Annotated in this window: 41 protein-coding genes, 7 tRNA genes and 2 riboswitches (1 of these 50 running past the window's edge); of the genes, 32 read left to right on the top strand and 16 right to left on the bottom strand. The window is 59.1% G+C overall.

Annotated elements, in window-relative coordinates:
* The 4 genes from tssI to BS300_RS11710 all read left to right on the top strand — a co-directional run.
* The coding region (gene tssI / locus BS300_RS11695; RefSeq protein ID WP_143241772.1) for a type VI secretion system tip protein TssI/VgrG at positions 1-966 on the top strand (966 nt) is incomplete at its 5' end.
* Between the two features lie 9 nt (positions 967-975).
* Positions 976-3558, top strand: a complete 2583-nt coding sequence (locus BS300_RS21500) for a hypothetical protein (protein WP_239693824.1) — start codon at positions 976-978, stop codon at positions 3556-3558.
* 13 nt (positions 3559-3571) lie between these two features.
* Positions 3572-4063 (top strand): hypothetical protein, encoded by a 492-nt coding sequence (locus tag BS300_RS21100; protein WP_143241773.1) that lies wholly within the window; start codon positions 3572-3574, stop codon positions 4061-4063.
* A gap of 409 nt (positions 4064-4472) precedes the next feature.
* Positions 4473-5627, top strand: a complete 1155-nt coding sequence (locus BS300_RS11710; protein WP_071912948.1) for a 3-phenylpropionate MFS transporter — start codon at positions 4473-4475, stop codon at positions 5625-5627.
* A 77-nt stretch (positions 5628-5704) separates the two neighbouring features.
* On the opposite strand, the gene BS300_RS11715 is transcribed toward BS300_RS11710, so the two are convergent.
* Genes BS300_RS11715 through BS300_RS11725 form a run of 3 tightly spaced genes read right to left on the bottom strand, consistent with a single transcriptional unit; the run spans position 5705 to position 7694 of the window.
* Positions 5705-6922 (bottom strand): hypothetical protein, encoded by a 1218-nt coding sequence (locus BS300_RS11715; protein ID WP_071912950.1) that lies wholly within the window; start codon positions 6920-6922, stop codon positions 5705-5707.
* 6 nt (positions 6923-6928) lie between these two features.
* On the bottom strand, positions 6929-7138 hold the full coding sequence (locus BS300_RS11720; RefSeq protein WP_033112641.1) for a helix-turn-helix transcriptional regulator: 210 nt from the start codon (positions 7136-7138) through the stop codon (positions 6929-6931).
* Positions 7139-7145: 7 nt separating this feature from the next.
* Positions 7146-7694, bottom strand: a complete 549-nt coding sequence (locus tag BS300_RS11725) for a DUF2975 domain-containing protein (RefSeq protein WP_041210868.1) — start codon at positions 7692-7694, stop codon at positions 7146-7148.
* 217 nt (positions 7695-7911) lie between these two features.
* On the opposite strand from BS300_RS11725, the gene BS300_RS11730 reads away from it, so the two are divergent.
* From BS300_RS11730 to BS300_RS11780, 11 genes are all read left to right on the top strand, one after another.
* On the top strand, positions 7912-11385 hold the full coding sequence (locus BS300_RS11730; RefSeq protein WP_071912952.1) for a PAS domain-containing hybrid sensor histidine kinase/response regulator: 3474 nt from the start codon (positions 7912-7914) through the stop codon (positions 11383-11385).
* Between the two features lie 201 nt (positions 11386-11586).
* Positions 11587-11674: riboswitch (cyclic di-GMP riboswitch) on the top strand.
* 106 nt (positions 11675-11780) lie between these two features.
* The gene (locus tag BS300_RS11735) at positions 11781-14381 is read left to right on the top strand and encodes a glycosyl hydrolase family 18 protein (RefSeq protein WP_071912954.1); all 2601 of its coding nucleotides are present in this window, start codon (positions 11781-11783) and stop codon (positions 14379-14381) included.
* A 72-nt stretch (positions 14382-14453) separates the two neighbouring features.
* The gene (locus BS300_RS11740; RefSeq protein ID WP_143241774.1) at positions 14454-17435 is read left to right on the top strand and encodes a M66 family metalloprotease; all 2982 of its coding nucleotides are present in this window, start codon (positions 14454-14456) and stop codon (positions 17433-17435) included.
* A gap of 79 nt (positions 17436-17514) precedes the next feature.
* Positions 17515-19431, top strand: coding sequence for a glycoside hydrolase family 19 protein (locus BS300_RS11745; protein WP_071912956.1), 1917 nt, complete (start codon positions 17515-17517; stop codon positions 19429-19431).
* Positions 19432-20167: 736 nt separating this feature from the next.
* Positions 20168-20243, top strand: a tRNA-Ala gene (locus BS300_RS11750).
* A gap of 28 nt (positions 20244-20271) precedes the next feature.
* Positions 20272-20347 (top strand) — tRNA-Ala (locus BS300_RS11755).
* Positions 20348-20410: 63 nt separating this feature from the next.
* A tRNA-Ala gene (locus BS300_RS11760) sits at positions 20411-20486 on the top strand.
* A gap of 63 nt (positions 20487-20549) precedes the next feature.
* Positions 20550-20625 (top strand) — tRNA-Ala (locus tag BS300_RS11765).
* A 33-nt stretch (positions 20626-20658) separates the two neighbouring features.
* A tRNA-Ala gene (locus tag BS300_RS11770) sits at positions 20659-20734 on the top strand.
* Between the two features lie 48 nt (positions 20735-20782).
* Positions 20783-20858 (top strand) — tRNA-Ala (locus BS300_RS11775).
* Between the two features lie 33 nt (positions 20859-20891).
* A tRNA-Ala gene (locus BS300_RS11780) sits at positions 20892-20967 on the top strand.
* Between the two features lie 168 nt (positions 20968-21135).
* Here the strand turns inward: BS300_RS11780 and BS300_RS11785 are convergent.
* Positions 21136-23322 carry an ExeM/NucH family extracellular endonuclease gene (locus BS300_RS11785; RefSeq protein WP_071912959.1) on the bottom strand — a complete coding sequence of 729 codons (2187 nt, stop codon included), beginning with the start codon at positions 23320-23322 and terminating at the stop codon, positions 21136-21138.
* Positions 23323-23617: 295 nt separating this feature from the next.
* Positions 23618-23706: riboswitch (cyclic di-GMP riboswitch) on the top strand.
* 116 nt (positions 23707-23822) lie between these two features.
* On the opposite strand from BS300_RS11785, the gene BS300_RS11790 reads away from it, so the two are divergent.
* Both BS300_RS11790 and BS300_RS11795 read left to right on the top strand, forming a co-directional pair.
* Entirely contained in the window at positions 23823-26849 is a 3027-nt protein-coding gene (locus tag BS300_RS11790; protein WP_071912962.1) for a glycosyl hydrolase family 18 protein, read from the top strand.
* A gap of 140 nt (positions 26850-26989) precedes the next feature.
* Positions 26990-27934, top strand: a complete 945-nt coding sequence (locus tag BS300_RS11795; RefSeq protein ID WP_033112748.1) for a chemotaxis protein CheV — start codon at positions 26990-26992, stop codon at positions 27932-27934.
* Positions 27935-28027: 93 nt separating this feature from the next.
* Here BS300_RS11795 and BS300_RS11800 read toward each other — a convergent pair whose 3' ends face one another.
* Complete coding sequence (locus tag BS300_RS11800) at positions 28028-28639, bottom strand: arylesterase (RefSeq protein ID WP_071912964.1); 612 nt, start codon at positions 28637-28639, stop codon at positions 28028-28030.
* A 56-nt stretch (positions 28640-28695) separates the two neighbouring features.
* Between BS300_RS11800 and BS300_RS11805 the strand changes: the two genes are divergently transcribed.
* On the top strand, positions 28696-29391 hold the full coding sequence (locus BS300_RS11805; protein WP_071912966.1) for an ABC transporter ATP-binding protein: 696 nt from the start codon (positions 28696-28698) through the stop codon (positions 29389-29391).
* A gap of 36 nt (positions 29392-29427) precedes the next feature.
* Positions 29428-31875 (top strand): FtsX-like permease family protein, encoded by a 2448-nt coding sequence (locus tag BS300_RS11810; protein ID WP_071912968.1) that lies wholly within the window; start codon positions 29428-29430, stop codon positions 31873-31875.
* A gap of 91 nt (positions 31876-31966) precedes the next feature.
* Here the strand turns inward: BS300_RS11810 and BS300_RS11815 are convergent, their stop codons facing one another.
* The gene (locus tag BS300_RS11815) at positions 31967-32872 is read right to left on the bottom strand and encodes a TIGR01777 family oxidoreductase (RefSeq protein ID WP_071912969.1); all 906 of its coding nucleotides are present in this window, start codon (positions 32870-32872) and stop codon (positions 31967-31969) included.
* A 252-nt stretch (positions 32873-33124) separates the two neighbouring features.
* On the opposite strand from BS300_RS11815, the gene BS300_RS11820 reads away from it, so the two are divergent.
* Positions 33125-34654: a cyclic diguanylate phosphodiesterase gene (locus tag BS300_RS11820; protein ID WP_071913194.1), complete on the top strand. Its 1530-nt coding sequence runs from the start codon at positions 33125-33127 to the stop codon at positions 34652-34654.
* Positions 34655-34728: 74 nt separating this feature from the next.
* Here BS300_RS11820 and BS300_RS11825 read toward each other — a convergent pair whose 3' ends face one another.
* Positions 34729-35910 carry a PLP-dependent aminotransferase family protein gene (locus BS300_RS11825; RefSeq protein ID WP_033112742.1) on the bottom strand — a complete coding sequence of 394 codons (1182 nt, stop codon included), beginning with the start codon at positions 35908-35910 and terminating at the stop codon, positions 34729-34731.
* Positions 35911-36259: 349 nt separating this feature from the next.
* Between BS300_RS11825 and trmB the strand changes: the two genes are divergently transcribed.
* The 6 genes from trmB to BS300_RS11855 all read left to right on the top strand — a co-directional run bounded on the left by trmB (position 36260) and on the right by BS300_RS11855 (position 40714).
* Entirely contained in the window at positions 36260-36973 is a 714-nt protein-coding gene (gene trmB / locus BS300_RS11830; RefSeq protein WP_071912970.1) for a tRNA (guanosine(46)-N7)-methyltransferase TrmB, read from the top strand.
* 48 nt (positions 36974-37021) lie between these two features.
* Complete coding sequence (locus BS300_RS11835) at positions 37022-37354, top strand: YggL family protein (RefSeq protein WP_033112740.1); 333 nt, start codon at positions 37022-37024, stop codon at positions 37352-37354.
* Between the two features lie 131 nt (positions 37355-37485).
* On the top strand, positions 37486-38406 hold the full coding sequence (gene glsB, locus BS300_RS11840; protein ID WP_033112739.1) for a glutaminase B: 921 nt from the start codon (positions 37486-37488) through the stop codon (positions 38404-38406).
* A gap of 29 nt (positions 38407-38435) precedes the next feature.
* Positions 38436-39728 carry a sulfurtransferase gene (locus BS300_RS11845; RefSeq protein ID WP_071912971.1) on the top strand — a complete coding sequence of 431 codons (1293 nt, stop codon included), beginning with the start codon at positions 38436-38438 and terminating at the stop codon, positions 39726-39728.
* Between the two features lie 201 nt (positions 39729-39929).
* Positions 39930-40139 (top strand): YgdI/YgdR family lipoprotein, encoded by a 210-nt coding sequence (locus BS300_RS11850; protein WP_033112737.1) that lies wholly within the window; start codon positions 39930-39932, stop codon positions 40137-40139.
* Positions 40140-40312: 173 nt separating this feature from the next.
* Positions 40313-40714: a DUF2541 family protein gene (locus BS300_RS11855; protein WP_041209941.1), complete on the top strand. Its 402-nt coding sequence runs from the start codon at positions 40313-40315 to the stop codon at positions 40712-40714.
* A gap of 90 nt (positions 40715-40804) precedes the next feature.
* Here BS300_RS11855 and mog read toward each other — a convergent pair whose 3' ends face one another.
* The gene (gene mog / locus BS300_RS11860) at positions 40805-41335 is read right to left on the bottom strand and encodes a molybdopterin adenylyltransferase (protein ID WP_005354170.1); all 531 of its coding nucleotides are present in this window, start codon (positions 41333-41335) and stop codon (positions 40805-40807) included.
* A gap of 402 nt (positions 41336-41737) precedes the next feature.
* Between mog and BS300_RS11865 the strand changes: the two genes are divergently transcribed.
* The 4 genes from BS300_RS11865 (at position 41738) to folA (ending at position 44078) form a co-directional block, all read left to right on the top strand.
* The gene (locus BS300_RS11865; RefSeq protein ID WP_071912974.1) at positions 41738-42073 is read left to right on the top strand and encodes a DUF3135 domain-containing protein; all 336 of its coding nucleotides are present in this window, start codon (positions 41738-41740) and stop codon (positions 42071-42073) included.
* A 233-nt stretch (positions 42074-42306) separates the two neighbouring features.
* Complete coding sequence (locus BS300_RS11870; protein WP_042029862.1) at positions 42307-43104, top strand: threonine/serine exporter family protein; 798 nt, start codon at positions 42307-42309, stop codon at positions 43102-43104.
* Positions 43101-43568 carry a threonine/serine exporter family protein gene (locus BS300_RS11875; protein WP_033112733.1) on the top strand — a complete coding sequence of 156 codons (468 nt, stop codon included), beginning with the start codon at positions 43101-43103 and terminating at the stop codon, positions 43566-43568. Before BS300_RS11870 ends, BS300_RS11875 begins: the two co-directional genes overlap by 4 nt.
* Positions 43569-43586: 18 nt before the next feature.
* The gene (folA, locus tag BS300_RS11880; protein WP_071912976.1) at positions 43587-44078 is read left to right on the top strand and encodes a type 3 dihydrofolate reductase; all 492 of its coding nucleotides are present in this window, start codon (positions 43587-43589) and stop codon (positions 44076-44078) included.
* 56 nt (positions 44079-44134) lie between these two features.
* Here the strand turns inward: folA and BS300_RS11885 are convergent, their stop codons facing one another.
* The 5 genes from BS300_RS11885 to prfB all read right to left on the bottom strand — a co-directional run bounded on the left by BS300_RS11885 (position 44135) and on the right by prfB (position 51263).
* Complete coding sequence (locus BS300_RS11885; protein ID WP_204378242.1) at positions 44135-44896, bottom strand: phosphoadenylyl-sulfate reductase; 762 nt, start codon at positions 44894-44896, stop codon at positions 44135-44137.
* 7 nt (positions 44897-44903) lie between these two features.
* Positions 44904-46628: an assimilatory sulfite reductase (NADPH) hemoprotein subunit gene (cysI, locus tag BS300_RS11890; RefSeq protein ID WP_071912980.1), complete on the bottom strand. Its 1725-nt coding sequence runs from the start codon at positions 46626-46628 to the stop codon at positions 44904-44906.
* On the bottom strand, positions 46628-48415 hold the full coding sequence (locus BS300_RS11895; protein ID WP_071912982.1) for an assimilatory sulfite reductase (NADPH) flavoprotein subunit: 1788 nt from the start codon (positions 48413-48415) through the stop codon (positions 46628-46630). Before BS300_RS11895 ends, cysI begins: the two co-directional genes overlap by 1 nt.
* 197 nt (positions 48416-48612) lie before the next feature.
* Positions 48613-50148, bottom strand: coding sequence for a lysine--tRNA ligase (lysS, locus tag BS300_RS11900; RefSeq protein WP_071912984.1), 1536 nt, complete (start codon positions 50146-50148; stop codon positions 48613-48615).
* Between the two features lie 16 nt (positions 50149-50164).
* Positions 50165-51263 (bottom strand): peptide chain release factor 2 gene (gene prfB, locus BS300_RS11905; protein ID WP_104014039.1). Its coding sequence is split into 2 segments (ribosomal slippage): positions 50165-51187 and positions 51189-51263, totalling 1098 coding nucleotides; the frame shifts between segments, so codons are not numbered across the junction.
* A 255-nt stretch (positions 51264-51518) separates the two neighbouring features.
* On the opposite strand from prfB, the gene BS300_RS11910 reads away from it, so the two are divergent.
* The gene (locus BS300_RS11910; RefSeq protein ID WP_071912989.1) at positions 51519-53390 is read left to right on the top strand and encodes a methyl-accepting chemotaxis protein; all 1872 of its coding nucleotides are present in this window, start codon (positions 51519-51521) and stop codon (positions 53388-53390) included.
* A gap of 199 nt (positions 53391-53589) precedes the next feature.
* Here BS300_RS11910 and gltS read toward each other — a convergent pair whose 3' ends face one another.
* Positions 53590-54789 (bottom strand): sodium/glutamate symporter, encoded by a 1200-nt coding sequence (gene gltS, locus BS300_RS11915; protein ID WP_042029850.1) that lies wholly within the window; start codon positions 54787-54789, stop codon positions 53590-53592.
* 441 nt (positions 54790-55230) lie between these two features.
* On the opposite strand from gltS, the gene ansA reads away from it, so the two are divergent.
* The gene (gene ansA / locus BS300_RS11920) at positions 55231-56238 is read left to right on the top strand and encodes an asparaginase (RefSeq protein WP_005354141.1); all 1008 of its coding nucleotides are present in this window, start codon (positions 55231-55233) and stop codon (positions 56236-56238) included.
* Positions 56239-56498: 260 nt separating this feature from the next.
* Here the strand turns inward: ansA and BS300_RS11925 are convergent, their stop codons facing one another.
* Both BS300_RS11925 and BS300_RS11930 read right to left on the bottom strand, forming a co-directional pair.
* A complete protein-coding gene (locus BS300_RS11925) occupies positions 56499-56792 on the bottom strand; it encodes a DUF1315 family protein (RefSeq protein ID WP_011707127.1) in 294 nt (97 codons plus the stop codon).
* A 40-nt stretch (positions 56793-56832) separates the two neighbouring features.
* Positions 56833-57671: the 3' portion of a glyceraldehyde-3-phosphate dehydrogenase gene (locus tag BS300_RS11930; protein ID WP_071912991.1), read on the bottom strand. Its footprint extends 595 nt past the window's final position; the window shows 839 of its 1434 coding nt (coding positions 596-1434); the start codon falls outside the window, past its right edge; its stop codon occupies positions 56833-56835.

Consider the following 57671-nt stretch of genomic DNA (forward strand, 5'->3'; position numbering starts at 1 on the left):
CCGCAAATCGCCATCGTAGTCGGCCCCGATGGGGAGGAAATTTACTGTGACGAGCACGGCCGGGTGAAGCTGCAGTTCCCGTGGGACAGATATGGCAGCGCCAACGACCAGAGCTCCTGCTGGGTGCGAGTGAGCCAGGGCTGGGCCGGCGGTCAGTACGGCATGATGGCGATTCCGCGTATCGGCCACGAGGTCATTGTTAGCTTCCTAGAGGGAGACCCCGACCAGCCTATCGTGACCGGTCGCACCTTCCACGCCACCAACCGGCCACCGTATGAGTTGCCCGCCAACAAGACCCGCACCGTGCTGCGCACCGAAACCCACAAGGGCGAGGGTTTTAACGAGCTGCGCTTTGAAGACCAGGCGGGACAGGAAGAGATTTATATCCACGGTCAGAAAGACCTGAACGTGCTGATAGAGAACGACGCCGCCTGGCATATCAAACATGACGAGCATCGCGACATCGACTTTGATCGGGTAACCCGCATCAGAAAGGTGCCGGGCAAGGATGGTGCTCCGCCCAGCCTCGGTAATGACCACCTGACAGTTGAAGGTGAAAAACGCGACCACATCAAGGCGGACTATTCGCTGACAGTTGATACCTCCCTGCATCAGAAGCTAGGCCAATCCCTGTTGGTGGAAGCGGGTGAAGAGGTGCATATCAAGGTGGGTGACAAGCTGGTGCTGGAGGCGGGCTCCGAGATCACTCTCAAGGGCGGCGGTAGTTTTGTGAAAGTTGACCCGAGTGGCATCAAGCTGGTCGGCCCCGCCATCAAGCTCAATGCCGGCGGCAGCCCGGGCTCTGGCTCTGGCTGGGCTGGTCAGGCTCCCGTTACTCCCAAAGGGGTTGAGGTGGTCAAAGCCCCAGAACTGGTTGAACTGGTCAAGGCGATTGCCACCGAGAAGGCGATGGAGGCGCTCTTGAAAGACGAGAAGCCCGCTGCGTTCTATCTCTTTTCTGAATAAGGAGAAAGCATGAAGTTTGCATTTCCCATCCTCACAGCCACAGGGGAAGAATTCAAAGATGTCAAAGCCCTGACAGCACTTATTAATGGCGAGAAATCCGGTCATTATCTCCTGGGCAATCACAACAAGTGGCATGGCGGTATTCATATCAGCGACCAGAGTGCCCCCTGGTGCAAAGATAAATATCCTGTCAGAGCCATTGCTGACGGCAAAGTTGTGGCTTTTCGGATGATGAAGGATTATCTGACCTCTGAATTTCAGGGGGAGTCACTGCGTTATTCCAACTGCTTCTGCCTAGTCCAACACGAATATTGTGAAATAAATGCAGAAACAAAAGCTAAAAACGAGTTCACCTTTTATTCGCTCTATATGCACCTGTTGCCTTGGAATAAGTACCAAAGAACCGATACACTGGTGCTAAAAAAAGGTTGGAATGCTCGCAATTCCGTTCCCCACGCGAATCCTGATGCTGAGCAGCAGCGTGCCGATGCAGTCTTGCCCCGTTTCACTTTGCCTAAAGATACCGAACTGGAAATGGATAGCAGCACGCCATCCCAAAAGGGGAGTATCGGGGGCAAGGAGTATGATTTCATCAAGGTAAAGATCAAGAGCAAGCTGTCCAATGCCCAGATAAAAGAGGCTGAAAAGGCTGGCGTATTGGTCAGTGAAGGGAGTTCAGTCTGGATCGCCAATAGCCCGGATGCCGTGACCTTTATCAAGCCTAATGTGCCAACCTGGCTATTCGATCAGATAGATGCAGAGCTATTGAAGGATATGCCTGGGTGTGCAGACCCTGTTCTGGATGATAAAAGTGGTCGCTTGAGGGCCGGCAGTGGCAACGTCTTACTGCCAGCTGGCACCAAGTTGCAGTATGATGCGCACCAACTCGAATTCCATTGGATTGGTGATAAAGCGTGCAAGATGGCCAGATGCAAATATGTAATGCCGAGTGGGGGCGGCACTCAGGGGAATTGTGGTCTCGCCTGGGTGTGCGTAGAAGATGAATTTATCAAGGCTAAAAGGCTTCCTCCCTCCCATCTCGACGAGCTATATGTGCTGCCATCTCCCGTGGCAATTGCTGCAGGTGAAACCATAGGCTATCTCGGCTTGGTGGAAACGCCAGGGTCCCTGATTGGGGGCAAGCAGAGCAAGCATCAGGTTCATCTTGAGGTGTTTACCCAAGATCCTCGTCTGGACGATGTTCTGGCCAACAAAGCCGAAACAAAAGGCGGTGCAACCTATGCTAAAGTGCCTGCCGATGTGATCCTGCATGAGAAGAAGAGTGAGGGGGGACAATCCAAGTGGGTGGCAACCAAGGACAAAAGTCAGGAAGTGTTGGTTGAATCACCCAAGTTGGAAAAGGATGCTGCCAAGCAGGAGTGGGTCTGTGTCTCATCAGATAAATATGTCAAGAAAGAGCAAGTTGAGTTATTGAGTCAACATGACTGGTTGAAGATCGGTTTTAAAAAGGTCGATGGCTCAGGCTCTGACGGCTATCTGGATCCTGACGCGCCCTCCACCTTCTTTACCGAATTGGTAAAGAGTTTCGATACTGATAAGAATGGTGAGCTTAGCAGTGAAGAGATACAGACCGCTCTACAAAATAACGGTAATGCCGAACAACTTCATAATCTAATTGTGAAGCATCCCAGTGAATGGTACGAAAAATCATCAGGCAGTAGCTATGAATGGTTGGATAATCTTATGACCAAGATTGGCCTGCCAGACTTTGATTTATTAGTTGATCATGAAAAGCAGCGTATCGATAAGCTGGAGTGGATGCAGAGTGCCGCTAAATTAAAACTTGGAGAAAACATATGGCATTTTCATCCGATGGGGATAATCGGACTGATAAATAATATAGAAAACAACCTTATTACATTTGAAATGGTGTTTGCTGCTAATTTGAACCAAGGGCGAGTTAATTGCGAAAAAATTCTTCCATACTTAAATAAATATGCTCGTATTTATAATTTAAGGGATATGAGAGCGCTTGCTCACTTCTTATCTCAGGTCGGCCATGAATCTAACTTTGTTCCAATTAGTGAAAATTTAAAATATAGTCCTAAGGGTATGAGGAGGATTTTTGGTTGCAAAGGTGGGCCCAAAAATTATGATCCTTTGAAGGATGATGCTACTAAGGGAAGGTTAAGACCGAAACTCTGGACAGAAGAGAGTAAGTATGCATCTAACCCAGAGGCTCTAGGAAGTTATGTTTATGCTAGTAGAGAGGGAAGCGGTAACGGCGATGAAGCATCGGGTGATGGTTATAAATATCGCGGCAGGGGATTAATTCAAATAACATTCAAGGATACATATAAAAAATTCACAAAAGAACACAATAAAAGAAACCCTGAGGATTTAAAAGATTTTGTGCTTTCTCCTGACGATGTGCTTGATCTTGGATATGCTACGGAATCAGCATTTTTCTTCTGGTTTGTATATAAAAAAGACTTAAATAAGGTCGCTTCTATAGGGACTGTTAGTGAGGTAACTAAAATTGTAAATGGTGGGAAGAATGGATATGATGATAGACTGATGAGATTTAATTCTGTTGCTTCTGTAATTGGTATAAATAAAAGCAGTGAATAAAGTGGTGGTTTTCATGAATATACGCAAATGTCTTTTGGTTATTTTTACGTCTTTTGTATGTTTTTTTTCTTATGCGGGAGAGGTAATACAAGGTCCCTATAAAATAAGTCATGACACAGATTCTATTAGTGTGGAAAAAAGTAGCGATGAAGATTGTCCTGTAAACCTAATCGTATCTGGTAATAAGACATCCTATGTTATGGATAAGTTATGTATCAATGGTGATTTTCCAAATGTTAGGAGTGTTTTTTTTGCTAGGTTGGGAGGTGTAAACTATATTGGCACAATCGTTTCTTGGTATAACAAACATCAAGCTGAAGGGATAGATCAAACGGATTATCAGGTGACTATGTACAAAAAAAACAAGAGCGGGATTTATGTAATTGATAAAGAAAAAAACAATGATGCATCTTTTTATGGAACAGAAGATGGCACTGGTGATGGAAGTTATAGGTTTAATACCGCTTCGGCAGTAAAAAAATATTTAATGGGGAAGTATAACTAGGGTAGATAAAACTAGGGCAGGTGCGAATCGAATAAGAGCTCGATTCTAGTGATTACTAGGCATCGGCCAATAGTCTGGCTTGCGTGACTTTAGTGTATATTTCCTGCTGTATCAATTTCAGCCTCATCTTAGTGTATGGCCGGGGGGGGGGGGGGTAGCCATCCTATTATTTGTAACAATGGTCAGATTATCCGCAAGGTCGGCTCTAGCAGATAAAAAGAAACCCGCCATGGGCGGGTGGAAGGATTGCAACACTAACCAGGAGGAGGTGTTATCAAGTAGACCCCGCTTCTTCGGTAATAGTTCAATTTTATTGAAGTTTTTTCGATTTCTTCGCGGGGTTTCCATCGGGATCTGCGGGGGAGGATAGGTTATCATTCTGCTCCCGTCATCCGGTTGCAGAGGATCTATGCCCGCGTTCTCCTGGTTAGCGCTCTTTTTCGGCGCCTTCTATTTTGTCTACGGCGCTTACTTGCCGTTCTGGTCGCTCTGGCTGGAGGGGGTGGGCGTCAGCGCCGAGATGATTGGTCTCCTGCTGGGGGCGGGGATGGCGATCCGCTTTGCCGGCAACCTGATGGTGATGGGACAGATCAAGGGGGCGGGCCATCTGCTGCCGGTTACTCGATTGCTCTCCCTGCTCAGCCTGCTCGCCTTCCTTGGTTTCTATCTCAGCCATCACCTCTGGTGGCTGGTTGGTCTCACCCTGATTGCCAACTTTATCTACCCGACCCTGATGCCGGTGGGTGAGGCGCTGGCAACCCGCATGGTGGTGCAGGCGCATATCGACTACGGCAAGGTGCGGCTGTGCGGTTCGTTTGCCTTTATCGTTGCCTCGACTTTGGTGGGGGCGCTGGTGGGCAACTTCGGCAGCGACTGGATTTTGCACACCATGGTGGCGGGGCTGGTGCTGATGCTGCTGCTCAGCTGGCTGCCACTTAGTCCCGCGCCACAGGATGTGCAGGGGGAGCGCGCCAAGGCATCCTTGCTGGCGACCCTACGCAGCGCGCCGGTGCGCCGCTTCCTGTTGCTGACAGCGCTGCTGCAGGGAAGCCACGCCGCCTATTACGGTTTCAGTGCCATCTACTGGAAGGCGCAAGGATATAGCGGCACCATCATCGGCTATCTCTGGGCGATCGGGGTGGTGGCCGAGATCTGTATGTTCGCCGCCGACAAGCGCTTCCTGCAACGCTTCGGGGCGCAGAGCCTCTTTATCGCCGGAGCCATCGGTTGTGTGGTGCGCTGGGTATTGCTGGGAGCTTCGACCGAGCTGTGGGTACTGGTGCTGGGGCAGCTGCTCCACGCGGTGACGTTCGGGGTGAGCCATCTCGGGGCGGTGCGCTTCATGACCCGCCAGCTACCGGCCGAGCAGTTGATCCCGACCCAGTCCCTTTACGCAGCGCTGGGTCTTGGCATGACGGTGGCGGCTCTGATGGCACTCTGCGGCGTGCTGTTCGAGCCACTGGGCGGCGGCATCTTCTTCCTGATGGTGCTGGTGGTCTTGCCGGTTTTCTTCCTGCGGCTGCGCCCCTTTGTGCCCTCTGCGCAGGAGAGTGCTCCATCCTGATATCTGTCTATCTGAACCATCACCTGGAAAAAGGGAGAGCCACGGCTCTCCCTTTTTCGTTGCTGCGGTTTGCGGTGTTACTGTGGTTCGCCAAGATAGCGGCGGCTGAGGCGGCGCCAAGTATCCGAGCCGATGGTGCCGGCAAGCAGTTCACTGGATGCGGCATCAAAGCGGCCATCCGTTAGCCAGCCCAGTTGGGGCAGCAGTTGGGCCAGCGTCACGTCATTGTGCTGCAGCTCCCGCTCCAGCGCTTCCCAGAAGGCGCTCCCCTTGACGTAAAAGAGCGGGTAGTAGGAGCGATCGCCAGCCATCACCTCGCGAGCTGCCCGATAGAGGCCACTCTCGCTATGGGGCAGCTGTTTGCCCCGCTCGGCCAGCTCGTTGACCGCCGTGACCTGATGCAGCCGAAAGCGGCGCAGTGCCTTGATGGCGAGGTACTCGGCGAGGCTCTCTTCAACCCAGGTGGGCTGTGGCGTCGAGCTGCGGGCGTTAAGAATGTGCGCAGCCTCGTGGGCCGAGGTGCGCAGCAGGCGCAGGGGCGCCTGTGGCGTCGGCTTGCCATTCATGGTTGGGTAGTTGGCGACAAACACCTGATCCCCGGCGGCTCCGCCAAGAGAGCGGGTCGCCACATCTCGCCCGAGCCACACCAGTTGCCATGGATGAGTGGGCGGGGCCACATCGAGCTGAAAGGCCAGATAGTCGATGATCTCATTCAGTTGTTGCTGCAAGGCCGGCAGATCGAGCTGGTTGGCAATCTCGTCATGGCTCAGCACCAGCCGCGGATCCGGTTTGGTGACGGGCACAGTTTGCAGACCAAATGGCAGGATCAGCGGTGGCTGGTTGACATCCGGTAACGGTTGGCAGCTGCCATCCGGCAGACACACCTTCCCTTGGTGGCTCCCCTGCTGGCGCACAAAGTTACCCCACTCGGTCAATAGCCACTGGTCGGGGGCAAACAGCAGCGACTGTTGAGCCGAGGCATCCGCCCCCAGCGCTGGAGCTGGTGTGAGAGTGATCTGCCAGCCAACCTCTTTGCAGGAGAAGGGCTGGTTGAGGGCTACCGGCTGGTTGTCTGCAAGGCAGACCAGCGCGGGGGAAACCGGCGTGGCACTGCCCGGCAACTGGCGGGCGGGGAGCAGGGTAAAAGGGGGCTCGCCCTGCATGGTGAGGCGCACTTGCAGCACATTAGCGCTGGCGTCCTGTTCGACAAGGTAGCGGGGGCCGCTCGCGTCATCGCTGGCGCAAGCCCACAACGGCAGCAGCCACAGGGCAAACAGGGTGATATGACGACTCATAAGGGGTTAGCGCTCCTGCTCGTAGCCCAGCAGATCGCCGGGCTGGCACTGGAGTTCACGGCAGATGGCCTCCAGAGTGGAGAAGCGCACCGCCTTGGCGTGGCCATTCTTGAGGATCGAGAGGTTGGCTTCGGTGATGTCGATGCGCTGGGCCAGTTCGCGAGCGGTCATTTTGCGTTCGGCCAGCAGGGCATCGAGCCGGATGATGATGGGCATGGGATCCTCACACCGTCAGTTGCTGTTCATCGGCCAGCAGTTTGGCCTCGCGCATGACCAGTGCCAGCGCCAGCACGATCAGTCCCGCCAGCAGTACCCGGAAATCGGAGGTACTCAGCGCTATGGTACCGAGTACTTCCGGGCCTCTCATGGTGAGCACCGTATCCAGCAGGGGCAGGTGGATCAACTCGACCACGAAGGTTGCACAGAGCAGCAGCCCGATTTGCCGGTAGCGGCGGATCTGCTCGAAGGTGAAGAGCAGGCCGTGGCGGTAGCCACGAAACAGCTGGCGCAGTTGCCAGAGCATCATCATGAAGACCAGATCCGGCAACAGTTGTACCAGAGTGCCGAGCAGCCGGGTGGAGAAGTGCAGTGGATAGTCTGCCGGGTTGATGCCGGGACGGCTCAGAATGGTGTTGAGCTTCTCCTGCAGCAAATCGGCGCCACCGAAGGGGGTCCACACCTCCAGCAAGGTGATCAAAGGGGTCGCCAGCAGAGCCAGTAGCAGCAGCCATTCGATCAGCATGCTCGAGCGTTCGAGTTTGTTGGATATCATCTCATTCCTCACCGTGATGGGTTTTGTATGAAAGGTAAAGTTTATCGTTTATCAATATTCATAGCGGCAATGTTTATTGTTTTGCGATATACAGTCAAGGCAAAACTTATTGAAAAACGATAATTTCAATCTGTCTGAAGGTGATGACTTTTAGCGGCCACCTCTCTAGACTGGCCGAACCTGCATACAAATTCTCAACATGGACAAGGGGTTGCAGATGCACCAGGGATGGTTGCTGATCGGATTGTCGCTCTCCTATCTGGGGCTGCTGTTTCTGATCGCCTTCGTGGCGGACAAGCACAAGCGGCATCGAATGAAGGGGCAGCCGCTGCTCTACAGCCTGTCGCTGGCGGTCTACTGCACCTCCTGGACCTTCTTCGGCACCGTGGGGCAGGCGAGTGAATCACCCTGGTCGCCGGTGCCCATCTATCTCGGCCCCATGCTGGTCTTTCTGTTTGGCTGGCGGCTGCTGGCGCGCCTCATTCTGGTGGCCAAGCGGGAACACATCACCTCCATCGCCGACTTCATCGCCGCCCGTTACGGCAAGTCCCAGCGTCTCGCCATGCTCATCGCCCTTATCGCCATCATGGGGATCCTTCCCTACCTGGTGCTGCAGCTCAAAGCGATCGTGACCGGGCTCGATCTGCTGATGGTCAACAGCGCAGGGACGGGGCACGCCAGCGCCATATCGGGCAATACCGCCGAACTGGCGCTCGGGGTCGCCATGCTGCTGGCGTTGTTCAGCATCCTGTTCGGCACCCGCCATCTCGATGCCACCGAGCACCACAGAGGAATGGTGGTAGCCATCGCTTTTGAGTCGGTGGTGAAGCTGCTCGCCTTTATCTCGGTGGGGGGCTTTGCCCTCTGGCTCATTCTGAGCAAGCCGAGCCCGGCACGCAGCGAGGTGGCGGGACACTTCTTCGATGCGGTGATGGCGGTGACGCCCGGCAGTCTGCTGGAGCTGGCCATCTACACGGTATTGGCGATGTGCGCGGTCATCTGCCTGCCGCGCCAGTTTCATGTGACTGTGGTGGAGAACAATCAGGGGCAGGATCTGCACTGGGCGCGCTGGATCTTCCCGCTCTACCTGTTCGTGATGGGGCTCTTTATCTGGCCGCTGGCGCTGGCTGGCAAGCAGTGGGTGGGGGCGGACATGGCCTCCGACACCTATGTGATCAGTCTGCCGATGGCCCTTGGTTTTGACGGGGTCGCCATGCTCGCCTTCCTTGGCGGCACCTCGGCGGCGACCGGCATGGTGATCGTCTGCACCATCGCGCTGGCCATCATGGTGAGCAACGATCTGGTGCTGCCGGTGCTGCTGCGCCGTTTCTGGCAGCAGGGGCGCGATGAGCGGCTGGTGCGGTTGCTGCTGCAGGTACGTCGTGGCGCCATCCTGTTGATCCTGCTGGCGGCCTGGTTGCTCTACCTCTGGCTTGGCGATCTCACCAGCTTGTCGCGCATCGGTTACCTCTCCTTTGGTGCCGTGGCCCAGTTTGCCCCAGCCCTGCTGCTCGGTCTCTATTGGCGGCACGGCAATCGCAAGGGGGTCTATCTCGGCCTGATCCTCGGCGTGAGCCTCTGGTTCATCACCCTGCTGGCGGAGAGCGGTCTGCTGGCCGGCTCACCGCTGGAGGCGTTGCTGGCACCACCCGATTGGCCCGCTTTTCGCGATCTCAGCCTCGGGGCCTGGTGCATCTTCCTGAGCCTGCTCTTCAACCTGCTTGGCTATGTAGCGGGCTCGCTGCTCTCCCGTCCGGCGGTGAGCGAGCGGTTGCAGGCGGCCAACTTCGTCGGCAAGCCGAGTCGCGATACCACGGCGCTCTATCAGGCGCGGGTCTCGGTGAAGGAGCTGGAGATGCTGGCCGCCCGCTTCGTCGGGTCGAGCCGGGTCAAGCGTGCCTTTGGTCGCTTTGCCGGTGAGCATGGCGGCACGCTGGCACCGCAGATGCAGGCGTCGGCCGAGCTGATTGCCCATACCGAGCGGCTGCTGGCCGGGGTGTTTGGCACCTCGTCGGCGCGGCTGGTGCTCGCCTCTGCCCTGCAGGGGCGCAACATGCAGCTCGAGGAGATCGCCACCATAGTGGACGAGGCCTCTGACGTATTTCGCTTCAACCGCGGTCTGCTGCAAGGGGCGATCGAGCATATCGGGCAGGGGATCTCGGTGGTGGATCGGGAGCTCAAGCTGGTGGCGTGGAACCGGCGTTACATTGAGCTGTTCCACTATCCGCCCGGGCTTATCCAGGCGGGGCGCCCCATCGAGGAGATCATCCGCTACAACGCACTGCAGGGGCTGTGCGGCCCCGGCGATATCGAGGAGCATGTGGCGCGCCGGGTCGCGTTTATGAAACGGGGCAGTGCCCATATCTCGGCGCGGGAGCGCCCCGATGGCCGGGTGATCGAGATGCAGGGCAATCCCATGCCGGCAGGCGGGTTTGTCATGACCTTTACCGATATCACGCCGTTTCGTGATGCCGAACGGGTGCTGCGCGAAGCCAATGAACATCTGGAGGCGCGGGTCGCCGAGCGTACCCGCGAGCTCTCCGAACTCAACCGCCAGCTGCTGCTGGTGAACCAGCAGGTGGAGCGGGCCAATCAATCCAAGAGCCGTTTTCTGGCTGCGGTCAGCCACGATCTGACCCAGCCCCTCAACGCGGCCAAGCTCTTTACCTCCTCCTTGCTGGAGATGCTGCCGGCCGAAGAGGAGCCCGCCCGCATCGCCCGCCATATCGACGATGCGCTGGGGGCGACCGAGGATCTCATCAGCGATCTGCTCGATATCTCGCGCCTTGAGGCGGGCAAGTTCAAAGCCAAGAAACTCGACTTCGCCCTGCACGATCTGTTCGACAACCTGAAGGCGGAGTTCGGGGTGCTGGCGCAGGCGGGGGGGATCCACTTCTCGGTGGTGGAGAGCAAGCTGGCGGTGCACAGCGATGTGCGCCTGCTGCGCCGGGTGCTGCAGAACTTTCTCACCAATGCGTTTCGCTACAACCCGGGCGGCCGGGTGCTACTCGGCTGCCGCAGGCTGGGGAGTAAGATCCGCATCGAGGTGTGGGACAACGGCCCCGGCATTCCGCAAGACAAGCAGGAGGCGATCTTCGACGAGTTCTCCCGCCTCGATCACTCCCGTACCGCCAGGGAGCAGGGGCTGGGTCTGGGGCTCGCCATTGCCCGCGGCATCTCGCTGGTGCTGGGCCATCAGCTCACATTGCAGAGCTGGCCGGGCAAGGGATCGGTCTTTGCGGTGACCCTCAATCTGGCCACCCGGCCGGTGGCTGCCCATCCGGTTGCCGCGCCCGCTCTGCGTGACAGCCAGCTGGAGGGGGTCAGGGTGCTCTGCATCGACAACGAGCGCGATATTCTGGCGGCGATGAGTTCACTGCTTGGCCGCTGGGGCTGCGAGGTGCGCTGCGCCGTCGATCTGGCCGAGGCCGAGGCGCTGGTGGCAGAAGGGTTTGTGCCGAGACTTGTGCTCTCGGACTATCACCTCGACGACGGCAAGACCGGGCTGGAGGCCATTGCCGCGCTGCAGCAGGCTTGTGGTGACGAGCCGGGGGGGATCATCATCAGCGCTGATCGCAAGAGCGAGCTGCAGGCGCAGATCCGCGAGCGGGGATACGGCTACATCAGCAAGCCGGTCAAACCGCTCAAGCTGCGGGCCCTGATGAACAGCTTGTTGTTGCCGGTGCAGTGAGCCAGCTCACAAAATTAATCAAATGATGGAGGGATGGGAGTGGCGCGAAAGGGGGAGGGATAGAGGCTGATGTCGGAATAATCCTCACCATATCGAGCCAGTTCCCCTGAAACGAGTCCCATCACCTGTCATTTTTACTAGGTAGCACTTCGCAAATCGCCCCCCTATAGTCGAGGGGCGATTTTTTTTGTCGCGAATGAAGTGTGTTAAGGGCAAACCGGTCGAAAGGCCGGGACGCAAAGCTTCCGGTCTAAGGGTCAGCAGTACCTAAGATAGCGGGGCCACCACAGGTTGTTGCGCTCCTTTTGCCAAGGAGGAGCACTGCTGTCTGCGTTACCTGTCAGGCGCGTCGCCCTTTTCGTTGCAAACAATAACGAAATAGGGAAATACAACAAATGCCAAGTCCAAAACCTACCTTGCTGGCCCTTGCGGTCGGTCTTTTCTGTACCTCCGCCGCTTACGCGGCTGCGCCCGGCAAACCCACCATCGGCTGGGGCCCCACCAAGTTCGCCATTGTCGAAGTCGATCAGGCGGCAACCTCCTACAACAATCTGGTCAAGGTGAAAGATGCCGCCGATGTGGAGGTGAGCTGGAACCTCTGGAGCGGTGAAGTTGGCCAGACTGCCAAGGTGCTGCTCGATGGCAAGGAGGTGTGGTCTGGCCCCTCCGCCGCCGCAGGCACCGCCAAATTCAAGGTGAACAAGGGGGGCCGCTACCAGATGCAGGTGGCCCTCTGCAATGCCGACGGCTGCACCCTCTCCGACAAGAAGGAGATAGTGGTCGCCGATACCGATGGCAGCCACCTTGCACCGCTCAAGGCTGCGCTGCAGGAGAACAACAAGCCCTACGCCAACAAGTCCGGCAAGGTGGTGGGCACCTACTACGTGGAGTGGGGCGTCTACGGGCGCAAGTTCACCGTGGACAAGATCCCGGCACAGAACCTGACCCACATCCTCTATGGTTTCACCCCCATCTGTGGCGGGGATGGCATCAATGACAGCCTCAAGGAGATCGAGAACGGCAACAGCTTCCAGGCGCTGCAGCGTGCCTGTGCCGGCCGGGCTGACTTCAAGGTGGCGATCCACGATCCCTGGGCTGCCGTCCAGATGCCGCAAAGCGGCCTGACCGCCTATGACGAACCCTACAAGGGCAACTTCGGCGCCCTGATGGCGCTCAAGCAGGCCTACCCCGATCTCAAGATCCTCCCCTCCGTCGGCGGCTGGACCCTCTCCGATCCCTTCTACTTCCTCGGCGACAAGAGCAAGCGCGATACCTTCGTCGCCTCGGTCAAAGAGTTCCTGCAGACCTGGAAATTCTTCGATGGCGTGGACATCGACTGGGAGTATCCGGGCGGACAGGGGGCCAACCCGAAACTGGGCAGCCCGAGCGATGGTGCAACCTATGTGACCCTGATGAAGGAGCTGCGCGCCATGCTCGACGAGCTGGAGTCGCAGACTGGTCGCAAGTATGAGCTCACCTCCGCGGTTGGCGCCGGTTACGACAAGATTGAAGATGTCGATTACCGCGCGGCCCAGCAGTACATGAGCCACATCTTCATGATGACCTACGACTACAACGGCGCATGGAGCAATACCGAGCTGGGTCACCAGACCAACCTCTACGCGGCGAGCTGGGATCCCAACACCAAGTACACCACCGACAAGGCGGTCAACCTGATGCTGGCGCAGGGGGTTGACCCCGGCAAGCTGGTGGTCGGTGCCGCCATGTATGGCCGTGGCTGGACTGGCGTGAGCGGCTATCAGGGCAACAACCCCTTCACCGGCAAGGCGACCGGCAAGGTGAAAGGCACCTGGGAAGATGGCGTGGTCGATTACCGTGACATCGTCAACAACCGCATGGGCAGTGGCTGGGAGAAGAGCTACGACGAGGTGGCCGAGGCTCCCTATCTGTTCAAGGCTTCGACCGGTGATCTCATCACCTATGACAACGACCGCTCGGTCAAGGCCAAGGGGCAGTATGTGCTGGCCAACAAGCTGGGTGGCCTCTTCTCCTGGGAGATCGATGCCGACAACGGCGACATCCTCAATGCCATGCACGAGGGGCTGGGTCACGGTGAGGGAACCACTCCGCCAGCCAACAAGCCGCCGGTGGCCAACGCGGGCAGCGATCTGAGTGTCACTGGCCCGATCGAGGTGACGCTGAACGGCTCCGCGTCCCACGACCCGGAAAATGGCGCCCTCACCTATAGCTGGAAGCAGGTCTCCGGCCCGCAGGCTGCCCTGCTGGATGCCACTCAGGCCAAGGCCCGGGTTGTACTTGATGCCGTGTCTGCCGACATCAATCTGGTGTTCGAGCTGGCAGTGACCGACGACCACAACCTCACCGCCCGCGATCAGGTGGTGGTCACCAACAAGGCGCCACAGCCCAACCTGCCGCCACTGGTGAGCCTGCCGGCCACCGCCTCCGTGGAGTCCGGCAAGCAGGTGACCCTCAAGGCGACCGCGTCTGACCCGAACGGCGATCCGCTCACCTATCAGTGGACGGTGCCGGCCGGCCTCACCGCCAGCGGTCAGAACAGTGCCACTCTGGTGGTCACTGGCCCGAACGTCACCAGCGATACCGCCTATGACCTGAGCCTCACCGTCTCCGACGGCGCGCTGGATGCCAGTGCCGCCACTCGTCTGACGGTCAAGCCGGTCAGCGGTGGTGGCGGTTGCTCGGCCACCGACCCTGATGCCGCCAACTGGCCTGCCTGGCAGGCGAGCAAGGTTTACAACGGTGGTGACAAGGTGAGCCACAACCAGCTGGTGTGGCAAGCCAAGTACTGGACTCAGGGCAACGAACCGAGCCGCACTGCCGATCAGTGGACGCTGGTGAGCAAGGTGCAACTGGGGTGGGATGCCAATATCGCCTACAACAGCGGTGACCTGACCAACCACAATGGTCGCCAGTGGAAGGCCCAGTACTGGACTCGCGGTGATGAGCCCGGCAAGGCTGCGGTCTGGCAGGATGTCGGCGCCGCCAGCTGCAAGTAATACCTCCCGCTTGATGACAGGGGCATGGCGACATGCCCCTCCTTCCCGGTAGCCATCAACACGAGAAAATAAATGACTACATACATGACCCCGATAGCCGGCCTCATTATGGCAACGCTGGCGGCACCCCCTTTGTCTGCTGGCAGCGCGCCCCTGATATTCAATGACACGACCCCGCAAAGCGATCTGGCGGGCAGCCTGGCTGCCAGAGTGCAGTTTGCCCAGAGCCAGATCCTGCCATCCCATCCCAAGGAGGGGGATCGCCAACCCATCCTGACCAGCCTGCGCAAGAGCTTGCTGCTGGTGCAACCGCTCCAGGCCGACGGGGTGACCCCCATGATGGTGGAGGCCCGTGACGGCAGCGGCAAGCTGCTTGGCACCCTGACCTTGTCACCGCCGTCAGCGCTGCCAGAGACGGTCTACCACCTCGCGGGGGTTCCCGAAGGCGGAGTGAGCTTCGTCCCGGAGAGCGGCACCACTGCCATCATCAGCAGCAGTGCTGATTTGGCCAAACTGAGCGACAAGAGCGGCGCCTTCCTCAAGGATCGACTGAGCGGGCGTGCGCTGGTGGAGATCCAGACCGCCGACGGCCGTTGGGTTCGGGATATCTATCTGCCCGTGAGCCCGGAGCTGGAGGGCAAGATGGTGCGCTTCCGTTCCAGCGCAGGCTACAACTCGACAATTTTCTATGGCGAGCGGCAGGTGACGCTCTCCCGTGGCCAGACCCTGCAGTTCAAGTTTGCCAAGGGGCAGTGGTTCCGTGAGGGGGAGCTGGAGAACAACCGCATCACCTATGCCCCGGATACCTGGAGTGGCGAGCTGCCCGCAGAGTGGATCCAGCCCGGACTGAGCCTCTCCGTTCGTCAGGGCAACCTCACGGGTGAACTGCGTGACATCAGGGTCGGTGCCCCCGGCGAGCTGCTGCTGCACACCATCGACATCGGCATGCTTACCACGCCGCGGGATCGCTTTGCCTTTGCCAATGACAAGGAGGCCCATCGCGAATACTTCCAGACCATCCCGGCCAGCCGGTTGATCGTCAGTCAGTATGCGCCGCTCTCCCTGCCTGAGGTGATGCTGCCCAATGGCACCTTGCTGACCGATTTTGACCCGAGCGAGGGGGGGTGGCATGGCGGCACCATGCGCCAGCGCATCGGCAAGGAGCTTATCTCCCACGGCATCGACAATGCCAACTACGGCATCAACAGCAGTGCCGGTGAAGGGGAGGGGAGCCATCCCTTTGTGGTGGCCCAGCTGACGGCGCACAACAGCCGCGGCAAATATGCCAATGGGGTTCAGGTGCACGGTGGCTCCGGTGGCGGTGGTATCGTCACACTGGATGATTCGCTGGGCAACGAGTTCAGCCACGAAGTGGGCCATAACTTCGGCCTTGGCCACTATGTGGATGGCTTCCGTGGCTCGGTTCATCGCAGTGCCGATCAGCTCAACTCCAGCTGGGGTTGGGACAGTGACAAACACCGTTTCATCCCCAACTTCTCCCCGACCCGTACCAATGAGGATGCTTGTCTGGATGGCCAGTGCCAGCCACCGTTCGATGGCCGCAAGTTTGGCTACGATGCGATGGCGGGCGGCAGCCCTCTCTCCGGTGCCAACCGTTTCACCCTCTATACCCCCAATTCGGCCGCCATCATCCAGCGTTTTCTGGAGAGCAAGGCGGTGTTCGATGCCAACTCGGCCACCGGCTTTAGCAAGTGGAACAGTGCGACGGCCAGAATGGAGCCCTATCAGCACACAATCGAGGGGATCGAGAAGGTCGATGCACCCATGGATGCCCTGAGCGAGGCCGGACTGAGTGCCCTGCTGGCGGATTACGGCTTGGTCAGGGTCGCCATGTGGGACGGTCGCTGGACTCGTGATATCCGGGTGCCGATTGCCTCTGCTGACAACCGTGGGCGCAGTCTGACCATCGATCACGGGGCCGGTTACAACAGTCGCCTCTTTATCAACGGCAAGGAAATTGTGGTGAACCGGGGCTTCAAGAAGAGCTTCACCTCGGATGGCCAGAGCTGGGTGGAGGTCTCCCTCATCGATACCAAGGTTGCGCGCAAGCCCGAGCAGTTCGGAGTGCCGGTGACAACTCTGGTGGGCTATTACGACCCGCAGGGGAGTCTGCCCAGCTACATCTATCCGGCTCTGCACGGCGCCTACGGCTTCACCTACCCGGATGACAGCAACACCCTGTCCGGCAGTGACTGCCAGCTGCAGGTGGAGACCCGCGATGGTCTGCAGCGCTTCAGGCTGGCCAATCACCGGGCGGCCAGCAGTGTCATGAACAAGTTCCACATCAACCTGCCCACCGCCAGCGAGCCCGGCCGCGCCACCATCCTGTGCCGTGGCCAGACACTGGTACAGCAGAGCTTGCTGCCACCGCAGCAGTCACTCTCCTTTACCGTCAACGGGCGGCCGCTGGAGCAGGGCGTGGTTGAGAACCAGCCTCCGGTAGTGACCGTACCGGCGCAGCTCGGCGGCATCGGCGGTGAGTGGCTGACCATCGCTGCCGAGGCGAGGGATCCCGAGGGCGATGCGCTGAGCTACCGCTGGCACTTCCCGGCGGGCTGGCAGGCGGAAGGCGAGACCAGTGCCAACCTGCGTCTGCTACCGCCGGCTGTCACCACCAGCGAGCAGCATGAGCTGAGTGTGAGCGTCTCGGACGGGGTACATCAGAGCGAAGGGCGCATCGTGCTTACGTTGGATCCCGTGGTCGACGGCTCTTGCAACACCACCGACCCGGAAGTGGCCAACGTTCCCGCATGGCAGGCCGGCAAGGTCTACAACGGCGGTGACAAGGTGAGCCACAACCAGCTGGTATGGCGTGCCAAGTACTGGACTCAGGGCAATGCGCCGAGCCGCAGTGCCGATCAGTGGGCGCTGGCGAGTCAGGTTGATCTGGGGTGGAGCGCCGCCGTTGCCTACAACGGCGGGGAGCTGACCAACCACAACGGCCGTCGGTGGCAGGCCAGGTGGTGGACTCAGGGTAACGAGCCGGGCAAGCACGGCGTCTGGCTGGATGTCGGTGCGGCAAGCTGCCGTTAAGCCGGGATCTCTATGATGGTGGCGGGGTCTTATGAGGCCCCACCTTTTCTGCTGAAAACCTAGACAGAGAGCAACAATAATGAAAAAAAATCGCATAACCCTGCTGCTTGCCGGCTTGATGCTGAGCGGCCACCTGTGGGCGGCTGAGGCATACGACATCAACAAATCCTACCCGGGCGGCAGCCAGGTCAATTACAACGGCCAGGTTTTCGAGGCCAAGTGGTGGGTCAACCCGGGTCAGACTCCGGGCATGGTGGCCGCCAATGAGTGGGATACCCCGTGGAAGCTTGTTGGCGAAGGGGAAGTGACCCCGCCGGATACCGGCGGCGATGACAAGCCCAATCCGCCAACGCCAACCCCGCCGGATGGCAGCACTACCCCCGTCTATATGAGCCAGGCCGAGCTGGATGCCAAAGAGAAGGCGCTGACCGACTTCCCGGCGATGGAGGCGGTCAAGGCTTCCATCGCTACCCGGGACAATCTGGTGGTCGAGGCGGTGCAGCCGGGCCGTGCCGACAACCCGGGCAACGTCAAGCGGGTCGAAAGCCTGCTGAGCGAGAGCCAGTTCAACTACCTCTTCCCGCTGCGCGCCCCCGAGTACACCTATCGCGGCCTGCTGCAGGCGGCGGCCAAGTTCCCGGCCCTGTGCAGCGACTACAGCGACGGCCGCGATGCCGATGCCATCTGCCGCAAGACCCTGGCGACCATGTTTGCCCACTTCGCCCAGGAGACCGGTGGCCATGAAAACTGGCGCCCGGAAGCCGAGTGGCGTCAGGCGCTGGTCTACGTGCGCGAGATGGGATGGAATGAGACCATGCGCGGCGGTTACAACGCCGAGTGCCGTCCCGATGTGTGGCAGGGTCAGCAGTGGCCGTGCGGTACGTTCGACAATGGCGAGTTCAAGAGCTACTTTGGCCGTGGCGCCAAACAGCTCTCCTACAACTACAACTACGGCCCCTTCTCCGAGGCGATGTTCGGTACGGTGCGCACCCTGCTCGACCGTCCCGATCTGGTGGCCGACACCTGGCTGAACCTGGCCAGCGCGGTGTTCTTCTATACCTATCCGCAGCCGCCCAAGCCCTCCATGCTCCATGTCATCGATGGCACCTGGCAGCCGAATGACCATGACAAGCAGAACGGTCTGGTGCCGGGCTTCGGGGTCACCACCCAGATCATCAACGGTGGGGTGGAGTGCGGTGGCCCGGTCGAGCACGCCCAGTCCCAGAACCGCATCAACTACTACCGCGAGTTTGCCAACTACCTCGGGGTGGCGGTGCCATCCGACGAGGTACTGGGTTGCAAGAACATGAAGGTGTTTGACGACAAGGGCGCCGGTGCCCTGCCCATCTACTGGGAGCAGGACTGGAGCTATGTGGCCGAGAACCCCAACGGCGGCAAGAGTTACGCGTGCAAGCTGGTGGGTTACCAGACCCGTTTCAGTGCCTTCAAGGAGGGGGATTACAGCCGCTGCGTTCAGCACTTCTATCCGGAGGTGGTGATCGAGGATAACGGCGGTGGCACCAACCTGCCGCCGGTGGCCAATATCACCGGCCCGGCGCAGGCCGAAGGTGGCAGCAAGGTGACCCTTTCCGGCCAGCACTCCAGCGATCCGGAAGGCAAGCCGCTGACTTATGCCTGGACTCTTCCGGCAGGTGCTTCTGCCCCGGCACTGGATCAGGTCACTCTGGAGTTGACTCTGCCCAAGCCGGCCAGCGATACCAGGCTGGAGATCAAACTGACGGTCACAGATGAAGGTAATCTGAGCCGCAGCACCACCCATAGCCTGCTGGTGAAAGGAGAGGAGGGGGGCGTAACGCCGCCTGACTATCCGGCCTATAAAGAGGGGACTCCCTACAAGGCGGGCGAGCGGGTCAGCAATGGCGGTGCCAGCTACGAGTGCAAACCGCACCCCTACACCGGCTGGTGCGCCGGTGCCGCCTGGGCTTATGAGCCGGGCAAGGGAACCGCGTGGAGTGATGCCTGGATCAAGCTGTGATTCGGCATTAAGCCGAAGCAATAAAAGATGGGGCCTGCGGGCCCCATTCTTGTTTGGTGGAGTTCAGGTTTGGCCGTGGAACATCTGGCCCGGACAGGACAGCGCCTCGAGAGGGCTGTGTGATGATGTGTGTTGTAGTTTTATTACGTTTTCCGTGAAAGGCTTTCAGCAATTACTTGCCGTAGCGGAAGTAGTATTCACGGGTGGACGGAGCGTAGGTATCTTTCTCGACTACGCCACTTTTTCTGGTTGCACCGCGCAGGTGGAACAGAACTGCCAGATTCTCGAACATGGTTTCACCTCATATCTCTGTTGGTTTGTTGCTTTGTGTGACTTGGGTCACGGTTTGATCCTATGGCTATTTGTGAGCCAGATCAACTTTGTGTGTTGTAAATTTACATAAATCATGGAAAGGGTTTTCAAATTCAATCCTCTTTATGGAAAGGCTTTCGTGAACCGCCTCCTGCTGGGCGCTTCTGCCTTGCCATCTCGTAGAGCGCCCTCTCCTGCAGTGATGACTGGGTGAGTGGTGGCAGAGGCTGTGGTGTTGCGACCAGCACGCCAAAGCGCTGGTTAAACAGCGGGATTACGGGCGTTTAGTCGATAAAAACAACGACTTGCTGCAATTTTGATTAAACGCGCCAATCGGGGTGATTTTAGGGTTGACAGTGAAGCTGGTGATGCCTATCATGCGCCTCCGTTGCCGGAGATAACTTCGTCAGCGCCGAGGTGAGTTGGGGTTATAGCTCAGCTGGGAGAGCGCTTGCATGGCATGCAAGAGGTCCGCGGTTCGATCCCGCGTAGCTCCACCAAATTCTCCTCGAACAATCTGGAATCAAAGGGGTTATAGCTCAGCTGGGAGAGCGCTTGCATGGCATGCAAGAGGTCCGCGGTTCGATCCCGCGTAGCTCCACCAGGTTCCTGATTGAAATGAAGTACCCAGGGCAGTGCGGTGTGTATCACCCAAGCCGACCTTTGTGGGGTTATAGCTCAGCTGGGAGAGCGCTTGCATGGCATGCAAGAGGTCCGCGGTTCGATCCCGCGTAGCTCCACCAAATTCCTGATTGAAATGAAGTACCCAGGGCAGTGCGGTGTGTATCACCCAAGCCGACCTTTGTGGGGTTATAGCTCAGCTGGGAGAGCGCTTGCATGGCATGCAAGAGGTCCGCGGTTCGATCCCGCGTAGCTCCACCATATTCCGAGTGACGTCAGTCATTCACACACATCGGGGTTATAGCTCAGCTGGGAGAGCGCTTGCATGGCATGCAAGAGGTCCGCGGTTCGATCCCGCGTAGCTCCACCATTGTTGAGGATGAATGGCCGCCAGAACCATTCATTCAGTGCCGAATTTGGGGTTATAGCTCAGCTGGGAGAGCGCTTGCATGGCATGCAAGAGGTCCGCGGTTCGATCCCGCGTAGCTCCACCAAATTCAGAGTGACGTCAGTCATTCACACACATCGGGGTTATAGCTCAGCTGGGAGAGCGCTTGCATGGCATGCAAGAGGTCCGCGGTTCGATCCCGCGTAGCTCCACCATCTTTCGTAAAGAAAGTAGAAAAGGCCACCGCATTGCGGTGGCCTTTTTGTTTTCTCAGGCATTTATTTTCCCCATGCTTTCCTGCCTTTCATTTGCAAATCAAATGGCCAAAACTGAAAAGCCCGCGGATATCGCGGGCTTTTGGCTACTTTCAAGCGGGTTACCGGTTAGCGCCGACGGCGCCAGGCCAGCGGCAGCAGGGCCAGTAGGCCGAGCCCCAGTGCACCACCGCCACTTGAGCCGTGGTCCGGTTTGACGGCATCACCCTTCATTTTCAGATCGACGATGATGGGGTCGTGGTCGGAGGCGCTGAACGGATTATCCGATTTCAGCAGGGTGCCGGTGTACTGGTTGCCGTACTCGAACAGGTTGCTCTCGAAGGAGTTGATGTGCCAGTCGGCCACGTTCGCCACCTTGCTGGCCAGCGCCGGATTGGCGAGAGCATAGTCGAGGGTGCCGAGTTCGCTGTCATAGCTGTAGGAGATGGCTTTTTCCTTGTTGAACTTGACGTTGAGATCGATCAGGCCATAGCTGCGAGTCACCTCGCGACCGAGCTGTTCATAGGACTGGTCACCGATAAAGGTATGAGAGGCCGAAACAATCTTGCGCTCGCTGGCAGCCGGGTTGTAATCGGTCAGCACCCGGATCGGATCTTCTTTGGCGTAGGAGTTGAAGTCACCCACCAGCAGCACCTGTCCCGGCAGCTTGCTGACCGCTTCACCCAGCACCTTGGCCGCACTCACGCGGAACTCGGTACACTTGCCCTGCAGGTCGGCCGGTTCTGTCTTGCCATCGCCGTTTTCATAGCAGCCCGACCCCTTGGACTTGAGGTGGTTGACCACCAGCGTCAGCGGATCCTTGCTGCCAGCGACGGTAAAGCTCTGCACCAGAGAATCGCGCTGGCCGGCGGTTTTGGCCACGCCTCCCGTGGTATAGCGCTGCTCTGGCATGCGGATGACATTGGCCTCGCTAGCCGGGGTGAGCAGGGCAGGGCGATAGATCATGGCCACCATGATGGCGTCGCCACCGAAGAATTTCTCGCTGGTGAGCAGGCTTGCTGGCAGGCGGACATAGGCGTAGCGCTTGTTCGCATCCTTCTGCTGCTCGTTGAGGCGGGTCACCAGATTGTTGATGGCGGAGTTGTCGCCAAAGCCATTGTTCTCCATCTCCATCAGGCCGAGCAGGTCGGCATCCATCTCGGTGATGGCGTTGACGATCTTGGTGCGCTGCTTCTCGAAGTCGGCCTGACTCTTGGCGCCGCGGTTGCACCCTTTGGCGTTGTCGGCATCCGCCTGATCTTTGCACAGCACGTTGAGTGCGCCGCCAATGCTGGAGTGGCTGGTGAAGTAGTTGAGCACGTTGAAGCTGCCAATCCGCAGATCGCTGCCTGTGGCCCGGGCGGGTGCCGGCTGGCGGTCATCTTCCGGTGTACGCAGCAGGGCGCCGGTGCTCAGGGTGACATCGCTGGGTACTACCAGACGGAAGGCATCCTTGTTGTAGACAATGACCCCCTCCAGCCCAGTCAGTTGATCACCGATACGCAGATAGCCCTGATCGGCATCCCAGCTCGGGAACCAGGGTAGTACGCCATCCGGCGCCTTGTAATCAGACTCGACCACCAGCCGGTTGCTGCCATTTTTGGCGGCCAGAGCGACCGCTTCCGGGCTGCTGGCAATATGGAGCTGGGTCGGCTTGAGCAACGGCGCCTTGTGGGAGAGCTCGACGTTGTTGCGATAAACCTTGTAGTCGAAACCGTAGTTGCGGGTCAGGTGGAGATCGCTGCTGCTGTCGAGCCGTACCCGCATCCCTTCGTGGCGATTGAGCGCCTGCGCCAGCGTCTCCCCTTCATTGACCTGCAATACGCTGGTCGGCACATTCAGCCCTTGTGCGGTGACCTGCAAGTTGGCCTTTTTGGTGGCTTTGTCGACAAACGGGGTCAGCTGGGTGCCGCCGTAAAACTCTTGAACCTGCGCTTCCAGACAGACTTCGCTCCCCGGTTTGACGTCTTTGTATTTGGTTGCCATATCGTTCAGATAGACAAAGATGCCATCGGAGGTCGCCGGATTGCCATCTCCCGCCGGATCAGTCAGATAGAAGCCTTTGGTCAGACTCTGGCCTAGGGTGGTGACGACACCGCGCACCATGAAGGTACCCGGACTGATTTTTCCCGTGATGGTGCCGTTTTTATCGGTCACGGTGTCGGTCGCGAACTGGCTCCCTGAGCCTGTTCCCTGAATAGTCGGAATGGGGGTGAGTTGCGCCGGATCGGATGGGCAGACAAATGCCGCATGGGCGCCGGGGGCAGCGAGGGCCAGCCCCACGGCCAGAGACAGTAGGGTGCGAGTACCTTTCATAAGTGTTCCTTTTTTATTTTTGCCAGTGTTTCCATAGCCCTGGTCGCTGACCAGGGGCGCGCATTGTCACATTTTCGGCATATCGTACCAGTGAGCCAACGCACATTACCGGGATACAAATGAACGCAACTTGGCGTTTTTTGACTTGGCTAACACTCTGAAATTACTGATAAAACACTTACCAATGGTCGTGGTGGGAAAGTGTGATCCCGCTGGCAACCACATATTTTTCTCCGAGAATGAAGATTGAGACTCGGCAGCATGCTTTCTATACTCGGCTTGTTCCTCACGGAACCCAGGTAAAGGGCAAACCGGTTGAAATGCCGGGACGCAATACCTCCGGTCTTCCGATCAGACGATGATCCAGATAGCGGGGTTTCCCCGGGTGAAGAGGCAGTGTGCGGCGAGTCCATGGCCGGTAGTCTCCCTCCCTTCACGCAGGTTGCGCTTGTGCTTTGCCTTGGTCACCAATGCCAAGACAAAACAAGGAAGATAACAATATGCAACAGTTCCTGAGGCCCAGCCGGCTTGCCGTGCTGGTGGCTATCGCTGCCATGCCCGCCTGGGCGCAGGCAGCCTATCCCGCCTACAAGGCCGGTACTGCCTACAAAGCCGGTGACATCGTCAGCAATGCCGGCGCCCTCTATGAATGCAAAGAGTTCCCCTACTCGGGTTGGTGCGGGGCATCACCCTATCACTATGAACCCGGTATCGGGGTGGTCTGGGCGGATGCCTGGAAGCTCTACGGCGGCGAAGTGCCGCCACCGGCGCTCGGCGTGGCCGTCAGCTCTCCGGCTGCCGGTGCCAGCTTTAACGAAGGTGCCAGCGTTGCGCTGGCGGTGATCCTGAGTGGCCCGGTGACGGCGCTGGTTCGGGTGGAATACCTTATCGACGGCAAGCTTGCTGCCACGGCCAGCGCCTCGCCCTGGGGCGCCAGCTGGAGTGCTGCGGGCGTTGGGGCGCACGCCCTGAAAGCGCGGGCACTGGATAAGGATGGCAAGGTACTGAGCGAGGCGGATTCGAGCTTCAACGTCGCTGCCGTGGTGGCGCCAGAGGCGCCCAAGGTGAGCATCAGCAGCCCGGCCAGTGGTGCCAAGGTAACGCTGGGTCGCAGCGTGGCGGTGAACGGCAACGTCACCGATGCCAACAACGATGTGGCCAAAGTCGAGCTGTTTGTCGATGGCAAGAAGGTAGGGGAAGACAATGCCGCCCCCTGGCAGGTCAACTGGACGCCCGATGCCAAAGGCAGTGCCGCCCTCAAGCTGGTTGCCACCGACAAAACCAATCTGAGCGGCGAGTCGGCGGCAGTGAACGTCACTGTCGAGGAGGCCGCGCTGCCACCATCCGGTGGCAACCTCTCCTGCGATATCCGCCAGATCTATCGTCCTGATGGCTACGAGTGCATGGGGGATGACCATGCCCGCAGGGTCATCGGCTACTTCACCTCCTGGCGCACCGGCAAGAATGGCCTGCCCGCCTATCTGGTGAGTGACATTCCGTGGAGCAAGATCACCCACATCAACTACGCCTTCGCGGCGGTGGACGAGCAGAGCCACACCATCAAGGTGGATGACTCGGCGACCAAGATGACCTGGGATGGCGTGCCGGGTGCCGAGATGGATCCGGAGTTTGCCTACAAGGGGCACTTCAACCTGCTGTCGAAGTTCAAGAAGCAGTATCCGGACGTGAAAACCCTCATCTCGGTCGGGGGCTGGGCCGATACGCGCGGCTTCTACACTGCCACCACCAAGGGCGACTGCTCGGTCAACACCGATGGCATCAATGCGCTTGCCACGTCGGCGGTGAGCTTCATCCGTCAATACGGTTTTGACGGGGTCGATATCGATTACGAATACCCCACCTCCATGAAGGATGCGGGCAACCCCAACGACTTCCCGCTCTCCAACCAGTGCCGCGGCAAGCTGTTTGCCAACTACAAGGTGATGATGCAGACCCTGCGCAGCAAGCTGGATACAGCGGGCAGCGAGGATGGCCGCAAGTACATGCTGACCATCGCCTCGCCAGCTTCCGCCTATCTGCTGCGCGGCATGGAGAACTTCCAGGTCACCCAGTACCTCGACTATGTCAACCTGATGACCTACGACTTCCACGGTGCCTGGAACCACTTTGTCGGCCACAACGCCGCCCTGTTTGACAACAAGGCAGACGCCGAGCTGGCGCAGTGGGGCGTCTACACCCAGAAAGAGTTTGGCGGCATCGGCTACCTCAACGCAGCCTGGTCTGCTCACTACTTCCGTGGTGCGCTGGCGGCCGGCAAGATCAACGTGGGTGTGCCCTATTACACCCGCGGTTGGCAGGGGGTCAGCGGTGGCACGCACGGTCTGGGTGGCAAGGCAGCACTGCCGAGCCAGAGCAATTGCCAGCCGGGTACCGGTGGCGGCACCATTCCGTGCGGTAACGGGGCGGTCGGCATCGACAACATCTGGCACGATCTGGACAAGAACGGCAAGGAGATCGGCGGTGGCGCCGTCCCCATGTGGCATGCCAAGAACCTGGAGCACGCAGCCGATTTGGGGATCACCACCATGCCGAGCTACGGGCAGGCCTGGGGTCTGGATCCCAACAACCCGGCCCACGTGATGCAGGGCAAGTATGTCCGTTACTACGACGACAAGGCTCATGCCCCCTGGCTGTGGAACGAGGAGAAAAAGGTGTTCCTCTCCACCGAGGATGAGGAGTCCATGGGTCACAAGCTCGACTACATCGTCAATCGTGGTCTGGGTGGCGTGATGTTCTGGGAGATGGCGGGTGACTACGCCTACGATCCGGTGAAAAAAGAGTACGGCATGGGGGATACCCTGACCACGCTCGCCTACGACAAGTTTGCCAAGGCGACCAAGTACAACACCAAGCAGAACGATCTGGCAGCTCCGGCGGCCCAGCTCGACATCGCGGTGAGCCTCTCCGGCTTCAAGGAGGGGGATTCCAACTATCCGATCAACCCGACCCTGAAGCTCACCAACAACTCGACCCAGACCATTCCGGGCGGTGCCCGCATCGAGTTCCTGGTGCCAACCTCTACCTCTGACACCATCACCGACCAGAGCGGGATGGGGCTGAAAGTGGTGGAGAGCGGCGGCAACCAGAACTCCGACGGGATTGCCAACGAGAAGGATTTCCACAAGGTGGCTCTGACGCTGCCGACCTGGAAAGCCTGGACGCCGGGCAGCGATGTGGAAGTGGCGATGACCTACTATCTGCCGGCCGCTGGCGTGCCGAGTGGCATCCGCATCATCAGCGGCAGCCAGACCGCGGGTCTCAAGGCCGAGTTCCCGACCCTGCCGGAGGCCGTATTGGGCTCGGGCGGTGGTGAGGGCGGTGCGACCTGCAGCAGCCAGAACATCAATCCGGCAGCCTACAAGGCTTACCCGACCTGGCCGCAAGGGGATCATGCCAATGCGGGCGATCGCATCACCCACAACAAGGTGGTGTGGCAGGCCAACTGGTGGACCAGCAGTGAACCCAAGGCCACCGATGGCAGCTGGAAGTCTGTCTGTAGTTATTGATTTTTAAATCAAGGAGATAAGTGAGGCTTAGGCCTCACTTTTTTTATCTGCATGGTCGATCTGGTTGAAAATGCGTCTGCCTTTCCTGGCAGGCAGCCTCTATAATAGAAGTCGATTAATAATCAGATGGATGTCAGCATATGGCGAGTATATTGGATTCAGTTGATCAACGAACCCAGCTGGTAGGGGAAAACCGCCTGGAGTTGTTGATGTTCCGTCTCGGCACCCGCCAGATGTTTGCCATCAACGTCTTCAAGGTGCGAGAAGTGGTCAAGCTGCCGCACCTCAACAAGATGCCGGGCTCTCACCACAATATCAGCGGGGTAGCCAATATCCGCGGTACCTCGATCCCGGTGATCAATCTGCGCAGCGCCATCGGCATGCGTCCCATGCCGGTCGACAGTGAATCCAACCTCATCATCACCGAATACAACCGCACCATTCAGGGCTTTCTGGTGGGGCAGGTAGCCAACATCGTCAACATGACCTGGAAGGATATCCTGCCGCCGCCTCGCTCGGCCGGGCGTGCCAACTATCTCACCGCCATCACCCGCATCCCGGAAGACGGGGTGGATCAGATTGTCGAGATCATTGATGTTGAGAAGGTGCTGGCGGAGATCATCACCTACGACATCAGCATCTCCGAAGAGGTGCTGGATCGGGATATTCTGCCCGAGATGCATGGCCGCAAGGTGCTTATCGTCGATGACTCCAGCACTGCCCGCAATCAGGTACGCGAGACGCTGGGGCAGCTGGGGCTTGAGGTTATCGAGTGTCAGGACGGCTTGCAGGCGCTGACCCTGCTCAAGGGGTGGTGCGATGCCGGCAAGAAGGTGACCAACGAGATCCTGTTGATGATCACCGATGCGGAGATGCCGGAGATGGATGGCTATCGCCTGACCCACGAGGTGCGCAGCGATCCGCGCATGGCCGATCTCTTCATCACCCTCAATACCTCCCTGAGTGGCAACTTCAACGAAGCCATGGTCAAGAAGGTGGGGTGTGACCGCTTTATCTCCAAATTCCAGCCCGACCTGCTGGTTGGCGTGGCGCAGGAGCGGCTGCGTCAGGTACTGGAAAAGTAACCCGCCATACAGTTTGCAATAAAAAACATCCCGCCTCGGCGGGATGTTTGCTTATCTGCCGTCGTATATATGACACAGCCTGTTGCCAAGGTGTCAGCGGCTCATCAGTGGCTCCATAAAACGGGCTACCTTGTCGCGGATCTGCGGCTGCGCCGCCGGGGTAGGGTGAATACCATCGTTCATCATAAGTTCAGGGCGCAGCGCAATATCATCCATGAAGAAGGGGAGCAGGGGCAGCTTGTTGGTCTCGGCTAGTTCCGGGAAGATCTGCTCGAACTGGCGCAGATAGCGGGCTCCGTAGTTGCGGGGCAGCTGGATCTGGGTCAGTGCGACCTGAATCTGCTTCTCTTTGGCAAGGGCAATCATGCTGGCCAGATTCTGGCGGGTAATGGCAGGGGCAAAGCCGCGCAGGCCATCGTTGCCCCCCAGTTCGATCAGCAGCCAGTCCGGCTCATGCTGCTCCAGCAGGGCGGGCAGGCGCGCCAGTCCGCCCTGGGTGGTCTCACCGCTGACGCTGGCATTGATGAGGGTGTGCTCGCCCCCCTCGTTCTGCCATTTTTGTTCAAGCAGGGCAGGCCAGCTCTGCTTTTCCTGCATCTGATAACCGGCGCTCAGGCTGTCGCCGAGCACCAGCAGAGTCTGGGCCTGAACCGACGAGAGCAGGCTGCCGAGGCCAACGAACAAGGCAAACAGAATACGCACCATCAATTCAACTCCCGCTATGGATTGCCATCAAGGGATTGGGACAAAGGATATCGAGCATGAGTTCAACCCCCATTATTGTCGTCAAGGGCCTCGGCAAATCGGTCAGCCTAGGCCAGGAAAGCCTCACCATCCTTGAAGGGATCGATCTGCAAGTCAATAGCGGCGAGACGGTGGCACTGGTCGGCGCCTCCGGGTCAGGCAAGTCTACTTTGCTCGGATTGCTGGCCGGGCTCGATCTGCCGAGTCTTGGCTCCATCGAAATTCTCGGCAAGTCACTCGGCGAGCTGGATGAGGAGGGGCGGGCCAGATTGCGCGCCGAGCAGATCGGCTTTGTCTTCCAGTCATTCCTGCTGCTCCCGACCATGACGGCGCTTGAGAACGTGATGCTCCCTGCCGAGCTGCGCGGTGAGCGTGACTGTGAGCTCAGAGCCCGTGAACTGCTGGCGGCGGTAGGGCTTGCTGAACGTCTGCATCATATGCCGCCACGGCTCTCCGGTGGCGAGCAGCAGCGGGTGGCCATTGCCCGCGCCTTCATGACCCGGCCCAGCCTGCTGCTGGCAGACGAACCGACCGGCAACCTCGACAGCAAGACTGGTGACAAGGTGATTGAGCTGCTGTTTGAACTCAACCGCAAGCACGGCACCACCTTGGTGGTGGTGACCCATGACCAAGAGCTGGCCAGCCGGTGCCAGCGTCAGCTGGTGATGGCGGCAGGCAGGCTGGATCGCGAGGTGAGTCATGCCGTGGTGTAATGCAGGGGGCAGGCGAGTGAGCGGAGGTGGTCAGGGATGATGCAGTGGCGATTGGGATGGCGACTGCTGCGCCGGGAAGGATGGAGCGGCGAGCTGCGCTGGTTTGTGTTGGCGCTGGCCCTGAGTGTGGCCTGTGTGCTCAGCGTGGCGCTGGTGGCAGATCGGCTGGAGGCGGGACTCAAGGCATCTGGCCGCGACTTTATCGGGGCGGATCGGGTGCTGCGCAGCGCCACTGCGATACCGGATGGCTGGTTGCTGCAGGCACAAAAAGATGGTCTGGCGTTGCAGACCACGGTCAGTTTCAACAGCATGCTGTTTCACGGCGATGCGCTGCAGCTTGCCTCAATCCGGGCGGTGCCCGACGGTTTTCCCTTCTACGGCAAGCTGGAGCTGACCCCGGCCCGGACTCCTGCCCCCGGTGAAATCTGGCTCTCCGCCCGGGTAATGCAGTTGCTGACGGCCAAGGTGGGGGATGAGCTGGAGGTGGGCAATACGGTGCTCAAGGTGGCTGGTCTGCTTGGCGAGGAGCCCGATCAGGGATTCAGCCCCTTCCTGCTGGCGCCGCGGGCGCTCATCCACAGCGCCGACATTGAGGCGACCGGCGCCCTGCTGCCGGGTAGTCGTCAGCAGTGGCGCTATCTCTTCAAAGGGTCGCGAGAGGCGCTGGCCCGCTATGAACGCTGGCTGGTTCCTCAGCTGCAGGCCGGGCAGAAGTGGATCACGCCCGATGACAGTGAATCCCAGGTGGGCCGCTCGCTGGTCAATGCCGAGCGCTTCTTCCGGCTGGCGTCCCTTTGCGGCGTGCTGCTGGGCGCGCTGGCGATGGGCATAGCGGTACGTCACTTTGCCGAACGCCAGACCAATATGGTGGCCCTGCTCAAGACGCTGGGGGCATCGCGCACCAGTCTGTGGCAACTGATGAGCGGGCTGCTGCTGTCGCTGACCCTGATCGGCACCCTGCTGGGGCTGGTGGCGGGCACCATCATGCAGTGGTTCACCCTGCAACTGCTGGGTGAGTTGCTGCCACCGGATCTGCCGCCACCCTCCTGGCGCCCCTTTGCGCTAGGTGTGGCGGTTGCCCTCTTCATCACCCTGCTGCTCGCCTTTATCCCCTTCCTGCGGCTGCTGAAAGTGCCGCCGCTGCGAGTGTTGCGCCGCGAGCTGGAGGCGGGGATTCCCCCCTGGCTGGCGCTGCCGGTCGGTCTGCTCGGCCTGTTTGCGCTGGTATGGGGCTTTACCGCCGATGTGCGGCTGGCGCTGGGTTTGGTGGGTGGGATGGGCCTGCTGATGGGGCTGCTGGCTCTGCTGGCTTCCCTGATGTTGAGAGTGGGAGCGCGGGTGAGCGGCCCGCACGCCCTGCGGCTGGCATTGGCCCATCTGTCGCGCGAGCGGCGCAGCGGTCTGTTCCAGCTGGCCGGTTTTGCGCTGGCGCTGATGCTGTTTGGCTTGCTCTGGGCGGTTCGCATCGATCTGCTGGAGGCGTTCTCCGCTCGTTTGCCTGCCGATGCCCCCAACCGTTTTCTGGTCAATGTGGCCGAGAACGAGCGGGAAGGGATCCTGAGCGAACTGGCGGGAGCCGGCGCCGTTACCTCAGACTTCTATCCCATGGTGCGCGGGCGCCTGACCCATATCGCCGGTGATGCGGTGGGGGAAGGGGCTCGCAGTGGTCGCGAAGGGGTCGATCGGGAGCTCAACTTTACTACCACTACGACCCTGCCAGCCGACAACAAGCTGGTGGCAGGGAAGTGGTTCTCCGGCCCCGGCGAGGTATCGGTCGACAGCGAACTGGCCAAGCGGCTCGATATCAAGCTGGGTGACATGCTCGCCTTTACCATCGAGGGGCGCAGCTTCGGGGCCCGGGTCACCAGTCTGCGCAGTATCAAGTGGGACAACATGCGGCCCAACTTCTACATGATCTTCTCACCCGATCTGCTGGCCCCCTTTTCCCGCACCTGGATCGGCAGCTACCGGCTGCCGCCAGAGGGGCGTACCGCCGAGGTGGGGCTGATCCGCCACCATCCCACGGTGAGCCTGATTGATGTGGATGATCTCATCGTGCGGCTGACCCGGGTTTCGGAGCAGGTGAGCCGGGCGCTGGCCCTGATGCTGGGGCTGGTGACGGTGGCGGCGCTGCTGGTGCTGCTGACCCAGACTCAGGCCAGCATGGCCCAGCGGCGGCGTGAACTGCTGTTGATGCGCACTCTGGGGGCTGGCAGCGCGCTGCTTGGCAAGATGTTGCGCTGGGAGCTGGTGGCGAGTGGCTTGCTGGCCGGACTCTGTGCCGCCATGGTGGTGGAGTTGTGTGCCGTTGCTCTCCAGTTCTGGTGGTTTGATGGTCAGTGGCAGTTCCACTGGCGCATCTGGCTCGGATTGCCAACCCTGGGGGCGTTGCTGGTCACCCTGGCCGGTCAGGGAATGCGGCGCCAGCTGCTGGCGGGCACCCTCAGCGACCGGTTGCGTGGTCTGGGTCAGGGATTGCTGTAATCAGGCCCCTGAGAGCGCAGGTGCCGGAGGCAATCAGCCCGACCAGTGGTCGGGCTGATTGCTGTGCGGCCTGTGGTGGTTAGGGGAAGTGTTAGCGAGTCTCTCGCAACAGATCGGTCAGTGCCTGCGGCAGCTGGGGGTAGGTAAAGTGGAAGCCGGCCTGTTGCAGATGCGCGGGCAGTACGTTTTGCCCGGTCAGCAGCAGATCGGCCGCCTCTCCCATCACCAGTTGCAGCAGCGGTGCCGGGACGAAGAAGAGGTGCGGGCGGTGGAGGGTGCGAGCCAGAGTCTGGCTAAACTCCCGGTTGCTGACAGGATGAGGCGCCGTGCCGTTGAAGATACCGTTGCACTCCTCGTGCTCCAGCAGAAACAGCATGGCGCGCACCAGATCCTGCACATGGATCCAGCTCATCATCTGGTTGCCGCTGCCCATGGGGCCGCCAAGGCCGAGTCGATAAGGTGGCAGCATTTTGGGCAGGGCGCCGCCATCCATGCCGAGCACCAGCCCGATCCGCACGATGCAGACCCGGGTCTGCTTGCTGCCAGCTTCCTGCGCCAGCGTCTCCCACTGCTGACAGAGCTGGTGGGTGAACTCCTGATGGGGTGAGCGGCACTGCTCGTCGAGGGGCTCTGCCCCCTGCCTGCCATACCAGCCGATGGCGGATGCGTTGACCAGCACTTTAGGGGGCGTTGTGGAGAGTTTGATAAGGTCGACCAGCTGCTCGGTCAGCAGCCAGCGGCTGTCGCAGAGCTGCTGTTTGCGCTGCTCGCTCCAGCGGCCTGCGGCTATGGGTTCCCCTGCCAGATTGATCACTGCATCCACATCGTTGAGGTCATCGAGGCTGTCGAGGTTATCGATGATCTGCACATCGTGGCCAAGCAGGGAGTAGGCGCGACTGCCTTGTCGGCTCAGGACGACCACGTCGTGATTGACCTTGAGATGGGCCACCAGACGGCGGCCAATAAAACCGGTTCCCCCGGTGATCAGAATCTTCATCGCTGCGCGCTCCTGCGGTCGTTTGCTCAACTTTAATGGTGCGGCTTCCCTTCAACAAGTGAGACGTGCTTCGGGAGTTTTTTGTTTGACGGATGTTAACTCTATCCTTTTCTTACAAGATATTGTTGAACAACAGCTTGAATTGATTGATTTTTGTTGGTTGGGTATTTGTTGAACAATCGCTATTATGGCGACCCTTTTCGCCTGTCCACCGAGGCTGTCACCCATTATCCGAGCATCAAAGAGGCCGCCATGCCATTTCGTCGTTTAAAACTTCGCCAGCTTTACTCGAGGATTCTGGTGGCGCTGCTGATGGGGGGCGGGATCCTGCTGCTGGGGGTTGTTGCCGTTATCTGGCAGACCGTGACGGAGATAGAGCGTGATGCCGAGTCACGGTTGCAGCATGCCCGTATGATGTTTGATCGCTCCATCGGCCATGCCTTGCAAGCGGCCATCAATGTGGAGGGGATGCTTGGCCACCCCTGCAAGGATGCGGCACAACTGCTACGCGAACAGGTGGCAACGGTGCCCGATGTTCGTTCCGCCAATCTGGCTGTCGGCGGCCACATCTACTGCACCTCGCTTTATGGTGACTATGATGGCCCCTTCAATCCTGACAGTTATGTGGATGGCAGGTTGCAACTGCTGCCAGGCAATGAAGTCACGCCGGATCGTCCCTTGATCGTGCTGCGTCATGAAACGGACAGGGGGAGTGTGCTGATTGGTATAGATGGCTACTACCTGCGCAATACTCTGGAGATCTCCAGCAAGAACTCCCCGATGGCTCTGGTGGTGGGGCAGAGGGCACTGTTTGGCTCAGGTCAGTTCGGGGCTGCGCCCTCTCCGCCAGAAGAGGGCTATATTGCCCTCACTTCGGCCAATTTCCCCTATCAGGTCGTCACCCAGGTCACGGTGCATGACTACTTGAGCCACGCATGGCGCTACTCCAGATATACCTTGCTCCTCTCTCCGTTACTGGCGCTGCTGATTGGATTCGGCACCTTCAGACTGATGGGGCGTAGCAGCTCACCATCGGAGGAGCTCAAGCGGGCGTTGATCGATGAGGAGTTTCTCCCCTACCTGCAGCCGGTGGTCTCCGGCGATGACGAGCATTGGCGTGGCTGTGAGGTGCTGATGCGCTGGCAGCATCCCAAACAGGGGATGATTCCGCCGGATCGTTTTATCCCTCTCGCGGAAGATAGCGGGCTGATTGTGCCCATGACCAGCCTGTTGATGGCCGAGGTGCGCGACCACTTCTCCCCTTATGCCGGCAAGCTGCCAGCCAAGTTTCATTTTTGCTTCAATATCAGCGCCAAACACTTTCAGGATCTCGACCTGTTGGCTGACTGCAAGGCGTTTCTCGACGCCTTCAAGGAGAATCCCGTTGATTTGGGGCTGGAGTTGACGGAGCGGGAGTTGCTGGTGGCCGATGAGACAACGGCCCGGATGTTTGCCGAATTGCGCAAGCTGGGCGTGTTGATCTCTATCGATGACTTTGGCACCGGCCATTCCAGTCTGACCTATCTGCAACAGTTTCAGGTCGATGCCATCAAGATTGACCGGAGCTTTGTGGAGATGATTGGTACGGATTCACTCTCCAGCCACATCGTCGAGAACGTGATTGATCTGGCGAAACGGCTTGAATTGATCCTGATCGCGGAAGGGGTCGAGAAGCAGTCGCAGGCGGACTATCTGCGGGATCGCCATGTCGACTATCTGCAAGGGTATCTCTATGGTCGCCCCATGCCGATGGCGCAGTTTTGCAAGAGCTTGTTTGGCTGATTGTGGTTAAGTGAAGGCATAAAAAAACCAGCGAACTGTTCGCTGGTTTTTTTGTTTCAGTGCGGTGGCTTGGGTCAGAGCATCCGCTGGAGGGCGCGAGCCAGCCGCTTGACCCCCTCCTCAATGGTCGCTTCATCGACGCAGGAGAAGCTCAAGCGCAGGGTGTTCTGAATTTCGGGGCGCACATAGAAGGGGGCGCCCGGTACGAAGGCTACCTTCTCCTTGATCGCCTCATCAAACAGGGCCATGGCGCTAATATGAGCCGGCAGGGTCAACCAGAGGAACATGCCCCCTTCCGGTCGAGTGTAGCTGACACCGGGCGGGCAGTGACGAGTCAGGGCGGCTTCCATGGCGGCGCGCTGACGGCCATAGACCTCCTTGATCTTCTCCAGATGGGCATCGAGGGAGTTATCCATCAGGAAGCGGTGCAGCACTTGCTGGCTGAAGGCGTTGCTGTGCAGGTCGGTCGCCTGCTTGGCGATGGTCACCTTCTTGCGCAGCCACTCCGGCACCAGCATCCAGCCCAGACGGAAGGCGGGCACCACGGTTTTGGAGAAGGAGCCGAGCAGCACTGTATTGTTTGGCGCCAGCTTGGCAATCGGGGGCAGATGTTCGCCCTCGAAGCGTAGCTCGCCGTAGGGATCATCTTCCACCATCAGGAGCTCGTGGCGCACCAGTCGCTCGGCCAGTGCCTCGCGGTTGGCGCGGCTGTAGGAGACGCCACTCGGGTTCTGGAAGTTGGGGACGCCGTAGAGCAACTTGGCATTGGAGTCGCTTGCCAGCAGCGCATCCAGCGCCGCCAGATCCAGCCCGGCTTCGCCGAGGGTGATTGGCTTGAAATTCGGTTGATAGACAGAGAAGGCCTGAATGGCGCCCAGATAACCAGGCTCTTCGATGATGAGATCCTGGCCTTCATCGATCAGCACCTTGCCCAGCAGATCCAGCGCCTGCTGGGAGCCACTGGTAATGAGGATGTTGTCCGGATTGACCTGCATGCCGTGGCGGGCCAGATAGCGGTCGGCAATGTATTGGCGCAGCGGCGCATACCCTTCGGTCGCCGCATATTGCAGGGCGGCAGCCCCCTGTTCGCGCAGCACATCCTGACAAGCCTGATCGATCGCCTTGACCGGAAACAGGTGGGGATTAGGCAGGCCACCGGCGAAGGAGATGATCTCCGGATTGGCGGCAACTTTGAGGATTTCACGGATAAAGGAAGGCTCGACCTTCTCGAAGCGCTGGGCAAAAAACGGCTGCATAGGCAATTCTCTCGGCATGTGGGCAGTCGCTCCATTCGACCGCCAGGTTATCCGTTTGTATCAGATTTCAGAAATGAGGCAATGATTGTCACAAAAATCGCTAAAAAAGGGCTGGATTGACTCTACTGCGGATTATATTGGGCGGTTAGTCGGAGTAGTGATGCCAGTAAGGGGGCAGGGGAGCGGCTGTCTGGAATATTTGTTGCTCGAAACACTTGCGCCTTGGGCCCATCTTGGGATAATTCGCTCCCCTGTTTTTGCGGTGCGATGAAATAGCGGGCCGCAAGCGATCCCCGGCGGGATCGGACACCAGATGTATTACCCGGATTGATGAAATAACGAGACCATTATGCCTGTGACCCAAGATGTATTTAACGAAGACGGCAAGTTCATGCGCAAGATCCGCAGCTTTGTCCGTCGCGAAGGCCGCCTGACCAAAGGGCAGGAGAAGGCCCTGGAAGAGCTCTGGCCGGTCATGGGCATCGATTTCGAGCCAAAGCAGCTCGATCTGGTCGCACTGTTTGGCCGTGAAGCACCAGTGGTGCTGGAGATCGGCTTTGGCATGGGCGCTTCTTTGGTCGAGATGGCCAAGAATGCACCCGAGAAGAACTTCATCGGCATCGAAGTGCACTCCCCGGGCGTGGGTGCCTGTCTGGGTACCGCTCAGGAAGCGGGTGTCACCAATCTGAAGGTGATTTGCCACGATGCGGTCGAGGTGCTGGAGCACATGATCCCGAACGGTTCACTCTCCTGCCTGCAGCTCTTCTTCCCGGATCCCTGGCACAAGAGCCGTCACCACAAGCGCCGCATCGTGCAGCCGGCCTTTGCTCAGGACATTCGCCAGAAGCTGGCCATCGGTGGCGTGTTCCACATGGCCACCGACTGGGAAAACTATGCCGAGCACATGCTGGAAGTGATGAGCGCCGCCGATGGTTACGAGAACACCTCTGCCACCGGCAACTGGGTGCCGCGCCCTGACTGGCGCCCGCTGACCAAATTCGAGCAACGTGGCCATCGTCTGGGGCACGGGGTCTGGGATCTGATTTTCAAGCGTGTCAGCTGAGCTGGCACGTCAACACACCTAGCGTATCAACTAACTTGAGGAGCTATCATGGCCAATCGTAGCCGCCGCCTGCGCAAGAAACTGCGCGTCGATGAATTCCAGGAAATGGGTTTCGACATCAGTTTCAACTTCCCGGTCGGCACTGCCGAAGAGACCATCGATGCCGTAGTCGATGCGATGATCGATGAAGTGATCGAGCCGCGCAAACTGGCTTTCGCCGGTTCCGGCCACCTGGCCTGGGAAGGGATGATCTGCACCCAGCAGCTGGGCAAGTGCAGCGAAGAAGACCGTGCCGCCGTCAAATCCTGGCTGGAAGGCAAGGGGATGGAAGCTGTCGTGGTCACCGAACTGTTCGACCTCTGGTACGGCGAACCCGCCTGATACCAGACTCGCTGTGGCAGGCGAGCCGGTGTCGACTGCCTGCCGCAGTCAGATAGACAAATCCCGCCACTGGCGGGATTTTTGTCAGTGGGGATGGGATCTCCACACCCGCATTAGTCATGGAATTGCTTATGGTGTTGTCATCCGAATTACTGGCCAGCATTCTGGAAGAGGTGCGCCCGCTGCTGGGGCACGGCAAGGTGGCCGACTATATTCCTGCGCTGGCGCAGGTGCCGGCCGACCGGCTGGGCATTGCAGTCTGTACCGTGGAGGGGGAGCTGTTCACTGCCGGTGACGCCTTCGAACCCTTCTCCATCCAGAGTATCTCCAAGGCCCTGAGCCTGACGCTGGCCCTCACCCTCTATCAGGAGGAGGAGATCTGGGCCCGGGTCGGCAAAGAGCCCTCAGGCCAACCCTTCAATTCGCTGGTTCAGCTCGAGTTCGAGCAGGGGATACCCCGCAACCCCTTTATCAATGCCGGCGCTCTGGTGGTCAACGATCTGCTGGAGACCCGCCTCACTGCACCGCGTCAGCGTACTCTGGAGCTGGCTCGCCGCCTCTCCGGCAATCCGGCCATCATGGCGGATCAGGTCGTCGCCCGCTCCGAATATCAGCACTCGGCCCGCAATGCCGCCATCGCCTATCTGATGAAGGCCTATGGCAACTTCGAAAACGAAGTGGACAAGGTGCTGCAGAGCTATTTCAATGCCTGTGCCATCCGCATGAGTTGCGTCGATCTGGCGCGAACCTTTATCTATCTGGCCAACCGCGGCTTGCCGCTTGGCGAGACAACCCCGCTGCTGCCGGCGCGCACTACCAAGCAGGTCAATGCCCTGCTCGCGACCTGCGGCCTCTATGACGAGGCGGGAGATTTTGCCTACCGGGTTGGCATGCCGGGCAAGTCCGGGGTCGGCGGTGGTATCGTGGCCCTGATCCCGGGAGAATTGTGCGTCTGTGTCTGGTCGCCCGAGCTTAACAAAGCGGGCAATTCGCTGGCAGGGACGGCAGCGCTGGAGTTATTGGCCGAGCGTCTGGGCCGCTCCATTTTTTAACCTTGTTCACTATGAATCGAGAAATCACCATGAAACGACATCTTCGCTTCTTGCAGGCCGCGCTGGCGACCTTGCTGCTCTGGTGTGCCCTGCCCACCTTTGCAGCCGAGTTGCCACCGCTTTCGCTGGCTGATGCCAAGGCCAAACAGGCGGTCATCCTGGATACTCGCGCCAGCTACTTCTATCAGGGGTGGCCCATGGAGGGCGAGAAGCAGGGCGGCCATGTGGCCGGCGCCGAGAACCTCTCCGCCGAGTGGAAATACCGCGATGCGGATTGGCCTGCCGCCCTTGCCACCAAGGGGCTGAAAGCCGATCGCCCGGTCGCGCTCTATGGTGCGCCGCGCGAAGTGGCCGAAGTGGCGCGCATGCTGCGTATGCAGGGCATCAAGCAGCTGTTCGAGCTGCAGGGCTGGCAAAGCGCCCCGCGCGAACACCTGGCTCGCTGGCAACAGCTGGTCTATCCGCGCTGGTTGCTCGACCTGCAGGAAGGCCGGCCGGTAGCTGCAGCGCCCAAGGGTGACTGGAAGCTGTTTGAAGTGGATTGGGGTTCACCCAAGGCCTATCTGCTGAGCCATATTCCGGGGGCGGGTTATATCGATACCAACCGTCTGGAAGAGGAGCCGCTGTGGAACAAGGTCTCTGACGAGGCGCTTAAACAGCTGCTGCTGGAGAATGGCATCCGCCACGACACCACCGTGATCCTCTACGGTCGCAACACCATGGCGGCTGCCCGCGCTGCGCATCTGATGATGTATGCCGGCGTGGAAGACGTCCGCTTGCTGGACGGCGGCCTTGATGCCTGGTTTATCCAGCACCTGCGCACCGAAACCGGCCTGCCCAATAAATATGAGCCGGTGAAGGATTTTGGCGTGGCCATTCCGGCTCACCCCGAGTACTACACCACTTTGGATCAGGCCAAGACCCTGCTCAAGCAGCCCGATAGCGCGCTGGTCAGCGTGCGTACCTGGGACGAGTTTGTCGGCAACACCTCCGGCTACAGCTACATCAAGCCGAAGGGTGATATCCCGGGGGCCAAGTGGGGTCATGGTGGTGTCGATGCCAACAGCATGAGCGACTTCCACAACCCGGACGGCACCATGAAGCCGGCCCGCGAGATCCTCGCCATGTGGGATGAGTGGAACATCGAGCCGACCCAGCAGGCCGCTTTTTATTGCGGTACCGGCTGGCGTGCCTCCGAAGCCTTCTTCTACGCCTGGCTGATGGACTGGAAGCGGATCAGCGTCTACGACGGCGGCTGGTACGAGTGGAGTTCCGATCCCAAGAACCCGACCGTGACCGGCGAGCGCAAGCCTGCCAAGTAACGGATAGAGATCGCATAACAGGCCGGACAGCTGTCCGGCCTTTTTTATTCCGGCGCCTGATTCATCGCCGTCATAAAGGCTAACTCACTGATTTTTGACGCAGATCCCGTTCCCGAAATCGATGCAAACGGGGTCATGATGTTGAGCTAGGCTTCACTCATCATCCTCGTGGTGAGGGTGCAGAGGGAGGCAAAAGCGGCGATGAAACAACTGATGATGATCCTGATCTGTGCGCTGGGACTGGTGGCATGCAGCTCCCAATACATCATGAGCACCAAAGACGGCAAGATGATCACCACCGATAGCAAACCCAAGCTGGACGAGAGCACCGGCATGTATCGTTACTACGATACCGAAGGTCGCGAAGTGATGATCAAAAAGGATGATGTCACCCAGATTATGGAGCGTTGAGCCAGCCATGAGATGACAAGGGCTGCCAGTGGCAGCCCTTGCTGTTTTTAAATTCATGCAAATTGCCGACATTCATAGCAAATTACCATCAATTCACTGCTTTTGGCCGCGGGGTACAGCTTCCGTTATGGTTGCTTCACTATCATGGCGCTCCATTTTTTATTGGAGGTGTTATGTCCCTGCTCGCTCTCTGGCGTTCCCGTTTTTCCGTTCGTGCCCTGCTGGGAACTCTTCTGCTGGTTGTCGCTACTGCCAGCCATGCCGGTGAAGATCAATTCACCCTCGGCCGCACCATTTTGCTGGGGGCCGGTGATCATGGTGCCACCATTCCCATGGTGATTTGCCGCCAGACCAAATATATCAAGGTGAAGGCAGAGCGTGATTTGACCCTGGATCGAGTCGTCGTCACATATGGCGGTGATCGCACCAAGACGATCTATTTCGATCAGGATATGCGTGGTGATACCGAGACCGGCTGGAAATCCCTTGGCTCGCGCCGCTGTGTAAAGAAAATCGAAGTGTACGGTAATTCCGAGCGCAGCAAGGCTGGCGTGAAAGTATTTGGCCGTAAATAAGCGAAGCGATTTGTCGGTGTGAAAAACCGGATAAAAAATAGTGGTGAGCAATGCTCGCCACTATTTTTTTATGGCCTTTTCGGGAGTGCGTTATTTCTTCGGCCGAAATGGCTTGATGACGGTTTCGTCGCACTCCAGATAGGGCCCTTCCATCAGATCGATGCAGTAGGGAATGGCGGGGAAGACCGCATCCAGACACTCGCGGATCGACTTGGGTTTGCCCGGCAGGTTGACGATCAGGGTATCGTCGCGCAGGCCCGCAGTCTGGCGTGACAGAATGGCGGTCGGAACAAACTTGAGGGATTCGGCCCGCATCAGCTCGCCAAAGCCCGGCATCATGCGATCGCATACCGCTTCGGTTGCTTCCGGGGTGACGTCCCGTTTGGCCGGGCCGGTGCCGCCAGTGGTGACGATGAGGCAGCACTGCTCCTCGTCCGCCAGCCGGATCAGGGTCGCTTCAATCTGATCCTGCTCATCGGGGATCACCTGATAGACGGGCTCCCACTCCGAGGTCAGATAGGCGTTGAGGGTGTCGATGATGGCCTTGCCGGAGAGGTCTTCGTAGATGCCGGCACTGGCGCGATCGCTGACGGTAACAATACCGATTTTTGCCTTGCTCATGGTCTGCTCTTGGATATCCGAAAAAGTGGTAATTAAAATAACATAATCAGTGAGATAAGTTAAATCGCCAGAAAAGCTGAGCCTTCCGGACTACGATTATCCAGTGTCGAATGAAGCGAAATATCCAGCAACAATTCATTAATCGGCAATAAAAAACAAATTACATCAGACAAAATTTTATAAGTGGCAGGTGGGCCGGATTATAAAAATAATCGTTTGATCCTTAATAGAATTAAAATAGAGAGAAGCGGCCAATACCGATAATACCCCGAAGGTCGTCATCAGGCGGATTGAACCCCTTATATCGGCATTGTATACAGAGAAAGAGATGCGCGGGGAATGAGTGCTAGATAGGGATGCAGCACAGGCTGTGCTGCCCGTTGGCGTTGCCTGGGAGGGCATATGGAGTTGCCTGATTTTGACACCCTGAAAGAACTGGCTGCGAGTGAACCCTCCCGGCTGGATGCCATTCTGGAGCAGCAGATTGAACAGCTGATGGCTCGGGCCAACCCCGAGCAGCAGCGCCGTTTGCGCGGGCTCCAGTTCAAGATTGACGGTCAGCGCAGGTTGGCAAAAAACAACCTCGACAGCTGTATCCGCATTGCCAGTATGATGCGGGACTCCTTTTATCTGATGGGCAGTGAAATGCGACAATTTCGCGAGGAGGAGATACCTCCGCCTGAAAACGATGGCAGTGGTAAAATAATCCGGCTGATCGACTATAAATGGCCCAAATAATCTGTCGCAATATTTAATATTGAAACTTGATTTGATGGAGAGTGGCAAAATAAGAACCTGCCGCTCTCTTTTTATTTGTTATGGATTTTTATGTTGCTGGTGATGAAATTGTGATGAGGTTTTATTTTATTGGGCCAAAATAGATTATTCAGGGAGTTGTGATAAGGGTGGATGAATAGCGATAAAAGTTAAGCTAATATGGCCAAAATTTATTGCTACGACTCGAAGGGATTATGAGAAGTATCACACCAAGACGGGTGCTGTCGCGGGAGCAACAGACAGAGATCACCCGCATTATCGTCAAGGTGGGGCAGATGCTGGCCCAGTTTGGTGCCGAGAGCCGGATCATCGAGCAGACCACGGTACGCCTTGGCATGGCACTGGGTCTGGAGAGCGTCGAGATGGCTATCTCCTCCAGTGCCATCGTGCTCACCAGCCTCTATCAGGGCAGTTGCGTCACTACCACCCGGCGGGTGCGCGAACACGGCATCAACATGCAGGTGGTGTGCGAGATCCAGCGCATCTGCATCATGGCAGAGAAAGAACTGATCGGTGCCCGTGAAGTGCGCCTGCGACTCGAAGCCATCGTCCCCTTTCACTATCACCCCTGGCTGGTGGTGCCCATGGTGGGGCTCTCCTGTGGTGCTTTCAGCCTGCTGTTTGGCGGTGACTGGCCCATCTTCGTGGTGACCTGTCTCTCTGCCGCGATCGCGATGCGGGTGCGCCAGCTGATGGCCCGCCACCACCACAGTCCGCTCATCAACTTTGCCGTGACCGGCTTTATCGCCACCCTGCTTGCCTCCAGCGCTACCTTCTTTGGCTGGGGCAGTCAGCCCTATCTCGCCATGGCGGCCAGCGTGCTGCTGCTGGTGCCGGGTTTTCCGCTCATCAATGCCGTCTCCGACATGGTGAAGGGCTACTTCAACATGGGGTTGGCACGCTGGGGCACTGCGACCCTGCTCACCATCAGCGCGGCCATCGGCATTATTCTCGCCATGTCGGTGACCGGGATCTGGGGGTGGAAGGTATGATTGATCTGCTCTGGCTACTGGCCAAGGATGCCTTCTGGTCGGCTATTCCGGCAGTCGGGTTTGCCATGTTGTTCAACGTGCCGCCGCGAATGCTGAAGTACTGCGCCATGGGTGGTGCGCTGGCCCATAGTCTGCGAACCCTGCTTATCCACTACGGCATGCCTATCGAGTGGGCGACCCTGACCGCATCCACCACCGTGGGCTTTGTCTGCGTCTACTGGTCGCGCCGCCTGCTGGCGCCGCGCCCGGTGTTCAGCGTCGCCTCCATCATCCCGATGATCCCGGGCAGCTACGCCTTCAAGACCATGATCGCGGTGGTGGAGCTCAACATCAATGGTGTGACCATGAACCTGCTCCAGAGCGCGGTGGAGAACGGCCTCAAGGCGCTTTTTATCGTGGGAGCCCTCAGTTTCGGTTTGGCGATCCCCTCCCTGGTCGTGTACCGTAACCGCCCCATAATCTGACGGATGGTGAGAAGCCCAATGAAGATTTCCATGATTGCCGCCATGGCCCACGATCGGGTGATCGGCAAGGACAACCAGATGCCCTGGCACATGCCGGCCGATCTGGCCCACTTCAAGCGGGTCACCCTTGGCAAGCCGGTATTGATGGGGCGCAAGACCTTCGAATCCATCGGTCGTCCGCTGCCCGGTCGCCGTAATCTGGTGATCAGCCGCAATCCCGACTATCAGGCCGACGGTATCGAGGTGGTGGGTTCCGTCGAGGCGGCGCTGGCGCTGCTGGCCGACAACGAAGTGGCGGAAGTGATGGTGATCGGGGGCGGGCACCTCTATGCCGAGTTGCTGCCCAAGGCCGATTGCCTCTATCTGACTCGCATCGAGCTGGAGGTGGAAGGGGATACCCGTTTCCCTGCCTTTGCGGATGAGCAGTGGCAGTGTGTCGAGCGTGAAGTTCACCAGGCCGATGAGAAGAATCCGCACCCCTATCGTTTCGAAACCTGGCTGCGCAAGTAACGTCTTATGGCACAAACAACAAGGGCACCTTCGGGTGCCCTTGTTGTTATGGGGGATCAGATGCCCGACCCGCCGTTTTCAGCGCTCTCTTCGTGCAGGCCGCACTCGCGCTTGAGGCCGAAGAAGCGGGTCTGCTCCTCGCTCATGCCCGGTTCCCACCTGGTGGTGGTGTGGACATCGCCCACCGAGAGGTAACCCTGCTCCCACAAGGGGTGGTAGGGGAGGTCGAACTCTTTGAGGTAGTAGTGCACATCCTTGTTGCTCCAGTCGATCACCGGCAGGAACTTGAAGCGGCCGCGCTGGATGGCCAGTACCGGCAATCCCTGACGGCTGCCCGATTGCTCGCGGCGTAGCCCCGAGAACCAGGTGCGGGCCCCCAGCTCCTGCAGGGCGCGCTCCATTGGCTCCACCTTGTTGAGTTGGTTGTAGCGGGTGATCCCCTCGACGCCCTGTTCCCACAGCTTGCCATAACGCGCCTCCTGCCAGGCGGGGGTGAGCGCCGCCCGGTAGGTTTGCAGGTTGAGCCCAAGACGCTCGGTCAGCTCGTCGATAAAGCGGTAAGTCTCGGGGAAGAGATAACCGGTATCGGTCAGCACCACCGGAATCTGCGGTTGCTCGCGGCTCACCAGATGGAGCATCAGCGCCGCCTGAATGCCAAAGCTTGACGACAGGATATGGCCACCCGGCAGGTTGGCCAGCGCCCAGCGTACCCGCTCGGGTGCGCTCATCTGCTCCAGCTCCCGGTTATGGGGAGCCAGTGCCTCAACCTGTTCGTCCCGGGTCAGGGTCAGCAGGTGGTCGAGATCGAGAGTCATGATATCCCCCTCAGGCGGCGTAGAAGTCGATGGCTGAGTTGACCACAGGTGCAACGATCCCGGCGCGGATGACGAAGTCGCCAAACCCTTCGCCCGGTTCGCGCTCGCTGGCCCAGTGGCCGATCAGGGCGTCCAGTTCGGCCAGGATCTGCGGCTCGGTGATGTTCTCCCGGTACATGCGCGGGATGCGCGTCCCTTCGAGGTTGCCGCCCAGATGGAGGTTGTAGCGGCCGGGTGCCTTGCCCACCAGACCTACTTCGGCCAGCATGGCGCGGCCGCAGCCGTTGGGGCAGCCGGTGACCCGGAAGACGATGGCATCGTTCGCCAGCTCGTGCTTGGCCAGCAGCCCTTCAAGTTCGGTGACGAAGGCGGGCAGCATGCGCTCCGCTTCGGCCATTGCCAGCGGGCAGGTAGGCAGGGCCACGCAGGCCATCGACTGCTTGCGCTGCTCGCTGACACCGTCATCCAGCAGGCCGTACTGGCGTGCCAGCCCTTCGATACGGGCCTTCTCGCCAGCCGGAACGCCCGCGATGATCAGGTTCTGGTTGGCGGTCAGGCGAAAATCCCCCTGATGCACCTTGGCGATCTCCAGCATGCCGGTCTTGAGCGGCTTGCCCGGGAAGTCGAGCAGGCGGCCATTCTCGATAAACAGGGTGAGGTGGTGCTTGCCATCTATCCCCTCGACCCAACCGAAGCGATCGCCACGGCTGGTGAATTCATAGGGGCGCACTTCACCAAACTGGATGCCGGCGCGGCTCTCCACCTCGGCCATGAAGGCCTCGACGCCAACACGTTCGAGGGTGTACTTGGTCTTGGCGTTCTTGCGATTGACCCGGTTGCCCCAGTCGCGCTGGGTGCTGACCACAGCGGCCGCCACCTCCAGCACGTGGGAGAGCGGAATAAAGCCAAAGTCGCTGGCCTTGCGTGGATAGGTGCTGGTGTCGCCGTGGGTCATGGCGAGGCCACCGCCCACCAGCACGTTGAAGCCCACCAGCTTGCCGTGTTCGGCAATCGCCACGAAGTTGAGATCGTTGGCGTGGATGTCCACATCGTTGTGAGGCGGGATCACCACAGTGGTCTTGAATTTGCGCGGCAGATAGTTGGAACCCAGGATCGGCTCCTCGTCCTGCCCCAGTTTTTCACCGTCCAGCCAGATCTCCACGTAGGCGCGGGTTTTGGGCAGCAGGTGCTCGGAGATCTTCTTGGCCCACTCGTAGGCTTCCTGATGCAGCTCGGACTCCACCGGGTTACTGGTGCAGAGCACGTTGCGGTTCACGTCGCCAGCGGTGGCGATACTGTCGATTCCGGTGCTGCTCAGGGTCTGGTGCATCAGCTTGATGTCGCGCTTCAATACCCCGTGAAACTGGAAGGTCTGCCGGGTGGTGAGACGGATACTGCCATAGAGGGTGTTCTCTTCGGCGAACTTGTCGATCACCTGCCACTGGGCTGGAGTAATGATGCCGCCGGGCAGGCGGGCGCGCAACATGACGTTGTGCAGCGGCTCCAGCTTCTGGGCGGTGCGCTCCGGGCGGATGTCACGGTCATCCTGCTGATACATGCCGTGAAAGCGGATCAGCTGGAAGTTGTCGCCATTGAAGCCGCCGGTGAGCGGGTCCTGTAGATCTTGTTCTATGGTGCCGCGCAGGAAGTTGCTCTCGCGCTTGAGGCGCTCGTTGTCGGCCAGCGGTCCTTCGACCGGTCCCGCTTTTGGGTGAGAAAGAGGTTGTTTGCTCATCAATAGACATCCCTTTGATAACGTTTGGCACGACGCAATTCGCTCAAATACTCTTCTGCTTCCTCACGGCTCTTGTGACCGTGTTCGGCAATCACATCCAGCAGGGCCTCCTGCACATCCTTGGCCATCTTGTTGGCGTCACCACACACATAAAAGTGAGCGCCTGCTTCCAGCCACTGATAGAGCTCCAGGCCCGCTTCGCGCAGGCGGTCCTGCACATAAATCTTGTGGGCCTGATCCCGGCTGAAGGCCAGGGAGATCTTCGACAGCAGCCCCGATTTCACATAACGCTGCCACTCCACCTGATAGAGGAAATCCTGGGTAAAGTGGGGGTTGCCGAAGAAGAGCCAGTTTTTGCCCGAGGCCCCGATAGCTTCCCGCTCCTGCATAAAGGCGCGGAACGGGGCGATGCCGGTACCCGGGCCCACCATGATGACGGGGGTATCGGGATTGGCGGGCAGGCGGAAGTTATCGTTGTGCTCGACAAACACCCGTACCTCGGCGCCCTCTTCAAGGCGATCAGCGAGGAACGAAGAGGCGCCGCCACTGCGCAATGTGCCGTCCTCTTGCGGATAACGCACCACCCCGACGGTCAGGTGCACCTCCTCTTCCACTTCGCGCTGGCTTGATGCAATGGAGTAGAGGCGCGGGGTGAGCGGGCGCAGCAGGCCAAGCAGCTGCTCGGCAGTGAGCGCGGTCGGGAAGCGCTTCAGTACATCCACAATCTGGGCTGAAGCGACCAGCGCATTGACCTGGGCCTTGTCGCCTGCCAGATCTTTCAGTGCAGCGTTGCCTGATATGTCAGCAAGGCCTGTGATAAAGCCACCGTGCAACCGGGTCAGTTCGAAGTGACCGGTCAGGGCTGCACGCAAGGTGCCGTGGGCCGTGGCTTCATCACCGGAGAGGCCGGTCAGGGCCTGCACTTCACCAACCAGCTCGGCATCGTTGTCGAACCAGACGCCGAGGGCATCCCCCGGTTGGTAGCTGAGGCCAGACTCTTCAAGGTTGATCTCGATGTGACGGATATCCTTGGTGGAATCCCGGCCGGTGATCTTCTGATTGACCGACAGGCGGGCAGGGAAGGGGTTCTCCTTGTTGTACTGGCTGTGGCCAACCACCTGCTGCACCGCACTTGCTACGCTGCTGGCTGTCCCGGTAGTGAGGGTCGCGGTGATGGCATTGAGTGCTTGTTCGCTCCACGCTTTGGCGGCATCTTGATAATCCACATCGAGGCTGGCGAGTTCGTGAATGCGCTCGGCCCCCGCTTTGGCGATGAAGTCGTCAAAATCTTTGCCGGTCTGGCAGAAAAATTCGTAGGAGCTGTCACCCAGCCCCAGCACGGCGAACTTGAGGCCCTCGAGTTTACCTATCTTGCCTTTCTTCAGCTGGTCGTGGAGGTCGACGGCACTCTCAGGCGGTTCACCCTCCCCGTAAGTGCTCACTACCACCAGCAGGTGGCTCTCTTTCTTGAGCTGCTTGGGTTTGTAGTCTGCCATCGACGCGAGGGTGACGGGTAGGCCACGGGCCTCGGCCTGCGCCTTGATGGCAGTGGCGACACCTTTGGCGTTGCCGGTCTGGGAGCCGTAGAGAATGGTCAGGCTGCCACTGGGCGAAGACACAGCCGCACCGGTCACGGCAGGCTGCAAGCCGGTCTGGGAGAGGCCGTAGAGATATCCGCTCACCCAGGCAAGCTGCTGGGTATTGAGGGTGGCGAGCACCTGGCTTAGCTGGCGTTGCTGCTCGTCGGAGAGGGGAGTCAGGTTGATCAGGGAGTCCTTCAATTGCATCACACACGTCTTCCATGGTCTGAGTTGTGGTCAGGTTAAGGTGTGTGATGGATAGCAACAAAGAATAAAAATATAACCTTTATTCCATTATTGCATTTAGAAAGGTATGCAGTGGCAAACGGGATAAAAAAACGCCCCGCAGTTGCGGGGCGTTTTCAAGCTATAGCGCTCGGGATGGATCCCGGTGGGCATGAACCTTACTTCTGCGGACGCAGAGCCGGGAACAGGATGACGTCGCGGATGGTGTGGCTGTTGGTGAACAGCATTACCAGACGGTCGATACCGATACCCTGACCGGCAGTCGGCGGCAGACCGTGCTCCAGCGCGGTCACGAAGTCGGCGTCGTAGAACATGGCTTCGTCATCGCCTGCGGCTTTCTGGTCAACCTGAGCCTGGAAGCGCTCGGCCTGATCTTCCGCATCGTTCAGCTCGGAGAAGCCGTTGGCCAGCTCGCGGCCACCGATGAAGAATTCGAAACGGTCGGTGACATCCGGGTTCACGTCGTTGCGACGGGCCAGCGGAGAAACGGCAGCCGGGTACTCGGTGATGAAGGTCGGTTGCAGCAGCATGTGTTCAACGGTCTCTTCGAAGATCGCGGTGATCACGTGGCCCAGTTCCCAGCTCTTCATCAGCTCGATCTTCAGGCGCTTGGCGACGGCAGTAGCCTTCTCCAGAGTGGCCAGATCGTCACGGGTGACATCCGGGTTGTACTTCAGGATGGAGTCAACCATGGAGAGACGCTGGAACGGCTGACCGAAATCGATGGTCAGACCCTCTTCGCCCTCTTTGGCGTAACGGATCTTGGTGTCGCCCAGAATGTTCTGTGCCAGAGTGCGCAGCATCTCTTCGGTCAGGTCCATCAGGTCGATGTAGTCGGCGTAGGCCATATAGAACTCGAGCATGGTGAACTCGGGGTTATGGCGAACGGAGATACCTTCGTTACGGAAGTTGCGGTTGATCTCGTAGACACGCTCGAAACCACCAACCACCAGACGCTTCAGATAGAGCTCCGGAGCGATACGCAGGTACATGTCGATGTCCAGCGCATTGTGGTGAGTGATGAACGGACGGGCAGAGGCGCCACCCGGGATGACTTGCATCATCGGGGTTTCCACTTCCATGAAACGCTTGTCGTTCAGGAACTTGCGGATACCGGCAACCACTTTGGTACGGGTTACGAAGGTCTTGCGGGACTCTTCGTTGGCGATCAGGTCCAGATAACGCTGACGGCAGCGAGCTTCCTGGTCGGTCAGACCCTTGTGCTTCTCGGGCAGCGGACGCAGCGCCTTGGTCAGCAGACGGATGTCGGAGACATGGATGGAGAGTTCACCGGTCTGGGTCTTGAACAGAGTACCTTCGACACCCACGATGTCGCCCAGATCCCACTTCTTGAACTGCTCGTTGTAGAAACCTTCCGGCAGGTCGTCGCGAGTGACGTAGACCTGGATCTTGCCGGCCATGTCCTGCAGGGTGGCGAAAGAAGCCTTGCCCATGATCCGGCGGGTCATGATGCGACCGGCAATCTTCACCCGTTTACCCAGGCTCGTCAGCTCCTCGGCGCTCTTGTCGCCAAACTCTGCCTGCAGATCGCCGGAGAGGCTGTCACGACGGAAGTCGTTGGGGAAAGGATTGCCCTGGGCGCGCAGGGCGGCCAGCTTGGAACGACGCTCAGTCATCTCGTTGTTGAGTTCGAGTGTTTGATCGACTTCCGGAGTGATGGTTTGTTCAGACATGGTGATTCCTGCTTGTTTACAGACCTGATTTCAGGCTGGCTTCGATAAACTTGTCCAAGTCACCGTCGAGCACCGATTGGGTATTACGGGTTTCGACGCCGGTGCGCAGATCCTTGATACGGGAGTCATCCAGCACATAGGAACGGATCTGGCTGCCCCATCCGATATCGGACTTGGTCTCTTCCAGGGCTTGTTTTTCGGCATTCTGCTTCTGAATTTCCAGCTCGTAGAGCTTGGCTTTCAGCTGCTTCATACACTGGTCTTTGTTTTTGTGCTGGGATCGGTCGTTCTGGCACTGTACCACGACACCGGTCGGGACGTGGGTAATACGCACCGCGGATTCGGTACGGTTAACGTGCTGACCACCGGCACCGGAGGCGCGGTAGACGTCGATACGCAGGTCGGCGGGGTTGATATCGATTTCGATATCGTCGTCGATTTCCGGGTAAACGAATACAGAACAGAAAGAGGTGTGACGGCGGCCGCCCGAGTCGAACGGGGACTTGCGTACCAGACGGTGCACGCCGGTTTCAGTACGCAGCCAGCCGAAGGCATATTCGCCGGTGAACTTGATGGTGGCGGACTTGATGCCGGCCACATCGCCCTCGGAGCATTCAATCAGCTCGGGCTTGTAACCATGGGCATCGCCCCAGCGCAGATACATGCGCAGCACCATGTTGGCCCAATCCTGCGCTTCGGTACCACCGGAGCCGGATTGAATATCGATATAGCAGTCGGAGCCGTCGTGCTGGCCGGAGAACATGCGGCGGAACTCGAGGTCCACCAGCTTGGCTTCCAGTTGCTCGGATTCGGCGATGGCTTCGTTGAAGGTCTCTTCGTCTTCCCCTTCCACGGCCAGGCTGACCAGCATCTCGACGTCATCCACGCCCTGGGTCAGGGTGTCGATGGTGCCGACTACGTTTTCCAGCGCTACGCGCTCTTTGCCCAGCGCCTGTGCGCGCTCGGGTTCATTCCATACATCCGGCTGTTCCAGCTCGGCATTGACCTCTTCCAGACGCTCTTTCTTGGCGTCATAGTCAAAGGTACCCCCTAAGAAGCTCGGTCCGCTCAGACAGCTCCTTAAGTTTATTTAAAACGGGATTAACTTCGAACATCGTGAAAACTCTCAGGATCGATGTGATTTGAAAACGGGTCATTCTAGCCAATTGTGGAAGGAATAAACAGGGTTGCCTGAGTTTACGCGCGCCAGGTGAGCAATTTCTGATGCAGTTTTCCGCGCATCGGGAGAAAATATCGCCCGTCGATCCATTTTCCTGTTCAGTTTTGGAGCAGGGGGTCGCTAATGACTACTAGCGTTCGGTGTACATACGACATAACTGCTTCCTAACCTCAAATAAGAAGAACAGATGATGAAAAACCTATCACTCAAACAGAAGATACTGTTGTCGGTGGTGATTGCCCTTTCGTTGGTGATCCTGATGCTCTCCTGGCAGAGCTATAGCAGCCAGAAAAACCTGTTGCTGCAGGGCAGCCAGGAGCAGGTTCAGCGTCTTGGCAGCCAGCAGGCCACCAGCGTCAGCGACTGGCTCGCAGCCCGTCGCGACGTCATTCAGGCGTTGGGCAGCAAGGCGGGAGCCGAGCCCCTCAACGCCCTGCAACAGGCACAGGTTTCCGGCCGCTTCCAGCTCACCTATTTTGGCGAGAGCAGCGGCAAGATGAACGACTCCGACCCCTCCATCAACCGCAGTGGCTATGACCCGCGTTCCCGTGGCTGGTATCAGGAAGCTGTGGCCAAGGGTGGTCTCATCGTGACCAAACCCTATCTGGATGTGGCCTACAACATCATGGTGGTGACTCTGGCCCAGCCGGCTCAGGGTGGCGTAGTGGGGGGCGACCTCTCCATCGCCTCGCTGGTGGAAGACGTTACCAAGATGAAACTGCCGGCTGACGGCTTTGCCATCATGATGCACAAGGATGGTACCGTCATCGCCTACAAGGATGCCGCCAAGGCGATGAAGCCGGCCACCGAGATCGACAACGATCTGACCAATGCCCTGATCGAACAGAGCAAGGCGAGTCAGGGGCTGGTGCCTGCCTACTTCGAAAACGAAGGGCGTGACAAGCTGCTGTGGGCGACCGACATTCCCGATACCGACTGGGAGCTGGTGCTGGTGCTGGACAAGGATACCCTTGAGGCGCCGCTCTCCTCCCTGCTGATGACTCAGCTCGGTCTGGCGCTGCTGGTGCTGGTGGGCAGCATCCTCGCCATCTCCTGGCTGGTCAGCATGCTGCTTGGCCCGCTCAGCAAGGTATCCCAGGCACTGGCTCGCATTGCTGACGGTAATGGTGACCTGACCCAGCGCATCAAGATCGACGCCAACGATGAAGTGGGTCAGCTGGCCAACAGCTTCAACCGCTTCGTTGGCAGCCAGCACCAGCTGATCGCCAATATCCGCCAGCTGGCCAACGAGTTGAATGCTGATGCCGAGCGCAGTCTGGTGACCAACCAGGCCGCCGTGGACGAGTTGCAGCGTCAGCAGCAGGAGGTGACCATGGTCGCCACTGCGGTCACCGAGATGGCGAGCGCCACCATGGAGATCGCCGGTAACGCCGAAAACACCGCCGCCGCCGCCCAGCAATCGACTATGAGCAGCGAACAGGGCAAGAAGCTGGTGCACAAGACTCGTGCCTCCATCAACAATCTGGCGCAAGAGGTGGGGCAGGCCACCGAGGTTATCGGCGAGCTGAGCCGTCATGCTCAGGCCATCTCCGGCATTCTCTCCACCATTCAGGGGATTGCCGAGCAGACCAACCTGCTGGCACTGAACGCCGCCATCGAAGCAGCTCGCGCCGGTGAGCAGGGTCGCGGCTTTGCCGTGGTGGCCGATGAGGTGCGGGTGCTCTCCAAGCGTACCCAGGACTCCACCCAGGAGATCCACGCCACCATCGAGACCCTGCAGCAGACCACTGCCCGCGCGGTGAGCCTGATGCAGACCAGTCAGGGGCTGGCGGACAACAGCGTGCAGGATGCCGATGCCGCCGCCGCAGCGCTGGAGGAGATCACCCAGGCCGTATCGCTCATCTCCGACATGGCTGGCCAGATCGCCACCGCCGCCGAGGAGCAGACTCAGGTCACCGGCGAGATCACCCAGAACACCACCGCCATCAAGGATGTGAGTGACGAGATCACCGCCGCCGCGATGCGCGATCTGGATCAGGCCGAGAGCCTCAAGGGGCGGGCAACCGACCTCAACAAGCAGGTCTCGACCTTTATCCTGTAAGTTCTGAATCGCGGCGAGCACGGCCGCCCGAGAAAGCCCCGCACTCTGCCGAGTGCGGGGCTTTTTATTTATCTATCTCGCAGGAATGGCCGAACGAATGAGGTGCAGAAAGAGTGACGAGCCGAGGTCGCCCGCATACAGAAATGGCAGAGCCCACCAAAGGTGGGCTCTGTTCTTATACGTCTGACAGGAAGGGGTATTAGAGGAATGGCATCGCCATAAACAGCTTGATCACCATGGCGTTGATGATGTCGATAAAGAAGGCGCCCACCATGGGCACCACCAGAAACGCCAGATGGGAGGGGCCGAAGCGCTGGGTGATGGCCTGCATGTTGGCAATCGCGGTCGGGGTGGCACCCAGACCAAAGCCGCAGTGACCCGCCGCCAGCACGGCTGCATCGTAATTTTTGCCCATGACCCGGAAGGTGACGAAGATGGCGTAGAGCGCCATCGCCACGGTCTGGGCGGCCAGCAGGATGAAGATGGGCAGCGCCAGGCTGGCCAGATCCCACAGTTTCAGGCTCATCAGTGCCATCGCCAGGAACAGCGACAGACTGACGTTGCCCAGCAGCGATACTTCGCGATCGCTCACTTCATGCCAGTTGAAGAGGGTGAGCAGGTTGCGCAGCAATACGCCGACAAACAGCACGCAGACGAAGATGGGCAGCTCCAGCGCACTCCCCTTGAGGTAGGCGGAGAGCAGCTCGCCCCCTTTCAGGCTGATGGCGATGAGGGCCAGGGTCTCGATCAGGCTGAAGGTGGTCAGCGGACGCTCCATATCGGGCATCTCGAAGCCTTGCGGCGCGTCGTCGCGGTTGTGCTCCTCGCCGGGCACTTCCACTTTTTTGACCAGATAGCGGGCTACCGGGCCACCGATCAGACCACCCAGCACCAGACCAAAGGTGGCACAGGCGATGGCCAGTTCGGCGGCGGACTGTACCCCGTACTTCTCGGAGAAGGTGGCACTCCAGGCCGCGCCGGTACCGTGACCGCCGGAGAGGGTGATGGAGCCGGCCAGCAGCCCCATGTGGGGATCAAGGCCCAGCATGGTGGCCAGCGTGACGCCCAGACTGTTTTGCACCAGCAGCAGGCCGGTGACCACCATCAGGAAGGTGACCACCGCCTTGCCACCGCGTTTCAGGCTGGCGAGATCGGCAGAGAGACCGATAGAGGCGAAAAATGCCAGCATCAGCGGGGTTTGCAGGCTGGTATCGAATTGCAGTTCCAGCTGCATGGTGGAACGCAGCAGCAGCAGGATCAGGGCAACGACCAGACCGCCAGCGACCGGTTTGGGGATGTTGAAGGTGCGCAGCAGTCCGACACGGGTGACCAGCATGCGGCCAAGCAGCAGTACCAGAGTGGCAGCGACCAGGGTTGCGTAGGAATCAAGTTGTAACATTCAGTACTCCCATGTTGATTGGCTGTGCCTTCGGGGTGAAGACTCACAGATTCAGCCGGGATAAAAACAGTGTGGCTTATGTGCCAGCAAAGAAGGGGAAACATCTCCCCGCCCCAGCAAATATGGGGCTTGTGCGGGCCTGAAATGCTCAGGCATCCAGATGAGATTTTAGTAAAATCCGGCGGATTGTAGCAAAAAGCATCGTTTAATTCCATCTTTGTCGTATTAATGCTCGTTTTAGTGTCTTATTGTGAAATTTAACACCATTGAGGTATGGCAACTAAACGCCGAAAAGGCGCAGAGAACGGCTGTCATTTGAGGCGTCAGTCTCTATAATTCGCCGGTTTCCAGCCCGCGGCGGAAACGGACGGGATCCGAGCAGTTGGTTCGCCCCGCATGGTTTATCATTCGCGGGTTTTCGGCCCACAGAGAGGAGAGGGTGTGAAGAAGTCCATCTACATCGCCTACACAGGCGGCACCATAGGGATGCAGCGTTCCGACCACGGTTATGTGCCGATGGCGGGCTTTATGGAAGACTGTCTGGCGCGGATGCCCGAGTTCCATCGTCCCGAGATGCCGGATTACCATATCCACGAATATGCCCCTCTCATCGACTCCTCCGACATGACCCCGGCGGATTGGCAGCGCATCGCCGAGGATATTCGCGACAACTACGACAAGTACGACGGTTTCGTCATTTTGCACGGCACCGACACCATGTCGTTCACCGCCTCGGCGCTCTCCTTCATGCTGGAGGATCTGCACAAGCCGGTCATCATCACCGGCTCCCAGATCCCGCTCGCCGAGCTGCGTTCCGACGGTCAGCAGAACCTGCTCAACGCCCTCTATATCGCGGCCAACTACCCGATCCACGAGGTGACGCTGTTCTTCAACAACCAGCTCTATCGTGGCAACCGCAGCAAGAAGGTGCACGCCGATGGCTTCCACGCCTTCGATTCCCCCAACTATCCTCCGCTGCTCAATGCCGGGATCGCGATTTCGCTGGAAGCGGGCGAGTTGGGCGTGCCCTCCGAGCGGCCGCTGGTGCTGCACGACATCACCCCCCAGCCCATCGGCGTGGTGACCCTCTATCCGGGTATCTCCAGCGAGGTGATCGCCAACATCCTGCAACAGCCGGTGAAGGCGCTGATCCTGCTCTCGTTCGGGGTGGGCAATGCGCCGCAGAATCCGGCCATGCTGGCGCTGCTCTCCGAGGCGTCGGCCCGCGGCGTTATCATCGTCAACCTGAGCCAGTGCCTGCACGGCAAGGTCAATATGGGGGGCTATGCTACCGGCAACGCCCTGTCGCGGGCCGGGGTCATCTCGGGCTTTGACATGACCGCCGAAGCGGCGCTCACCAAGCTCCACTTCCTGCTGAGCCAGGATTTGCCCTCCCACCGCATTCGCGAGTTGATGCAGCAGTCCCTGCGTGGGGAGCTGACCCCCTGAGCGTTGCGGCCCTCACCCTAACCCTCTCCTGGCGGGAGAGGGGATAGATCGAGGTGCTGTTGGCCGCGAGGCTTGCCATGAAGATCGTCGGCTGGTGGCCAGTTCACTGTGCGCAGGTGCGAGCCTGCACCCTTCTCCCCTGGCGGGAGAAGGGCTGGGGATGAGGGGGATGAGTCATCCTGCATAGATAGGAAAAAGAGGGGAGCCATGATGGCTCCCCTCTCTGTTGTGGCCGCAGCAAGCGGCCTGCCGAGTCAGGCTCAGTGGTTGAGGTCGACCCGGACTATCTCTTCCTCGTCGCGATACTGACGCTTGAGCTCGCTCTTGCTCTTCATCACGATCTCGCCGTCACGGCCGATGTTCATGTGCTCCGGGTTGTCGAGGTGCATCGCCTGCCAGGCCATCACAGCCTGTAGCGACGTGGCCTTCTGCTCGTCGGTGAGGGGCTTGCCATCGGGCCACTTGCCCAGCTCGACTGCGGTCTTGAGCCGCTCGTACACCTCTGCGGGCATCTGCCTGATTGCTTGCAAAAACTCACCCTGTTGAAACGACATCCGGCCTTCTCCTTGAACTATTGAGCCATAAACTCCGGGGTCAGCCCGGCAGATCCTGGCGGACAACGCCAGCCATCTGCTCCATCACCCGCACTACCTGACAACTGTACCCGAACTCGTTGTCATACCATACGTAGAGCACGCAGTGATCCCCCTCGGCGATGGTCGCCTGGGAGTCGACGATGCCCGCATAACGGGAACCCACCATGTCGGAGGAGACCAGCTCGGTACTGGCGCTGAAGTCGATCTGGCGATGCAGGGCCGAGCTTAGCGCCATCTGTTGCAGATAGGCGTTGAGGCTCTCCCGATCGGTGGCCTGCTCCAGCGACAGATTGATGATGGCCAGCGAGACGTTGGGGGTCGGCACCCGGATGGCGTTGCCGGTGAGCTTGCCCTTGAGCTCGGGCAGCGCCTTGGCCACGGCCTTGGCGGCGCCGGTGCTGGTCATCACCATATTGAGGGCGGCGCTGCGACCGCGGCGCTCGCCCTTGTGATAGTTGTCGATGAGGTTCTGATCGTTGGTGTAGGAGTGAACCGTCTCCACGTGGCCATGGCGGATGCCGTACCGCTCCTGCATTACCTTGAGCACCGGAGTGATGGCGTTGGTGGTGCAGGAGGCGGCGGAGATGATCCTGTCATCCGGCGCTATCACCTCATGGTTGACGCCGAACACCACGTTCTTCATCTCCCCCTTGCCGGGAGCGGTCAGCAGCACCTTGCCGGCACCACGCGCCTTGAGATGCTCGGAGAGGCCCGCCTCGTCACGCCAGACCCCGGTGTTGTCGACGATCAGCGCATCGTGAATGCCGTAGGCGGTGTAGTCGATGTCGGCCGGGCTGTTGGCGTAGATCACCTGAATGAAGGTGCCGTTGGCTATGA

This window comes from Aeromonas sp. SCS5, assembly GCF_001887375.1.
Taxonomy (GTDB): domain Bacteria; phylum Pseudomonadota; class Gammaproteobacteria; order Enterobacterales; family Aeromonadaceae; genus Aeromonas; species Aeromonas jandaei.

Excerpts from the sequence above, each read along its gene's own strand:
- BS300_RS21500 (WP_239693824.1), top strand. The coding sequence starts at position 976 with ATGAAGTTTGCATTTCCCATCCTCACAGCCACAGGGGAAGAATTCAAA.
- BS300_RS21100 (WP_143241773.1), top strand. The coding sequence starts at position 3,572 with ATGAATATACGCAAATGTCTTTTGGTTATTTTTACGTCTTTTGTATGT.
- BS300_RS11710 (WP_071912948.1), top strand. The coding sequence starts at position 4,473 with ATGCCCGCGTTCTCCTGGTTAGCGCTCTTTTTCGGCGCCTTCTATTTT.
- BS300_RS11715 (WP_071912950.1), bottom strand. The coding sequence starts at position 6,922 with ATGAGTCGTCATATCACCCTGTTTGCCCTGTGGCTGCTGCCGTTGTGG.
- BS300_RS11720 (WP_033112641.1), bottom strand. The coding sequence starts at position 7,138 with ATGCCCATCATCATCCGGCTCGATGCCCTGCTGGCCGAACGCAAAATG.
- BS300_RS11725 (WP_041210868.1), bottom strand. The coding sequence starts at position 7,694 with ATGATATCCAACAAACTCGAACGCTCGAGCATGCTGATCGAATGGCTG.
- BS300_RS11730 (WP_071912952.1), top strand. The coding sequence starts at position 7,912 with ATGCACCAGGGATGGTTGCTGATCGGATTGTCGCTCTCCTATCTGGGG.
- BS300_RS11735 (WP_071912954.1), top strand. The coding sequence starts at position 11,781 with ATGCCAAGTCCAAAACCTACCTTGCTGGCCCTTGCGGTCGGTCTTTTC.
- BS300_RS11740 (WP_143241774.1), top strand. The coding sequence starts at position 14,454 with ATGACTACATACATGACCCCGATAGCCGGCCTCATTATGGCAACGCTG.
- BS300_RS11745 (WP_071912956.1), top strand. The coding sequence starts at position 17,515 with ATGAAAAAAAATCGCATAACCCTGCTGCTTGCCGGCTTGATGCTGAGC.
- BS300_RS11785 (WP_071912959.1), bottom strand. The coding sequence starts at position 23,322 with ATGAAAGGTACTCGCACCCTACTGTCTCTGGCCGTGGGGCTGGCCCTC.
- BS300_RS11790 (WP_071912962.1), top strand. The coding sequence starts at position 23,823 with ATGCAACAGTTCCTGAGGCCCAGCCGGCTTGCCGTGCTGGTGGCTATC.
- BS300_RS11795 (WP_033112748.1), top strand. The coding sequence starts at position 26,990 with ATGGCGAGTATATTGGATTCAGTTGATCAACGAACCCAGCTGGTAGGG.
- BS300_RS11800 (WP_071912964.1), bottom strand. The coding sequence starts at position 28,639 with ATGGTGCGTATTCTGTTTGCCTTGTTCGTTGGCCTCGGCAGCCTGCTC.
- BS300_RS11805 (WP_071912966.1), top strand. The coding sequence starts at position 28,696 with ATGAGTTCAACCCCCATTATTGTCGTCAAGGGCCTCGGCAAATCGGTC.
- BS300_RS11810 (WP_071912968.1), top strand. The coding sequence starts at position 29,428 with ATGATGCAGTGGCGATTGGGATGGCGACTGCTGCGCCGGGAAGGATGG.
- BS300_RS11815 (WP_071912969.1), bottom strand. The coding sequence starts at position 32,872 with ATGAAGATTCTGATCACCGGGGGAACCGGTTTTATTGGCCGCCGTCTG.
- BS300_RS11820 (WP_071913194.1), top strand. The coding sequence starts at position 33,125 with ATGCCATTTCGTCGTTTAAAACTTCGCCAGCTTTACTCGAGGATTCTG.
- BS300_RS11825 (WP_033112742.1), bottom strand. The coding sequence starts at position 35,910 with ATGCAGCCGTTTTTTGCCCAGCGCTTCGAGAAGGTCGAGCCTTCCTTT.
- trmB (WP_071912970.1), top strand. The coding sequence starts at position 36,260 with ATGCCTGTGACCCAAGATGTATTTAACGAAGACGGCAAGTTCATGCGC.
- BS300_RS11835 (WP_033112740.1), top strand. The coding sequence starts at position 37,022 with ATGGCCAATCGTAGCCGCCGCCTGCGCAAGAAACTGCGCGTCGATGAA.
- glsB (WP_033112739.1), top strand. The coding sequence starts at position 37,486 with ATGGTGTTGTCATCCGAATTACTGGCCAGCATTCTGGAAGAGGTGCGC.
- BS300_RS11845 (WP_071912971.1), top strand. The coding sequence starts at position 38,436 with ATGAAACGACATCTTCGCTTCTTGCAGGCCGCGCTGGCGACCTTGCTG.
- BS300_RS11850 (WP_033112737.1), top strand. The coding sequence starts at position 39,930 with ATGAAACAACTGATGATGATCCTGATCTGTGCGCTGGGACTGGTGGCA.
- BS300_RS11855 (WP_041209941.1), top strand. The coding sequence starts at position 40,313 with ATGTCCCTGCTCGCTCTCTGGCGTTCCCGTTTTTCCGTTCGTGCCCTG.
- mog (WP_005354170.1), bottom strand. The coding sequence starts at position 41,335 with ATGAGCAAGGCAAAAATCGGTATTGTTACCGTCAGCGATCGCGCCAGT.
- BS300_RS11865 (WP_071912974.1), top strand. The coding sequence starts at position 41,738 with ATGGAGTTGCCTGATTTTGACACCCTGAAAGAACTGGCTGCGAGTGAA.
- BS300_RS11870 (WP_042029862.1), top strand. The coding sequence starts at position 42,307 with ATGAGAAGTATCACACCAAGACGGGTGCTGTCGCGGGAGCAACAGACA.
- BS300_RS11875 (WP_033112733.1), top strand. The coding sequence starts at position 43,101 with ATGATTGATCTGCTCTGGCTACTGGCCAAGGATGCCTTCTGGTCGGCT.
- folA (WP_071912976.1), top strand. The coding sequence starts at position 43,587 with ATGAAGATTTCCATGATTGCCGCCATGGCCCACGATCGGGTGATCGGC.
- cysI (WP_071912980.1), bottom strand. The coding sequence starts at position 46,628 with ATGAGCAAACAACCTCTTTCTCACCCAAAAGCGGGACCGGTCGAAGGA.
- BS300_RS11895 (WP_071912982.1), bottom strand. The coding sequence starts at position 48,415 with ATGCAATTGAAGGACTCCCTGATCAACCTGACTCCCCTCTCCGACGAG.
- lysS (WP_071912984.1), bottom strand. The coding sequence starts at position 50,148 with ATGTCTGAACAAACCATCACTCCGGAAGTCGATCAAACACTCGAACTC.
- BS300_RS11910 (WP_071912989.1), top strand. The coding sequence starts at position 51,519 with ATGAAAAACCTATCACTCAAACAGAAGATACTGTTGTCGGTGGTGATT.
- gltS (WP_042029850.1), bottom strand. The coding sequence starts at position 54,789 with ATGTTACAACTTGATTCCTACGCAACCCTGGTCGCTGCCACTCTGGTA.
- BS300_RS11925 (WP_011707127.1), bottom strand. The coding sequence starts at position 56,792 with ATGTCGTTTCAACAGGGTGAGTTTTTGCAAGCAATCAGGCAGATGCCC.